The 57,671-nt window shown below is 52.4% G+C and carries 46 protein-coding genes (2 of these 46 cut by a window edge); 17 read left to right on the top strand and 29 right to left on the bottom strand.

Features of this window, described 5'->3' with window-relative positions; translation table 11 throughout:
• From eboE to ABDW72_RS01540, 20 genes are all read right to left on the bottom strand, one after another.
• Window positions 1-293, bottom strand: the start of a protein-coding gene (gene eboE / locus ABDW72_RS01445) for a metabolite traffic protein EboE (protein WP_347156667.1). The gene continues 946 nt to the left of window position 1, outside the view; 293 of the gene's 1,239 nt are visible here — the first part of the coding sequence; its start codon is at window positions 291-293; the stop codon falls past the left edge of the window.
• Window positions 294-557: 264 nt separating this feature from the next.
• Complete coding sequence (locus ABDW72_RS01450) at window positions 558-1,751, bottom strand: 3-dehydroquinate synthase (RefSeq protein WP_430438141.1); 1,194 nt, start codon at window positions 1,749-1,751, stop codon at window positions 558-560.
• A 77-nt stretch (window positions 1,752-1,828) separates the two neighbouring features.
• Complete coding sequence (gene eboC, locus ABDW72_RS01455; RefSeq protein WP_347156669.1) at window positions 1,829-2,737, bottom strand: UbiA-like protein EboC; 909 nt, start codon at window positions 2,735-2,737, stop codon at window positions 1,829-1,831.
• The gene (locus tag ABDW72_RS01460; RefSeq protein WP_347156670.1) at window positions 2,734-3,675 is read right to left on the bottom strand and encodes a TatD family hydrolase; all 942 of its coding nucleotides are present in this window, start codon (window positions 3,673-3,675) and stop codon (window positions 2,734-2,736) included. The genes eboC and ABDW72_RS01460 overlap by 4 nt, the downstream gene beginning before the upstream one ends.
• A 31-nt stretch (window positions 3,676-3,706) precedes the next feature.
• Window positions 3,707-4,618 carry an EboA domain-containing protein gene (locus ABDW72_RS01465; RefSeq protein WP_488168633.1) on the bottom strand — a complete coding sequence of 304 codons (912 nt, stop codon included), beginning with the start codon at window positions 4,616-4,618 and terminating at the stop codon, window positions 3,707-3,709.
• Between the two features lie 343 nt (window positions 4,619-4,961).
• Entirely contained in the window at window positions 4,962-6,422 is a 1,461-nt protein-coding gene (locus ABDW72_RS01470) for an NADH-quinone oxidoreductase subunit N (protein ID WP_347156673.1), read from the bottom strand.
• Complete coding sequence (gene nuoM / locus ABDW72_RS01475; RefSeq protein ID WP_347156674.1) at window positions 6,409-7,998, bottom strand: NADH-quinone oxidoreductase subunit M; 1,590 nt, start codon at window positions 7,996-7,998, stop codon at window positions 6,409-6,411. The genes ABDW72_RS01470 and nuoM overlap by 14 nt, the downstream gene beginning before the upstream one ends.
• Entirely contained in the window at window positions 7,995-9,881 is a 1,887-nt protein-coding gene (gene nuoL / locus ABDW72_RS01480) for an NADH-quinone oxidoreductase subunit L (RefSeq protein WP_347156676.1), read from the bottom strand. Before nuoL ends, nuoM begins: the two co-directional genes overlap by 4 nt.
• A 5-nt stretch (window positions 9,882-9,886) precedes the next feature.
• Window positions 9,887-10,195: an NADH-quinone oxidoreductase subunit NuoK gene (gene nuoK, locus ABDW72_RS01485; RefSeq protein ID WP_347156677.1), complete on the bottom strand. Its 309-nt coding sequence runs from the start codon at window positions 10,193-10,195 to the stop codon at window positions 9,887-9,889.
• Window positions 10,192-10,722: an NADH-quinone oxidoreductase subunit J gene (gene nuoJ, locus ABDW72_RS01490; protein WP_347156678.1), complete on the bottom strand. Its 531-nt coding sequence runs from the start codon at window positions 10,720-10,722 to the stop codon at window positions 10,192-10,194. Before nuoJ ends, nuoK begins: the two co-directional genes overlap by 4 nt.
• Window positions 10,723-10,725: 3 nt before the next feature.
• Window positions 10,726-11,241: an NADH-quinone oxidoreductase subunit NuoI gene (gene nuoI / locus ABDW72_RS01495; protein ID WP_347156679.1), complete on the bottom strand. Its 516-nt coding sequence runs from the start codon at window positions 11,239-11,241 to the stop codon at window positions 10,726-10,728.
• Window positions 11,242-11,430: 189 nt separating this feature from the next.
• A complete protein-coding gene (gene nuoH / locus ABDW72_RS01500) occupies window positions 11,431-12,393 on the bottom strand; it encodes an NADH-quinone oxidoreductase subunit NuoH (RefSeq protein ID WP_347156680.1) in 963 nt (320 codons plus the stop codon).
• Window positions 12,363-15,092 (bottom strand): NADH-quinone oxidoreductase subunit NuoG, encoded by a 2,730-nt coding sequence (gene nuoG, locus ABDW72_RS01505; protein WP_347156681.1) that lies wholly within the window; start codon window positions 15,090-15,092, stop codon window positions 12,363-12,365. The genes nuoH and nuoG overlap by 31 nt, the downstream gene beginning before the upstream one ends.
• Entirely contained in the window at window positions 15,074-16,369 is a 1,296-nt protein-coding gene (gene nuoF / locus ABDW72_RS01510; protein WP_347156682.1) for an NADH-quinone oxidoreductase subunit NuoF, read from the bottom strand. Before nuoF ends, nuoG begins: the two co-directional genes overlap by 19 nt.
• A gap of 17 nt (window positions 16,370-16,386) precedes the next feature.
• Window positions 16,387-16,851 carry an NADH-quinone oxidoreductase subunit NuoE gene (gene nuoE / locus ABDW72_RS01515; protein ID WP_347156684.1) on the bottom strand — a complete coding sequence of 155 codons (465 nt, stop codon included), beginning with the start codon at window positions 16,849-16,851 and terminating at the stop codon, window positions 16,387-16,389.
• 110 nt (window positions 16,852-16,961) lie between these two features.
• A complete protein-coding gene (gene nuoC, locus ABDW72_RS01520) occupies window positions 16,962-18,710 on the bottom strand; it encodes an NADH-quinone oxidoreductase subunit C/D (RefSeq protein ID WP_347156685.1) in 1,749 nt (582 codons plus the stop codon).
• 320 nt (window positions 18,711-19,030) lie between these two features.
• A complete protein-coding gene (locus ABDW72_RS01525; protein WP_347156686.1) occupies window positions 19,031-19,669 on the bottom strand; it encodes an NADH-quinone oxidoreductase subunit B in 639 nt (212 codons plus the stop codon).
• 30 nt (window positions 19,670-19,699) lie between these two features.
• Window positions 19,700-20,203, bottom strand: coding sequence for an NADH-quinone oxidoreductase subunit A (locus tag ABDW72_RS01530; protein ID WP_347156687.1), 504 nt, complete (start codon window positions 20,201-20,203; stop codon window positions 19,700-19,702).
• A gap of 16 nt (window positions 20,204-20,219) precedes the next feature.
• Window positions 20,220-20,684: a CBS domain-containing protein gene (locus tag ABDW72_RS01535; RefSeq protein ID WP_347156688.1), complete on the bottom strand. Its 465-nt coding sequence runs from the start codon at window positions 20,682-20,684 to the stop codon at window positions 20,220-20,222.
• Between the two features lie 320 nt (window positions 20,685-21,004).
• A complete protein-coding gene (locus ABDW72_RS01540) occupies window positions 21,005-21,946 on the bottom strand; it encodes a cation diffusion facilitator family transporter (protein ID WP_347156689.1) in 942 nt (313 codons plus the stop codon).
• A 343-nt stretch (window positions 21,947-22,289) separates the two neighbouring features.
• On the opposite strand from ABDW72_RS01540, the gene ABDW72_RS01545 reads away from it, so the two are divergent.
• The 4 genes from ABDW72_RS01545 (at window position 22,290) to ABDW72_RS01560 (ending at window position 26,233) form a co-directional block, all read left to right on the top strand.
• A complete protein-coding gene (locus tag ABDW72_RS01545; RefSeq protein ID WP_347156691.1) occupies window positions 22,290-22,472 on the top strand; it encodes a hypothetical protein in 183 nt (60 codons plus the stop codon).
• A 76-nt stretch (window positions 22,473-22,548) separates the two neighbouring features.
• Complete coding sequence (locus tag ABDW72_RS01550) at window positions 22,549-23,709, top strand: putative sensor domain DACNV-containing protein (RefSeq protein WP_347156692.1); 1,161 nt, start codon at window positions 22,549-22,551, stop codon at window positions 23,707-23,709.
• 298 nt (window positions 23,710-24,007) lie between these two features.
• Window positions 24,008-25,270, top strand: coding sequence for an FAD-binding protein (locus tag ABDW72_RS01555; RefSeq protein ID WP_347156693.1), 1,263 nt, complete (start codon window positions 24,008-24,010; stop codon window positions 25,268-25,270).
• A gap of 198 nt (window positions 25,271-25,468) precedes the next feature.
• Window positions 25,469-26,233, top strand: a complete 765-nt coding sequence (locus tag ABDW72_RS01560) for a ThuA domain-containing protein (RefSeq protein WP_347156694.1) — start codon at window positions 25,469-25,471, stop codon at window positions 26,231-26,233.
• Between the two features lie 262 nt (window positions 26,234-26,495).
• Here ABDW72_RS01560 and ABDW72_RS01565 read toward each other — a convergent pair whose 3' ends face one another.
• Window positions 26,496-26,747, bottom strand: coding sequence for a hypothetical protein (locus ABDW72_RS01565; protein ID WP_347156695.1), 252 nt, complete (start codon window positions 26,745-26,747; stop codon window positions 26,496-26,498).
• Between the two features lie 574 nt (window positions 26,748-27,321).
• On the opposite strand from ABDW72_RS01565, the gene ABDW72_RS01570 reads away from it, so the two are divergent.
• Genes ABDW72_RS01570 through ABDW72_RS01590 form a run of 5 tightly spaced genes read left to right on the top strand, consistent with a single transcriptional unit; the run spans window position 27,322 to window position 32,257 of the window.
• Entirely contained in the window at window positions 27,322-28,659 is a 1,338-nt protein-coding gene (locus ABDW72_RS01570) for an alginate export family protein (RefSeq protein WP_347156696.1), read from the top strand.
• Between the two features lie 55 nt (window positions 28,660-28,714).
• Window positions 28,715-29,704 (top strand): PstS family phosphate ABC transporter substrate-binding protein, encoded by a 990-nt coding sequence (locus ABDW72_RS01575; RefSeq protein ID WP_347156697.1) that lies wholly within the window; start codon window positions 28,715-28,717, stop codon window positions 29,702-29,704.
• On the top strand, window positions 29,688-30,584 hold the full coding sequence (gene pstC / locus ABDW72_RS01580; RefSeq protein ID WP_347156698.1) for a phosphate ABC transporter permease subunit PstC: 897 nt from the start codon (window positions 29,688-29,690) through the stop codon (window positions 30,582-30,584). The genes ABDW72_RS01575 and pstC overlap by 17 nt, the downstream gene beginning before the upstream one ends.
• A 12-nt stretch (window positions 30,585-30,596) precedes the next feature.
• Window positions 30,597-31,454, top strand: a complete 858-nt coding sequence (locus ABDW72_RS01585; RefSeq protein WP_347156699.1) for a PstA family ABC transporter permease — start codon at window positions 30,597-30,599, stop codon at window positions 31,452-31,454.
• The gene (locus tag ABDW72_RS01590; RefSeq protein WP_347156700.1) at window positions 31,451-32,257 is read left to right on the top strand and encodes a phosphate ABC transporter ATP-binding protein; all 807 of its coding nucleotides are present in this window, start codon (window positions 31,451-31,453) and stop codon (window positions 32,255-32,257) included. Before ABDW72_RS01585 ends, ABDW72_RS01590 begins: the two co-directional genes overlap by 4 nt.
• 101 nt (window positions 32,258-32,358) lie before the next feature.
• On the opposite strand, the gene ABDW72_RS01595 is transcribed toward ABDW72_RS01590, so the two are convergent.
• Complete coding sequence (locus ABDW72_RS01595; protein ID WP_347156701.1) at window positions 32,359-33,594, bottom strand: multidrug effflux MFS transporter; 1,236 nt, start codon at window positions 33,592-33,594, stop codon at window positions 32,359-32,361.
• Window positions 33,595-33,800: 206 nt separating this feature from the next.
• Window positions 33,801-34,520, bottom strand: a complete 720-nt coding sequence (locus ABDW72_RS01600; protein WP_347156702.1) for a 3-keto-disaccharide hydrolase — start codon at window positions 34,518-34,520, stop codon at window positions 33,801-33,803.
• Between the two features lie 339 nt (window positions 34,521-34,859).
• Between ABDW72_RS01600 and ABDW72_RS01605 the strand changes: the two genes are divergently transcribed.
• A complete protein-coding gene (locus ABDW72_RS01605) occupies window positions 34,860-35,711 on the top strand; it encodes a formate/nitrite transporter family protein (RefSeq protein ID WP_347156703.1) in 852 nt (283 codons plus the stop codon).
• 87 nt (window positions 35,712-35,798) lie between these two features.
• On the opposite strand, the gene xth is transcribed toward ABDW72_RS01605, so the two are convergent.
• Window positions 35,799-36,575: an exodeoxyribonuclease III gene (xth, locus tag ABDW72_RS01610; RefSeq protein ID WP_347156704.1), complete on the bottom strand. Its 777-nt coding sequence runs from the start codon at window positions 36,573-36,575 to the stop codon at window positions 35,799-35,801.
• A gap of 789 nt (window positions 36,576-37,364) precedes the next feature.
• Window positions 37,365-37,943, bottom strand: a complete 579-nt coding sequence (locus ABDW72_RS01615) for a Crp/Fnr family transcriptional regulator (protein WP_347156705.1) — start codon at window positions 37,941-37,943, stop codon at window positions 37,365-37,367.
• 359 nt (window positions 37,944-38,302) lie between these two features.
• Here ABDW72_RS01615 and ABDW72_RS01620 point away from each other — a divergent pair, with 359 nt between their 5' ends.
• Both ABDW72_RS01620 and ABDW72_RS01625 read left to right on the top strand, forming a co-directional pair.
• Entirely contained in the window at window positions 38,303-39,160 is an 858-nt protein-coding gene (locus ABDW72_RS01620; RefSeq protein ID WP_347156706.1) for a dioxygenase family protein, read from the top strand.
• 44 nt (window positions 39,161-39,204) lie between these two features.
• Entirely contained in the window at window positions 39,205-40,059 is an 855-nt protein-coding gene (locus tag ABDW72_RS01625) for an SDR family oxidoreductase (RefSeq protein ID WP_347156707.1), read from the top strand.
• Between the two features lie 178 nt (window positions 40,060-40,237).
• On the opposite strand, the gene ABDW72_RS01630 is transcribed toward ABDW72_RS01625, so the two are convergent.
• Complete coding sequence (locus ABDW72_RS01630) at window positions 40,238-41,014, bottom strand: NUDIX hydrolase (RefSeq protein ID WP_347156708.1); 777 nt, start codon at window positions 41,012-41,014, stop codon at window positions 40,238-40,240.
• A 173-nt stretch (window positions 41,015-41,187) separates the two neighbouring features.
• Here ABDW72_RS01630 and ABDW72_RS01635 point away from each other — a divergent pair, with 173 nt between their 5' ends.
• The 5 genes from ABDW72_RS01635 (at window position 41,188) to ABDW72_RS01655 (ending at window position 52,329) form a co-directional block, all read left to right on the top strand.
• A complete protein-coding gene (locus tag ABDW72_RS01635) occupies window positions 41,188-44,949 on the top strand; it encodes a ThuA domain-containing protein (RefSeq protein WP_347156709.1) in 3,762 nt (1,253 codons plus the stop codon).
• 536 nt (window positions 44,950-45,485) lie between these two features.
• A complete protein-coding gene (locus ABDW72_RS01640; protein ID WP_347156710.1) occupies window positions 45,486-46,397 on the top strand; it encodes an ABC transporter ATP-binding protein in 912 nt (303 codons plus the stop codon).
• Window positions 46,394-50,098: a M1 family aminopeptidase gene (locus ABDW72_RS01645; RefSeq protein ID WP_347156711.1), complete on the top strand. Its 3,705-nt coding sequence runs from the start codon at window positions 46,394-46,396 to the stop codon at window positions 50,096-50,098. The genes ABDW72_RS01640 and ABDW72_RS01645 overlap by 4 nt, the downstream gene beginning before the upstream one ends.
• Window positions 50,099-50,121: 23 nt before the next feature.
• Window positions 50,122-51,612: a sensor histidine kinase gene (locus ABDW72_RS01650; RefSeq protein WP_347156712.1), complete on the top strand. Its 1,491-nt coding sequence runs from the start codon at window positions 50,122-50,124 to the stop codon at window positions 51,610-51,612.
• A 42-nt stretch (window positions 51,613-51,654) separates the two neighbouring features.
• The gene (locus ABDW72_RS01655) at window positions 51,655-52,329 is read left to right on the top strand and encodes a LytR/AlgR family response regulator transcription factor (protein ID WP_347156713.1); all 675 of its coding nucleotides are present in this window, start codon (window positions 51,655-51,657) and stop codon (window positions 52,327-52,329) included.
• Between the two features lie 1,286 nt (window positions 52,330-53,615).
• Here the strand turns inward: ABDW72_RS01655 and ABDW72_RS01660 are convergent.
• From ABDW72_RS01660 to ABDW72_RS01670, 3 genes are all read right to left on the bottom strand, one after another.
• Complete coding sequence (locus tag ABDW72_RS01660) at window positions 53,616-55,889, bottom strand: hypothetical protein (RefSeq protein ID WP_347156714.1); 2,274 nt, start codon at window positions 55,887-55,889, stop codon at window positions 53,616-53,618.
• Entirely contained in the window at window positions 55,849-56,457 is a 609-nt protein-coding gene (locus ABDW72_RS01665; protein ID WP_347156715.1) for a hypothetical protein, read from the bottom strand. Before ABDW72_RS01665 ends, ABDW72_RS01660 begins: the two co-directional genes overlap by 41 nt.
• Window positions 56,458-56,539: 82 nt before the next feature.
• Window positions 56,540-57,671, bottom strand: partial view of a helix-turn-helix domain-containing protein gene (locus ABDW72_RS01670; RefSeq protein WP_347156716.1) — the 3' portion only. Its footprint extends 50 nt past the window's final position; the window shows 1,132 of its 1,182 coding nt (coding positions 51-1,182); the start codon falls outside the window, past its right edge — the gene reads right to left on this strand; it ends in the stop codon at window positions 56,540-56,542.

Consider the following 57,671-nt stretch of genomic DNA (forward strand, 5'->3'; position numbering starts at 1 on the left):
GCATCTTTTACCACCTCATGGTGAAAGCCGCCGTAGGGGAAACCATTCATCGTATACACGTACAGGCCGTTGTCGCTCAGCCATGCTTTAAAAACAGCCAGTTGGTCGCCCTGCAGCAACTCCCGGCTGGCCAGGTCGGAGAGGCGCAGGCCAATACCGAAAGGCTTACCAGGATTCAGACTTTGCCGGAGGCGCGGCAGGTAGTCTTGCAGGTTTCGGAAAACCTCCTCCCAGCTTTCACCGGGATGAATGTTGGTGCAGTAGCTTAAATGATAGCCGTGATCAATATACATAATTTGTCTTCTCAGAAGTTTGTTTTCTCGGAGTCCTGCGGTAGCTATGGCGTGGCAGGAGTGGTATAAATTAGCAGCGTATTGGAGCAGCTAAATTGAACGACGCTTCAGGGTAATGTGTCGCACCGGGGCATACAGCCGGAGTACTGTCAGCACAGATCCGGAAAGCTGTTTCAACTTCCTCCCGGCTACATTTTCAGGTCTTTCATATAAGGAGGTTGCTTTCGCACCGTTCAGCAGCTATACTTCCTGCTTCCGTTTTTACTAGGCAACTCGTGCCGAGGCATTGGTTTGACGCTGCTTTTGCCGTTCCTGTAGCAGGGCCACGGCTTCAGTTACCAACGCTTCGTCCATGTGGTGTACTTCCACGCCTTCGCCTATTTTGTTCAGCAGCATGATCGTCAGCTGACCACCCAGATGCTCCCGGAACTCAGTCAGGCCATTAAGTATGATTAAGCGCTCCGAATCTTCTGCCACTTGCGACAGTTCCGGTACATACAACGTAAAGCCTAAATCCGTCAGCAGGTCCAGCACATCATCACATGCCTCCCTGTCAAGCAAGCCAGCCAGCATGGAGTATGCCACGTCCAGCGCAATGCCAATGGCCACGGCTTCTCCGTGGCGCAGGTTATAGTTGGTGAGTTGCTCCAGCTTGTGCGCCGCCCAATGGCCGAAGTCCAGCGGACGCGAGCTGCCCTTCTCAAAAGGATCGCCACCGCTGATGTGCTCCAGGTGCATTTCGGCACAACGGAAAATCTGCTCCTGCATGGCATCCATGTCTCGGGCCACCAGTTTGTCAGCATTTTGCCTGATGGAAGTATAAAAACCGGCATCTTTGATCAAGGCTACCTTTATGGCCTCGGCCATCCCAGCACGCCAGTCGCGGTCTTCCAGCGTCAGCAGGAAATCACTGTCGTTGATCACGGCAAAAGGAGGCGCGAAGGTGCCCAGGAAGTTTTTCTTGTGGAAAGCGTTCACGCTGTTCTTTACTCCCACCCCGGAATCGTTTTGCGAGAGCACCGTTGTGGGAATGCGGATAAGGCGGATTCCCCGGTGCGCAATAGCAGCCGCAAAGCCGGCCATGTCAAGTATGGCGCCTCCTCCGATAACGACCAGATAAGAGTGCCGGCAAACACCAAAATTATTCACCGCCTCCAGCAGGTCCTGCACCAGTTGCGGGTCGTTCTTTGACTCTTCGCCACCGGGCAAAACAAGCGGCGCGGCGGTTAGTGTAATGGTATCGGTATGGTGCGCGGCATAGGCTGCAATATTCTCTAGAAGCGAAGGGTGCGCTGCCGCCACACCCGCGTCCACTACAAAAAGCAGTTTGCGGGGAGCGGTGTTCCCATCCAGCCGCAGCACGTCGCGCAGCACCGGATTCTCTGGTTTAAAAAGTCCTTCTGTAAAGTAAATGCCATACTTAAAAGGCACCTGGAAGGTCTGTTGGATCGATCTCATCATGTTGAAGTAAAAGCGCCTGCAGCAGGTGTTATACGTTGTCTCTGGCGCAAAAGTGTCTTAGCATTTTTAATGGCTTACGTGACGGCGAAGCTCCTGGCTACAAAAATGGATACCGGAAGCAGCAGCAGCACCAGCAGCCCGTAGGGCCAGCCGGCAAATCCGGCAGCTATACTGGCATCCATCACAATCAGGGCCAGTATACCCGCCTTTACAGCTTTAATCACCAGCACCGGCTGTTTGGAAGGCAGCGCCTTCAGCAGCGGCGGAAATATCAGGTACGCGAACAACAGCAGGAACGGCAGGCTGTAGAGCACGTTGAAGTGCGGCAGCAGCGTCAGGCTAATGATGGCAGCAATAACAAGTGCATAGAGCAGAAGAGCTCCTTTCATGGCTTTCGGATCGCCGCCATGTACTTCGCCGCGGCTGATCATGGTAATGGCCGAGATATACACGATCGGGATCAGGCTCAGGTACCACAGTTCGCTCACCGCCAGCGGCACTGCGCTTACGCCCAGCAGCAGATTGCCTCCGCGGCAGGCGCCCATGTTCACAGGCCCAAGTATGGACTGGTGCTTGCCTTTCCAATCGTAGAGCAGCGCCAGCAGGGCCACCGCCGTTGCAAGTATAGCACTGAGCAGCGATACCTGCCAGGCAGCCAGTATGCCGCCCACCAGCAGCACGGTGCCTAAAGCCGTAGCGCCGCCCACCGTGGCTGCGCCGCTCGGGATAGGCCGTTCCGGGCGCTCTACCCGGTCCAGTTCGGCATCAAACACATCGTTAAAAACTACGCCGCCGCCATACAGCCCGATAGTGGAAAGTATGAGCCAGAACAGCGGATTTAAAAAGGTCGTAGCCGTTCCATTTGTGAGCGATGGAGCCGCCAGCAATGCACCGGAAGCCGCAAAACCAAGACAGATATCGGCAATGGCTGTGATGATGTTGGCCGGGCGCATCAGCCGCAGGTAAGCACCGGTTCGCGTCATCGTACGATATTGGAAGAAATGTCGCCGGACGTATTCACCTCACCTACTACAGGTGTCTGGCCGCCCCGCAACACAGAGTTGTCAGAGAATTTCTCGCGCTGGTCTACCTCCATGTTGTCCAGCCAATCGGACTCGTGCATCTGCCCGCTCTGGCCGAAGGCTGTTAAAGCATTCTGGTAGCACACCATGCGCACGTCCGCTTCGGAGATGCCTCTTTCCAGCATCAGCGAAGCTGTTTTCGGCACCGACAGCGGATCGCTGATGCCCCAGTCGCAGGAGCTGTTCACGATGATACGCTCCGTGCCATACTGCTTCACGATCTCCACCATGCGCTCGTTACCCATCTTGGAGTTCGGGTAAATCGTAAAAGCCGCCCAGAAGCCTCTGTCGAGCACATCTTTTACCGTTTCCTCGTTGTTGTGATCCACAATCACCATTCCCGGCGCAATGTTATGCTCCAGGCATACTTCCATACTGCGGATGGTGCCGGTTTTCTTGTCACGATGTGGGGTATGGATCTGTACCGGCATGTCGGCCTCTTTCGCCAGGTCCAGCTGCAGCCGGAAGTACTTGTCTTCAGCGGCGGTCTGATCGTCGTAGCCAATCTCACCTACGCCCACCACGCCCTCTTTGCAAATGTAGAGCGGCAGCAGTTCCATCACCTTCTCTGCCAGGGGCTCGTTATTGGCCTCTTTCGAGTTAAGACCGATGGTGCAGTAGTGGCGGATGCCGAACTGACTGGCGCGGAAACGCTCCCAGCCCACCAGGCTGCTGAAGTAGTCTTTAAAAGAGCCGGCTTCGGTGCGGGGCTGGCCCAGCCAGAAAGCAGGTTCAATCAGGGCCACAATGCCCGCTTTGCGCATACGCTCATAGTCGTCTGTGGTGCGGGAGGTCATGTGCGCGTGGGGATCTATAAATAACATGTTGTTGGTGTTCATAAAGGTTGTATAGGATAAGGTACGTTCGCGGTCAGGACTGCAGGGCCAGTGTCTGGTGGCCGATCAGGTCCCAGGTCAGCTCACCGGATTCGATTTTTTGTTTTAGTTGCGGGTGCCCCTCCAGCAAAGCTTTGGCACCGGGATGCGTGCTTTGCGAGCAGGCGAGTGCGGCCGCTTCCTGCTGCAACAGATCGGGCTGGGCAAACAGCCGCTTGATATCCTCCAGCAGGGCGTCATCTATAAAAGGCCCCACCGATCGCCACAACTCCGGCGACACCGGGCGCCCGGCTGCCCAGCGCTCATGGGCATAGTCGGAGAGAATGTGGGCAAGTTTGGCATTAGCCCGCCGGTCGATGCCTTGAATGCGGTAGAGCGGTTTGCCCACAAACAGCGTTTTCAGGACCATGTGGTTCCAGGCTTCCTCCTCCAGGTAATCGGCAGGGTAAGGGGTATCCTGCGCTACGGCTTCAAACACGTTGCCCATGTTGGTGCGGAAGCCCTCGGCCGCCCGCATTCTGAATGCTTCGGGGTAGGGCAGGAGTGGCAAAGCGGCATACAGCGCCACCAGTTCCCGCATATCGGCCGTACTAAACAACGTTTCGATACGGGCCACAAAAGCTTCTTTGTTCTCGTGCGGAAGCGCCAGCAGCAACAGCGTACGGGCCGCCTGGTCTGCCGTCCAACGTGTGGGATCAAAACCTTTGCGGATGGATTGCGCTTCGGCTGCCTGCTCGCTGCTCAGGTGAAGGGGCGCTTTGCCCACGTAACGCGGCACAGCGCTGAAGGCCAGGTACAAGTCTTTATCTGCAGCGGAAGCAGCGATCTGAGCCAGCTTCTTGTGTAGCCATTCCATAGCCTGGGGGGAGGCGCTTTGCTGTAGCAGGTGGAGTAAAAAGGATTTGGTTTGTGATAAATCTGCTTGATACATCTGAAGATCGGGCATTGTATATAATCAGTTTGGCCAACTACTAGCGTAAGTTAACAGGAAACTGCCTGAAATAGAAAAATTATCCTTAATAATTACAAAGATAGCCGCAAAAAACGCTATTCTGAGCATCCGTTGGTGCTATGATACAAGGCATTAGCTTGCACAGCCGTATACAGAAAGTTTCAGTTCCGGCGGCCCTACAGGATATGCTAAGGTATAAAATTTTGTGGTTTAAAGTTCAAACACCTGTTACGATTCCGTAGGTATAAAGTTAAGGTATAAACCGGGAATATATCGTTTTCTATATTTTACCGGAACAGCAGCCTGAGCTGGCAAGCTTATCTATAGAATACCTCCTTTAACGGCTGGCGAGGGTGGAGAACGTATTGAGCATCTCCCGGATTACCTCCACAACACTTGTCGGGTATACCCCGAGCCACAGCAGCAGCAAGGCCATGATACTGATAGCCCCCATGCTGGTGATGTATACCGGGCGTGGAAGCATTTCCTCCAGCGCTCTTTCCGGATCCGGTTGCTGGAACATCACCGCGATGATCTGGATATAGTAGTATAAACCGATGACGCTGTTGATGACCAGGATGACCATCGGCAGCCACAACTGCGTGTTGATGCCTGCTGCCAGGATATAAAACTTGCCGATAAAGCCGGCCGTGAGCGGAATACCTGCCAGCGAGAGCAGCATGGCCGTGAAAATAGTGGCCAGCCAGGGCCGTCGCCACAGCAGCCCGCGGTAGTCCTCCAGCAAGTCGGCATCGCGCGCTTCATTCGACAGAATGACGATCACGCCGAAAGCCCCGACGCTGGTGATAAAGTAGGCAACCAGGTAAAAGGAAACTGCCTCCATGCCTAGTTCGTTTCCCGCCAGAAAAGCGACCAGCAGGTAGCCCAGGTGGGCAATGGAAGAGTAGGCCAGGATGCGCTTGACGTTCTGCTGCATCAGGGCCAGCAGGTTGCCGGCAAACATGCTGGCGATAGCAATAATCGTAAAGACCAGCACCAGCACCGGATAGCGGTAGCCGTCGGCCTCTGTAAAAAAGCGGAGCAACAGGCCCAGCATACCTCCCTTAGAAACGGTGGCGATAAAAGCGGTGACGGGTGCCGGCGCTCCTTCGTACACATCGGGTGTCCACATATGAAAAGGCACAATACCGAGCTTAAAGCCAATGCCGATGATCATGAGGCCAAAGCCGGTGAGCAGCAGCAGAGGAAGCTCCTGCAGCGAATCGAGGTAGACGCCGATGCCGGCAAAGGCCATAGTGCCGGTACTGGCATAGATCAGGGCCATGCCGAAAAGCAGAAAAGCGGAGGACAGCGCCGCCAAAATCAGGTATTTAATGCCCGCCTCATCGGAGCGCTCGCGGGTGCGCAGGTAAGAGATCAACGCGTACAAGGACACGCTGAGCACCTCCAGCCCTAGAAAAAGTGAGGCAAAGTGCGTGCTGATCACCAGCACACAGGAGCCCAGCGTCGCCAGGATCAGCAGGATATAATACTCTTCTTTCCGTTCTTCGCGCTGTTCGAAATAAGCATATGAGAGCATGCTGATGACCAGCGAGATCAGCAGCATGAGCCCCATATAAAAAACCGCCAGGCCATCGAGGACGAAGAGCGGGGGAATGGAGTAGGGCAGCAGGTTCTTGAGCCAGAACAGCGAAATGGCCGCCGCCAGAAAGGATAGCGATGTGACCACAAAAATTGCCCGGTGGTTTCGCGTAAACGCGATGATCAGCATGGTAATCAGGGCCGCCGCTACAAGTATGAGCAGGGGCATGAGAAACAGAAAATCACTTGGGCGCATACGTACCTCCTTTCTGGGAATAAGTGGTTGAATCGGGTGGGGTGATGACGTGCCGTGCAGCCTGTGCAACGACCGGATGCTGCAAATTTTCCGGCTGCCGGTACGCCTGCAGTTGCTCCGTAATGGCCGGCAAAGCGGTGTTCAGCACCGGCTGTGGGTAAAGGCCCAGCCAGAGGATGAGTATAACGAGGGGCGCGGCCACCAGCAGCTCCCGCAGGTTAAGGTCGGGCAGCAGCGGTTGCTCTGGCTCCGGCAGGCCCGGCCCCAGAAATACCTTTTGCATGATGCGCAGCGAGTAAGCTGTGGCCAGCACCAGGCCGAGGGTGGCGAAAACGGTGAGCCAGCGGTTGGCCTGCCATGCGCCTACTAAGGTGAGGAATTCGGCGATGAAATTGCCCAGGCCCGGCAGGCCCAGCGAGGCCATGGCAAAGACGAGGGCCACCACACCCATTTTCGGCGTTCGGGGCCAGAAGCCGCCCATTTGCCGGATGTCGCGGGTGTGCAGGCGCTGGTACAGGAAACCGGAAATGATGAAGAGCGCGCCGGTGCTCAGGCCATGGGTGATCATCTGCATCACCACCCCTTGCAGCGCCCAGGGATTGAAGGCAAATACGCCCAGGATTACAAAACCCATGTGACTGACACTTGTATAGGCCACCAGCCGCTTCAGGTCTGTTTGGGAATACGCCAGCATGGCGCCGTACAGGATGCCGATTACACCGAGCAGCATCGCCCAGGGGGCAAATTCCTGCGCGGCTTCGGGGAAGAGCGGGAGCACGAAGCGCAGCAGGCCGTAAGCCCCGGTTTTGAGGAGCAGCCCCGCCAGAATGACGCTACCTGCCGTGGGCGCTTCGGAGTGGGCGTCGGGTAGCCAAGAATGAAACGGCACCACCGGCAGCTTTACCAGGAAGGCAGCCAGGAAGCCGAACATCAGCAGGCGCCCTGCCTCCGGGGCCAGTGGCATGTCGAGCAGCGCAAAATAGTTGAACGTATAGGTGCCGGTGGCGTTGCCATGTATAAAGTATAAACCCAGGATAGCCAGCAGCATGAGCAAGCCACTGGCCTGCGTGAAAAGGAAGAACTTATAGGCGGCATAGTTGCGGTTAGCGTGGCCCCAGATGCCGATCAGAAAGTACATCGGAATGAGCATCACCTCCCAGAAAAAGTAAAACAGGAACAGGTCCATGGTCAGGAACACGCCCGTGATGCCCGCCAGTACCCACAGCAGGTTAAAATGAAAGAAGCCGACCTTGTGCTCGATCTCACGCCAGGAAATGCCGATAGCCAGCAGGCCCAAGAAAAAGGTGAGCAGCAACATCAGCAGGCTCAGGCCATCGAGCGCCAGGCTAAAGCTCACGCCGAATTGCGGTATCCAGGGGCGGTCGAAGCGGAGAAGCCAGGAAGAGGCCAGCATACTTGCCTCCGGCTCTTCTGCCCACAGGTATAAGGTCAGTATAAAATCGGTGGCCACGGCGGCAAGGGCAATCCAACGGGGAAGGTCAGCGTGCCATTTCTGCGCGAGCCAGGCCAGCAGTCCGCCGGCCATCAGTATCACAATCAGCCAGGCCAGTATCATAGCAATAAGCTTAAAGTTAGTATGGCCACCGCGCCCATTACCACACCCATGATGTAGTTGCGCAGCACTCCGTTTTGTGTCTGGGCCAGCATCAAGTGCAGCGAGGTTGTCAGGTCAGTGAGGGAGGTATAGAAGCCGTCGATCACGTCGCGTTTGTTGAGGGTGGCCAGGAACACGTAGGGGCGCACGAGCAGCGCGTTGTACAGTGTGTCGAAGCCCCAGCCGGCATGCCAGAAGCGGTGCAGGGCTATGGCCACGCCCGAGCGCTCTATACTTGCCAGCAGCGACGGTTTGCTAATATAGAATAGATAGGCCACGTAAATACCGCTCAGGGAAACCGCCGCCGCCAGCAGCTGGAACAGCCACTCCGAGGTGGCAAGTGTCTCGTTGATGGTGACCACGGGCAGCACCGGCGCCAGAAACTCTGTGAACAGCGTGAGGTGGGCAAAGTTGTGCGGCAGCTCGATGAAGCCACCTGCCAGCGAAAGGATAGCCAGGATCACCAGCGGGATGAGGATGAGGCTGCCCGGCGGGTGGCCCACCGCTGTCCGGGCCTCCCCATAAAACGTGAGAAACACCATCCGGAAGGTATAGACGGAGGTAAGAAAGGCCCCTGCCAGCCCAGCCAGGTATAACCAGATGCTGCCGTGCTCGCCGGCCAGCTGCAGCCACAGGATTTGGTCTTTGCTGTAAAAGCCGGCCGTGATCAGCGGAACCGCCGCCAGTGAGGCTGCACCGATCAGGAAGGTCCAGAACACTACCGGCAAAGTATGGCGCAGGCCGCCCATCCGGCGCATGTCCTGCTCGTGGTGCAGCGCCAGTATGATGGCGCCGGCACAAAGGAAGAGCAGCGCCTTAAAGAAGGCATGGATCATGAAATGGAAGATGCCCGCCGACCAGGCTCCTACGCCCAGCGCCAGAAACATGTAGCCGATCTGGCTGATGGTGGAGTAGGCGAGCACGCGCTTGAGGTCGTATTGGGTGAGGGCCGAGAAGCCGGCGAGCAGCAAGGTAACAGCGCCGATTACCGCGACCGCCAGCTGCGCGGCAGGGGCTAGCTCAAACACCACGTGCATACGGGCAATGAGGTAGACGCCTGCCGTCACCATCGTGGCGGCGTGGATGAGCGCCGAAACGGGTGTGGGGCCGGCCATGGCGTCGGGGAGCCAGGTTTGCAGCGGCAACTGGCCCGACTTGCCCACCGCGCCGCCCAGCAGCAAAAACGCTACCAGCACCGCCATCTGGTTACCGGGGGACCAGGCTTGTGCTGCAGCTTCTGAAATCGTCTGGATGTGCAGCGTGCCGAACAGCTGGAAGAGCAGGAACAGCCCAATGGCCATGGCCGTGTCGCCAACGCGGGTGATGATGAAGGCTTTGCGGGCTGCATAGCCGTTGGCCGGGTTCTGATACCAAAAGCCGATCAGCAGGTAGCTGCACAGGCCCACACCTTCCCAACCCAGGTATAAAAGCAGCAGGTTGTCGGCCAGCACCAGCACCAGCATTGAGCCAACAAACAGGTTCATACAGGCAAAAAAGCGGGAGAAATCCGCATCGTCGGCCATGTAGGCGGTGGAGTAGAGGTGGATGAGAAAACCGACAAAAGTGATGACGAAGATAAACACCATGGAAAGCGCGTCGAGGTGAAAGGCCACTGCCGGGCTGAAGCCCGCCACGTCGAACCAGCGCCATACTTCCTGGTGGTAGAACGCCGGCCGCTCCGACAAAAACTGCAGGCCCAGCAGCAGCGTGAGCAGCCCCGAAATGCCGACGCTGCCCACGCCGATCAGGCTTACCAGGGCGCGGGGCAAGCGCGTGCCGAAAAGCACCAGCAGCAAAGCGCCGGCAAAGGGCAGCGCGGGAATTAACCAAAGCAGATTTTCCATTTTCGTTATCCTCTCATTTTGTTAGCGGCATCGCTGTCCAGGGTCTTAAAGCGGTGGTAGAGCTGCAGGATCAGCGCCAGCCCGACCGATACCTCGGCGGCGGCCATAGTTAGTATAAAAATGAACATCACCTGCCCGTCGGGTTGGGCCCAGTGCATACCCGCCACGATAAAGGCCAGCCCGGCAGCGTTGAGCATGATCTCCACCGACATCAGCATAAAGATGATGTTGCGGCGGATGAGCACGCTGATGAGGCCGAGCATAAACAGGATGCCCGCCACCAGCAATCCGGCTTCCATAGGGACAGGACTCATACCGCTGTGCTCCTTTCCAGAAAACGGTGCACCACTTTTTTCTTCTGCCGACCCAGGTGGTAGGCGCCCACAATGCCGGCCATCAGCAGCATGCCGCTCAGCTCCACCCCCAGCACGTAAGGCCCGAACAGCGCCAGGCCTACCAGCCGCGCATCCACGGCCTGCGGGGCAATGGCCGGCGTGCCCACCGCCGTCACCATGTAGGCCAGCTCCGCCAGCAGCACCAGGCACAGAATGGAGGGCCCCACCCACACCGAGGGCTTCAGCCATTCCCTTTCCTGCTGCTCAGCCTCCTTGTTCAGGTTCAGCATCATGATCACGAAGATGATGAGCACCACGATGGCGCCGGCATAAATGATGATTTCGAGGGCGGCCATAAAGGGCGCACCGAGGGTAAAGAAGAGGACGGCCACAGCCAGGAAGGACACCACCAGGTAGAGCAGCGCGTGCACCATGTTAAAGCGCGTGATGACCATGATGGTGGAAAGGATGGCCACAGCCGACGCAATGTAGAAGGTCAGTTCCATAGGTCAGGGGATTAAGCTTTTGATGTCCACGGGTGGGGCCTCGTTCTCTGCCTCGCCCTTGCCTTTGCCGCCAATGGCCATGCCCGCTACCTTGTAGTAGTTGTAGCCGTGGTATTTGCCCTGGCCGTTGATGAGCAGGTCCTTTTTCTCATACACCAGGTTCTGGCGGTTATACTCGCCCATCTCAAAGTCGGGGGTGAGTTGGATGGCATAGGTGGGGCAGGCCTCCTCGCAGAAGCCGCAGAAGATGCAGCGCGAGAAGTTGATGCGGAAAAACTCCGGGTAGCGCCGGCCCGTCTCGTCCTCGGTAGCCTGCAGCGCGATGCAGTCGACGGGGCAGGCGGCGGCGCAGAGGTTGCAGGCCACGCAGCGCTCGCCGCCGTCCGGGTCGCGCGTCAGCACAATGCGCCCCCGCCAGCGCGTCGGGAGGATGGGTTTCTCCTCGGGGTACAGGATGGTCTCCCGCTTGTGGAAGGCGTGCAGAAACGTGAGCCACATACTGCGCAACAAACTAAACATAGCTGCTCCTTTCGGTTTTATAGTTTACAGACGTTCACAGGTCTGGAAGACGCTGTGAGGTTAGATGTTTTTTTTATAGTTTTCTGCTGCACTTGGTCCATCTGCTGGTGCGAGCTTGCAGATCGTACCTTCTTTTTAAGCTGTTTGCGGTACGAGCTACAAGCTCGTACCAGCGGTCTTCACATTTGATTACCCTTCCATCCACAGTACCACCCCCGCTGTTACCAGCAGGTTCACCAGTGTAAGGGGCAACAGGATCTTCCATCCGAATTCCATCAACTGGTCGTAGCGGGGGCGCGGCATGGAGGCGCGCAGCAGGATGAAGAGGCAGATGAACACCGCAGTTTTAAGGGCAAACCATACCAAGGGCGGCAGAAAATCAGGACCTAGCCAGCCGCCGAAGTACAGGGCCACCACCAGGCAGGAAATGAGCGTAATGCCCATGTATTCGCCAATGAAGAACATACCGAACTTCATACCCGAATATTCGGAGTGAAAGCCGGCCACCAGCTCACTCTCTGCCTCCGGAATATCAAAGGGGAGGCGGTGCGTTTCGGCGATGCCCGCGATGAGGAAGATGATGAAGCCGAGGAACTGCGGAATGAAGAACCAGATACCGCGTTGCGCCTCCACGATAACCTGCAGGTTAAAGGAGCCGCTCAGCAGCACCACGCCCATCAGCGCCAGGCCCATAAATACTTCGTAAGAGATCATCTGCGCCGCGCCGCGCATGGCACCCAGCAAACTATACTTGTTGTTGGATGCCCAGCCGCCCAGGATAATACTATAAGCCCCCATCGACGACATGGCCAGGAAGAACAGCACGCCGATGTTGAGGTCGGCCACCACAATGCCCGGCGCAAACGGAACGATCACAAAGCTCATCAGTGCCGACACTACCACAATGGCGGGTGCCAATATAAATACCGGCTTATCGGCAAACGGAGGTGTCCAATCCTCCTTGAAAAACAGCTTGATGGTGTCGGCCAGCACGATGAACAGCCCAAAAGGACCTGCCCTGTTGGGGCCGTAGCGGTCTTGCCATAGGGCCAGCATACGGCGCTCTACCCAGATGAGTCCGGCTGCTACGTTGAGCATCACGAACAGCACGCCGCCGACAATCAGTAAGTAGTTTGGGGTTGCTTCTTCCATTCTATATTTTGGTTTAAGATAGCCCAAGCGGGTAATTCAGCATAGGGTACACCAGGTAAGCCACAGGGTAAGCCGGCGGTACCGCCCGGAATGGCAGGACTTGTTTTCACTGGTAACTGGTAGGTATGGCCTTCGATGGAGAAGTGTAGCAAGGCCCCCTCGTCTAACTTCAGACGGATGGCGTCAGCCGCGTTCAGAGCGACATAAGGGTCCGGGATACGCTCCCTAATGGCCGTGGAATGGTTGCTGAGCTCTTCGGAACCAAAGGTATGGTGCAGAGGTAATACGAACAGGTGCCCTTCCAGGGGCTGAAACTTCTGTGGTACAGCCATGGAAAAGGTGCCTGTTGCGGCAGGCTCCAGCAGGCGCACGCCCGGGTCTCCGCCTTTCAGATGCCCGCCCACTTCCTGCTGATATTTGTTGGTAGACTGGATGGAATTCCAACCCGGAGCCCAGAAGTACGGGATCATGGACGAAGGCGGCTGCCCGTGATACCCTTCCATGGTATAGGAGAGGGGCGAATCCGGGTCTTCCGCTGGTTTGGGCTCGCTCACGTTGCGGCTGGCATTCATTGAAGTACGGCCGCTGAACCGGTGCGGCTCGCGCGGTACACGCTGGCCGGCAATGCGGAAGCCGGAGGGCGGAGCGGCATTTTGCACGCCTTGTAGTCCGGGTTCTCCTGCAGTCAAGGCTTTCACGATGTCGTCATAGCCCTGCCAGCTGCTGATCTGTTCATGGGCCATGATGGTGCCCAACTCGGCGAGCCAGCGCCAGCTTTCCTGTATCTCCTCGACTGTAGGGTATACCTGGTAAAAGCGCTGGGCCCGGCCTTCATTGTTGACAAGCGTTCCGTCGGCTTCAGCAAAAGTGCCGGCTGGCAGCAGGATGCCCGCCTTTTCGGTAGTGGCATGGTGCAGGTAATCCAGTACGATGAGCTGTTTTGAGCTGTTCAGGAAGGCATTGACCGTCGCAGCGCTGGCCCGGCGGTAGAGGTCGTTTTCCAGGATAAGCACGGTATCGGCATAGCCATTGAGCACGGCCTCGAAAGCAGATTCTAGTTTATGCCCTTTGAGCATGGCCAGGCCCATGCTGTTGCATTCGGGCACCACCAGGCTGATGCCTGCAGACTTCTCTTTTGCCACTAGGGCATTGGCAATGTTGCCCGCCGCTTTCAGTACCCGCTCGCTGCCCAAAGAAGTGCCCGAGATCACCAGCGGCTTCTTGGCAGCTATCAGCGCATCTGCTACCTGCTGCGCCAGTGCCTGCTCTGCTTCTGTCAGTCCGGGTACTTCCGGTGAGTCGGGATTGATGCGGTGGGCGACGGCAAAGCCCAGGCGGGCAATGGCATCGGGTGTATCGAAGTAGGTTTGCGTGGCGATCTCATCCAGTTTTGTCTCCCGGATGGTGGCACTGAACAATGGTCCTTTTTCTGTTTGCACCAGCTCCCGTACGGCCGCATCCTGCCACTCCGGAATTTTGGCCTGCGTTACTTTTTCCTGCAAAGGCTGCTGCCTGACCGACTGCCGTACGGCTAGCGCCAGCATCGGAGCCGTATTGGTGAGGTCTTCGCCCAGTATGAACACGGCATCTGCCTGCTCTACTTCTCTTAAAGAGGGGGTGCGGGCCGATCCCTCCCGGAGCAGGCAGAGCACCTGGCAGGTCAGGTCATGGTCTACCTCCGAAGTGCCGTGGTAGAAGTTATCTTCGCCGACCAGCGTTTTCAGTACAAAGTTAGATTCCAGGGAGGCCCGCGGCGAACCGATACCGATCACCCTTCCCGCTTTTATAGCCGAAGCAGCCGCCTGTAGCGCGGTATACTTGTCGGTGGCCTCCGGCAGCTGGCTGCGCACCAACGGGGCACGGATGCGGCCGGGACTGTTCACAAATTCATAACCGAAGCGCCCGCGGTCGCAGAGGAAGTAGCCGTTCACTTCGCCGTTGTAGCGGTTGGTGATGTTGCGCAAGCTACCGTAGCGCTCCCCGGCGATGGTGTTGCAGCCCAGGCTGCAGTGGTGGCACACCGAAGGCGCCATCGTCAGGTCCCATTTGCGGGTGTAGTGCTGCTTCAGCGTCTTGTCAGTAAACACGCCCGTGGGGCATACTTCGGCCAGGTTGCCGCTGAACTCGCTCTCCAGCACCCCGTCTTCGGCGCGGCCAAAGTACAAATGGTTATGCGCGGCAAACACGTCCAAGTCCTTGCCACCGGCATAGTCTTTATAGTAGCGCACGCAGCGGTAGCACTGGATGCAGCGGTTCATTTCGTGGTTGAGGAAGGGCCCCAGGTACTGGTTGATGTAGGTGCGCTTGTCGAAACGGTATTCGCGGTAGTTGTGGCCCGTCATCACGGTCATATCCTGCAGGTGGCAGGCGCCGCCCTCATCGCACACGGCGCAGTCGTGGGGGTGGTTGGTCATGAGCCAGCCGATGATGTGCGCCCGGAACTCCTTGGCCTCCATATCGGCAATGGAAAGGCGCATGCCGTCGCGCACCGGCTCCATGCACGACATGGTGAGCTTGCCCCTGGTGTCGTTCTCGTCCTTGTATACTTTCACGGCGCACTGGCGGCACGCCCCAATGGAGCCCATGGCAGGATGGTAGCAAAAGTAGGGGAGATCTTTGCCGAGGGTGAGGCAGGCCTCCAGCAGGTTCTTGCCTGCGCCGACTTCGTAGGGTGTGTTCTCTATATAGATGGTTGCCATGCTTTGCTCCAGGGACAGTGGTGTTCGAGAATGTGCCGTTCAAAATCCTCTCTGAAGTATTTCAGAGCACTCTGCAGGGGTTCCATGGCGCCGGGTGCCAGTGCGCAGAAGGTGTTGCCGGGGCCGAGGTATTTGGTATGGAAGTCGAGGGTGAGCAGGTGCTCGGGTTTGCCCTCGCCTTTATCGATGGCCAGTAAAATCTTCTCTACCCAGGGCAGTCCCTCGCGGCAGGGCGTGCAGAAACCGCAGGACTCCTGTGCGAAGAAGTGCTGCAGGTTCAGCGTAAAGCCCACCGGGCAGGTCTGGTCGTCCAGGATGATCATGGTACCCGTGCCCAGGCGGCTGCCCGCCGCCTGAATGGAGCCATAATCCATAGGCAGGTCGAGGTGCTCCTCCACGAGAAAGTCGGTGGAGGCCCCGCCGGGCAAAAGGCCCCGGAACAGGTAGCCGTCCTGCATGCCGCCGGCATAGTCTTCCAGGATTTGGCGGATGGTGGTGCCCATCGGCAACTCCCAGCAGCCGGGCTTTTTCACGTGGCCGCTCACACCGAAGAGCTTGGTGCCGGCATCCTCTGTTAAGCCCAGCTTTTTGAACCACTCGGCGCCGTTGTTGATGATGTGCGGCAGGTTACAAAGCGTCTCCACGTTGTTGACGATGGTAGGCATGCCAAACAAACCGCTGACCTGCGGGAAAGGAGGCTTTGCTCTGGGGTTAGCGCGTTTGCCTTCCAGGGCATTGAGCAGGGCGGTTTCTTCGCCGCACATGTAGCGGCCCACGCCGGTGTGCAGGTGCATCTCCAGATCAAAGCCGGAGCCCAGGATATTTTTGCCCAGGTAGCCAGCTTCGTAAGCCTCGTGTATGGCCTGGGTTACTTCCTGTGCAGCCAGTTTATAGGCCCAGCGGAGGAACACATAACTTATACTTGCCTGAATGGCATAAGCAGCCACGATCATACCCTCAATGAGCTGGTGCGGGTTGCCTTCCAGCAGCACGCGGTCTTTGAAGGTGCCGGGCTCCATCTCGTCGGCGTTGGCCACCAGGTATTTGGGCGTGGGCGCATCGGGGCCCATCGGCACAAAGCTCCACTTCAGGCCTGTGCTGAAACCGGCTCCGCCCCGGCCACGCAGGTTGGCGTCTTTCACCAGCGTCTGCACCTCCTGGGGCGCCATCTCTTTTAATACCTTACGTACCGACTGATAACCGCCTACTTTTTCATAGGCCTTTAAACTAAGTGGTTTACGGCCCGGTACAATGTGTTGGGTAAGGGGCTTCTCCATAGGCGCCCGCTTTGGTTTTAGGTATATTTGCTCAGAATCTCGTCCAGTTGTTCCACCGTCAGGTTACGGTACAGGTCGTTGTCAATCATAAGGGCGGGGGCACAGTCGCAGGTGCCGAGGCAGCAGTTAGGGAGCAGGGTAAAGCGGCCGTCTTCTGTGGTCTGGCCATATTTAATGCGTAAGATATTGTAAAGCTGATCGCGTATTCCTTCATAGCCCATCACCCAGCAGCTGATGCTGTCGCAAAGCAGGATCACATGCCGGCCCACGGGTCGGCGGAAGATCAGGTTGTAAAACGTAGCCACGCTATCCAGCTCTGCCGGCGACATATCTACAAATTCAGCCACGTCTTTCAGGCTCTCATCCGAGATCCAGCCATGACTTTGCTGCACGATCTTCAGGGCTTCAATACAAGCATTTTTCCGGGTAGGAACAAGGCTGATTTCGTGTTCGATCTTCTGTTTTTCAGCTTCGGTCAGCATAACTCAGACACAGGTATCAAGACGTTAGATATAAACTTATACTTATACTTTGTGCTCCTGCTGGTCCGAACCGGCAGCCCGAACCAGCGGAGACTTTTTACTTTCAAACTTCACCTGTCGATATCGGCCAGCACATAGTCCATGGCGCCAAGTATAGACAACAGGTCGGCAACAGAGTAGCCTTTGCTAATGTAGGGTAGCATCTGCATGTGCGGGAAAGAGGGCGTGCGGATGCGCACGCGGTACGGCGAGGTGTTGCCGTCGCTGGTTAAATAGTAGCCGTTGGCCCCCTTGGTGGCCTCGATGCAGCTCATGGCCTCGCCGGGCGGAATCACCGGGCCCCAGCTCACGCCCAGAAAATGGGTGATCAGCGTTTCGATGTCGTGCATGGTCTGTTGCTTGATAGGTGGCGTGGCCAGGGGAGCGTCTGCTTTATAAGGCCCCTCGGGCATGTTTTTCATACATTGGTCGATGATGCGCAGGCTCTGGCGCATCTCCTCTACCCGCACCAGCGCCCGGTCGTAGCAGTCGCCGTTGGCGGCAACGGGCACCTCAAAATCAAACATATCATACCCAGAGTAAGGGCGTTTTTTACGGAAGTCCCATGCAAAGCCGCAGGCACGCAGGTTAGGCCCGGTTACGCCCCATTCAATGGCTTCTTCTTTGGTAAAGATGCCGATGCCTTTGGTGCGGGCCTTAAAGATGCTGTTCTTCATTACCAGGCCATCATACTCCTTCAGGCGTTTGGGGAAGTAGTCGAGGAAGCGTTGCACCAGGGTTTCCCAGCCTGCGGGCAGGTCCTGCGACAGGCCGCCGATGCGGAACCAGTTGGGGTGCATGCGCCCGCCGCAAACGGCCTCCACAATGTCGAAGATCTTTTCGCGGTCGGTGAACATGTAAAATACGGGAGAGAGCTGACCGACGTCCTGGGCAAAGGTGCCATACCATACCAGATGGCTGGCAATGCGGAAAAGCTCACAGAGCATCACCCGGATCACCTTTACCCGGTCAGGCACCTCGATGCCGGCCAGCTGCTCTACCGCCTGCAGGTAGGCCAGGTTGTTCATCACGCCGCCCAGGTAATCTACCCGGTCGGTATAAGGAATATACGTATGCCACGACTGGCGCTCCCCCATTTTCTCGGCGCCCCGGTGATGGAAGCCGATGTCGGGAATAGCGTCCACGATATCTTCGCCGTCTAACTGAAGAACAATGCGCAGTACGCCGTGCGTGCCCGGGTGTTGGGGGCCGATGTTGAGGAACATGAAGTCGCTGTCTTCGCTCTGCCGCTGCAGGCCCCATTCTTCGGGATTGAACTGCAGGGCGGCCTGTTCCAGGTCCACTTTATCATCATAAAGCTGGAAAGGACCCATTTCGGTGGCGCGGGCAGGATGCTCTTTGCGCAGCGGGTGTCCTACCCAGGTGCGCGGCATCAGGATGCGCGACAGGTGCGGGTGGCCTTCGAAGCGGATGCCGAACATATCATAGATTTCGCGCTCATACCAATTAGCATTGGCCCAAAGGCTGCTGATGCTCTGTACCACCGGAAACTCATCGCGGAAGCCGACCTTTAAACGGATAAAGCTGTTGCGGTCGAAGGAGAAAAGGTGGTATACAATCGTAAAGGCGTAGGGGATCGGCCCGCTGTCGGACTTGCGCGTCCGCTCGTCAATCGCCGTCAGGTCGAAGAGGAGGCGGAAGGGCTGAGGGATCTCCTTTTTGAGGAATGTCAGGACCTCTTTGATTTTCTCATGAGGCATCCAGAGGGTGAGGATGTCATCCTTCGTTGTTTGCGGGGTAAAGGTGCCTGCCCTGAACCGCTCATGCAACTGCTCAACAATGCCGCTTCCGTTTTCCATCGGTAGGAATTAGTAAATGCCCGTACTATGCTAACTCATGCTACTTTTCTGTATTTGATTATTTATGATAAGTAGTGTCTTTTCTGGTATGCTGTTCAAAAAGAAAGTTCTCCCACAGCGCGTTATAACGATCTTGTCAATAAAAGCAATTTCGTATGGGAAGACCGGTCTTTCTCAGACACGTTTTATAGCACGAGAGGAACGTATAGCCCTCCATCCCAGATCGCTCTTAGGCTTTCAAACTCATACTAAAAGCACTTGGCCAGATCCTATACAACTGATGTAACTGAACCTTAAAGCGCGCCACTGCAGACTACCAGCTATACTTCATCCGGGGATCGGAATTCTGTCATGCTGTCCCAGCGCTCACGCTTGCGGGCTTTTACTTCTTCTTTTTCCGGGCGGATAACGCCCTGCTCGCCGATGGTCCAGCTCAAGGGGCGCCGTTCTTTGCCTACCCGTTCGGCCAGCAGCATCAAGCCCTCCATAAAAGCATCTGGGCGGGGCGGACAACCGGGTACGTACACGTCTACCGGAAGGAATTTATCTACTCCCTGTACCACACTATAAATATCATACATACCACCGGAGTTGGCGCAGGAGCCCATCGAGATCACCCATTTGGGTTCCATCATCTGCTCGTGCAGCCGCTTGATGATAGGGGCCATTTTAATGAACACCGTGCCTGCAATGATCATCACATCAGCCTCGCGGGGTGTGCCCCGGATGACCTCAGCGCCGAAGCGGGCTACATCATATTTGGGCGTCATGCTGGTAGCCATCTCCACAAAACAGCACGAAAGGCCGAAGTGGAAGGGCCACATTGAATTTTTCCGTCCCCAGGCCAGCAGGTCCTGCAGCGTGGTCAGCATCACACTTTGCTGTACTGTTTCCTCGTAAGAGCTGGTGCCCTGTACGGGAGTAACCGGCTCATTGGGTTTGCTCAACCACCATTTCATAGGCCAAGGGTTAGGGTGTTCACGCTTCCTTTATATTACCGTATCAGAATTACGCGTCAGGCGCTTGTAGGCCTGCAGGATTTTCTGCCCGTCGGGGCCGAAATCCAGGGCACCGTTGCGCCACTCATATACCAGCACTATCGCCAGTAGCACAATAAAGGCCAATACTCCCAGGTAGCCGTACCAGCCCAGTTCTTTAAAAGCAATCGCCCAGGAAAGAATAAAGACCGTTTCGACGTCGAAGATGACAAAGAGCATAGCCACCAGGTAGAACTGGGAGGAAAAGCGGAGGCGTGCGCCGCCCGCACTCAGGATACCTCCCTCATAGGGTTCACCGGTGGCGCGTTCGTTGTGGTGCTGCCCCAAGGCGTAGGACAGACCAAGTATGACCAGCACCAGGCTCAGAACAATAGCCCCATACACCAGCAGGGGCCACAGCACTGTCGTATTTTGAATAGATGCATACACAGCGTATCCGCCTCCTGCGGAAATGATCAGGTATAACGTATGTATCAGGGTAAATGCAAGCGACAAGCAGCCGTTGTGGTGATTACTGGCCTGAAATATAGTGTTCCAGGTTCTCGATAATAAACTTCTGCTCTTCCATGATGTATTTCACGATGTCACCGATCGAAACTAAGCCGATCAGCTCCTCGTTTTCCAGTACCGGCAGGTGGCGGATATACTTGGCTGTCATCAGCTTCATGCATTGCTCCAGGGTGTCGCAGGGGTTTACGACAACAGGATGCTCGCTCATGATTTCACCTACCAGTGTATCGCGGGAGGCTTTGCCCCGCAGGATCACTTTTCGGGCGTAATCCCTTTCTGTAAAAATACCCACAAATTTACCGGTGTCAACCACGAGCAGCGCGCCAACGTTGTTCTCGACCATCTGCTCGAGTGCGCTGTATACTGTGGCGGCAGGATCGACAGCGATAACCCTGCCTTTTTTGTTCTGTAGAATGTTCCTGACGGTACCCATTTTTGCCTCCCTTCCGGTAAAAAAGTGGTGCATTCAAATAATTTAAATTAATATACGCATCTTTATTTTAAATTGCCACAAATTGCAATAAAATTTCTGTAAATTATTTTATATGAAGCATTCAGGAATCATAGCGTTATTAAAACAGTGTGCTGGTGCAGTTGGCTTGCCTCCAGGTCGTTATCCCAAAGTAAATTGGTGGCAGCCGGAATAGCATATTAATAAGCACGCAAAGGCACAGTATACCTGCCTTATCCGACGTTTTATTCCTTAAATACAATTATAAGTATGTATAAAAAGAAGCCCCAGACGATTGTAGCGCCCGGGCTTTTACTACAATAAGCCGGCTGTAGCTATACTTTTTGTGATTTGTTAATGTTGGCTTCATGATTGGATAGATTGCGTGCTTCAATAAAAATGCGCCGCACTTCCGGAAATTGCTGTCTTATGTTATTTTCTAACCTGTTAACGACTTCCGGAAGATTGCTTCCGTTCAGATGGGTATGAAACTGCACATCAAGCGCCAGCAACACCTCGTTGGGAGCCATGTGCATGGTAAGCGGTTGCTGAAGGCTATGCACATCTGGATCTTGATTTACCAGTTGCTGTATTCCCCGCACCATTCCCGTCTCGGCACTTTCGCCTACCAGCAGGTTCTTACTTTCTATCACCATCAACACGGCAACAAAACAAAGCACCACCCCGATCAGGATTGAAGCCGCCCCATCAAATACAGGGTTTTGGAAGTAGTGCCCCAGAAAAACGCCCGCAAAAGCGATTAGAAGTCCTGACAGGGCTGCACCATCTTCATAAATTACTGCAAACAGGGTTGGGTCTTTGCTCTGGTGCAACTCCTGCCAGAAGCTACCCGGGCCTTTGCTCTCCATGAATTTTTTGACAGCAATATAAAAGGAAGCTCCTTCAAAAAGGAAGGCCACCAGCAGCACAATATAATTCCAGAAAGGATCTTGCAGCGGTTCGGGGTGTTTTATGTGGCTGATCCCCTCGTACAAGGACATGCCACCACCGAGGGAGAATACCAGGATAGAAACGATCAGAGTCCAGAAGTAGATTTCCTTGCCATGGCCGAAAGGGTGTCCGGCGTCGGCGGGTTTCTGGCTTCGGCTGATGCCCAGCAGGAGCAGCAGTTCGTTGCCGGAATCTACAGTACTGTGAATACCTTCGGAGAGCATCGCGGAACTGCCACTAAAAGCGGCGGCTGTAAATTTAATGGCAGCAATGCCTAAGTTGGCTGCCAGGGCACCATAAATGGGTAGTTTCGAGTGTTCTTTCATCGTGTCGTTTTCAGTATTTGGCCTGTACGGCATGTTGCCGACTTCAGCCGTTCCGGGCGCTTCAATACCTGCAGCCTGCATCAGGAGTAAAGAGCGGCTGCAGGAAATAGTATTTTATCTTACGCGACGAAAGCGGTTTAAGATAGTATAACCGGCAATACAAGCTTCCTACACGAGCAGCGGTGGACATAATGTGCTGGTGATACCGCTCTTTTCTGCTTCTGCTACAGCCTGGTAAAGCGATTTAAGTATTCAGATCACGCGTGCCTGCACATGGCGCAGTGGCATGCCGGAAAAGCAACTTATACTTCGTGCAACACCGCAGAGGCTTGTTGCCCAACTGGTGAGAAGCACTGCAGAGGCTGTTACCGGATTTGGTCAGGTATACTTGTTGCGCCGTCGCTCTCTTGCAATCGGCATCCTTGTATTTAGCGAGTCGCTGCTGGAATTACAAACATTTACGCTTATATTCATCGTGGCCAAGAGCATCTGGAGCAAAGTACGAGCTGGGTGCATTCAGGAATGAGCGTCCAGGCGGTTAGTTCGTAAACAGGGGGTAGCCAGGTATAAACAGGAAATAGGTAAACAGATTATCTTAACGAATGAACGGCAACACGAAGGGGGAGAGCAGCAGCGCCACGTATAAGGCCGCCCAAATGGTGGCCGAAACGGTGGCCGAACGCTTCAAGCAGTTTCATACGCAAGCACAAGAAAAGGGCGCCACAAAAGTAGCCTCAGTACCCTCCTTCCAAATAATTGAGGAGCTCATAGATGTTTCCTTCTGGGCCAGCCTGCGGCGGGAAGAGGGATATTCACCTAAAATATCCCTGGCCTTTCTGGCGCCCGGCGAGGCCGCACAGGCGCTCCTGTTCAGAAAGCCTTTATCTTTTACGCCCGGTGTGCTGACAAAGCTCGCTCCGGGTGTGGAACGTGCCGGAATTCACCTGGGGGTATGGCCGGAAGGTGACAAATTGTGCATCTGGGGCATTACGCGCGTTATACCGGCGCTTTGTTTTGTGCTGGATGTATCAGAGCCGGGCCTGCTGGTGGTGAAGTACCGGCGCCTGCAGCTGGAAGGCAAGTTTGCCAACGTAGCCGTGCTGAAAGGCGACCAGGTGCGCATCGTTGAAGAACATCATTTAAACCTGCCCGATTGCCCGGAACTCATCACGTCCTTGATCAGCTTTACATCTGCTTCCTCGTCCAAAGGCTCCGTCAATGTACTAGTACAGCTGGCTGTTTCTATGCGGGCACATAAACGAGGCGGCACTTTGTTGGTGGTGCCAGCTAAAAGCGATCATTGGCGCAAGTCAATCGTTCATCCTGTAACCTATGTGGTGGAACCCTCTTTCAGCGGCTTGACAGAATTGCTGCAGCAGGAAGTACAGCAGCGTAAGAACCGCTGGCAGGGCGATCTGGTACGTGCGGTGGATGGCCTGGCGGGTTTTACGGCAATCGACGGAGCCACCATCATCAACGACCAGTATGAGCTACTGGCTTTCGGGGCCAAAATCGGAAGGCCGGAAGGAAGCGTGCCGGTAGAGCAAATGATTCTGACTGAACCTGTTGCAGGCAACATCGCGACTGTAGTTCATCCGGCACAGCATGGCGGCACCCGGCACTTGTCTGCAGCGCAGTTCGTGCATGACCAACGGGATGCACTGGCACTTGTCGCTTCGCAGGATGGCCACTTCACGATTTTCTCCTGGTCGCCGTGTGAAGGAATGGTGCACGCCTACCGGGTTGATGCGTTGCTTCTGTAATTTTCCGGCTAACTAAGTATAAGTATACTTCCGGCAAAGTGGCGCGCAGGATGCTTTGCCGAAAACAAGCGTGCTTTTCGCTAGCTGAATACCTGCTTCAAATTATAGGCTAATAATTTTTCAGAAAGGAAACAGCCCTTACCAGCTTGTTTAAAGCAAAAGGCAGTGGTAAATTGGAGGCGGTGTACTCTTTTATAAAAAGGCGCCGTTTCCGGGTTCCTCAAGCTGATCCAAATCAATCTATAAACCATAAAGTTACTTACCTTCAGTTACAGGTTAATCGGGCAATATTCATACTATGGATCAAACAAATTGGGCCGGAAATATTCTTTACAGTACTGATCGCATTCATCATCCTGAAACAGTGGAGCAGGTGCAGGAAATTGTGAAGGGTTGCCGCCACATCAAAGCATTGGGTTCCCGGCATTCTTTTAACAGGATTGCCGATAGCACAACAGACCTGCTTTCGCTGCAGGCACTCAATAAAGTGGTCGCACTGGATAAGGCTGCGCAAACAGTAACCGTAGAGGGTGGTATGCGCTATGGCGAGCTCGCACCCTTACTTCAGGAGCACGGCTTTGCCTTACATAATTTAGCTTCCCTGCCGCACATCTCCATTGCAGGTGCTTGCGCTACGGCTACCCATGGGTCGGGTATACACAATGGGAACCTGGCTACGGCTGTTACCGCTATTGAATTTGTGAATGCGGCAGGTGATCTCGTCGAGTTGTCGCGGGACAAAGATGCCGCCGTGTTTCCGGGTGCTGTGGTAAACCTGGGCGCCCTGGGCATTGTGACAAAGCTCACGTTGCGCCTGCAGCCAGCGTTTGATATGCACCAGGTAGTGTACCGGAACATGCCCATGCAGGCACTGGAGCGGGACTTTGTGGCTATCATGTCTGCTGGTTACAGTGTCAGCCTGTTCACTACGTGGAAGAACAACACCATTAACCAGGTTTGGATCAAGCACCAGGATACCGGCAGCACCTCGACGGAAATTGCTATACACTTTCATGGCGCCATACTTGCCACGGATAATCTGCATCCGCTGGAGGAATTATCAGCGGAGCATGCCACCGCGCAAATGGGTATCGCGGGGGTGTGGTATGACAGGTTGCCGCATTTTAAGATGGGGTTTCAGCCGAGCGCCGGAAAAGAACTGCAGTCAGAATATTATGTTCCGGTAGAGTGTGGCTACGAAGCGTTGCAGGCGATCGCAGCGCTGCACGAGCAGATAGCGCCTTACTTGTTTGTTTCTGAGATCAGAACGATTGCCGCAGATGATCTATGGCTGAGCCCCTGCTACCAGCAAACGTGCGTAGCCTTTCATTTTACCTGGAAGCAGGAATGGCGCATAGTAGAAACCCTGCTCCCGCTGATCGAAGAAGCGCTGAGGCCCTATCAGGCACAACCGCATTGGGGAAAGCTATTCACCATGGTTCCCGCCGAATTGCAGTCGCGTATAGGCAAATTAGCTGATTTTAAACAACTGGTGCAGCGTTTCGATCCTGAAGGAAAGTTCCGGAATGCCTTTCTGTCGGAGACCTTGTATACAGATTGAGGCTTTCGGCCCCGATAGCTTTTGGCTAAGCCGCTGCGTTGTAGCCTTTTTGTACAAAGGAATGATTTGCTGCCAGCAGAAACATGTAAACCTATACATGCGGAAGCCGGGAAGCACTAATTTAGCTTAGTGTGGAGCATTTAAGCCATAGCAATTCAAAAAATTATTAACTTCCTGTCTTAAACAAACCGAACTCCAATGAAGCGTTTTAACTTTCTTCTTCTTTTACTGGTCATGCAGTTGGCTTTTGCTTTTAGTGCAAGCGCACAAAAGCAGTTTAAAGTGTTGCTGGTAACAACTACCAGGGGCTGGCACCACGAGTCGCTGCATGCAGGCGTGTTGGCAATCCAGCAGTTGGGTATCCGCAATAATTTTGATGTGGTCTTGTGGGAGGATCCGAATGGGTTTACAGATAAATACTTGGAGCCATTTCAAGCCATCATCTTTTTAAATACTACCGGGGATATTTTTGACGCCACCCAGCAAAAAGTGATGGAGCGGTTCATTCAGTCAGGCAAAGGGTTTGTCGGCATCCACAGTGCTTCTGATACGGAGTATGATTGGGAGTGGTATAACAAACTCGTCGGGCGGATGTTTCATATCCACCCATCCGTACAGACAGCCAAAATAGAAGTGCTCGACCCGAAATTTCCGGGCTTACAAGGCTTTGCCGATGGCAAACTCTGGACAGAGGAGTGGTATGAGTTCGGCCCTGAGAAGGTATCCGACCTGCATTACATTTTAGGTGTTGACGAATCTACCTATAACCCGAAAGCAGATTGGGGCGCACGCGGAAAAGGAGAGGGGATGGGCAAATTACATCCGCTTGCCTGGTACCATACTTATGATGGAGGCCGCGCCTTTTACACTGCGCTGGGCCATTTGCCTACAAACTTCAGCGAACCTGCTTTTCTAAATCACTTATACGCCGGCATTTTCTGGGCTGCGACCGGAAGAAAATAAGCTCCGTTGACTTACGGTGAGGCTGTAGCGGTTCCGCGTGTTGCTTTATTGTTCAGTGAGCTCAGAATCAGCTTGGAACGTGCAAGCTGCGTGCAACTGTAGCAAAATTATATGGTTGATTGCTATACCTGTAAGTAGGCCAAAGCTCAACCGCAGCTGACAAGTACACGAAGTATAAAAGCCCCTTCTTAAATAACCAAAGTTCACCTAGTATAAGCCAGTCATACTTCTCCGACACCGCGCAGGAGTGTGGCTGGCTTTTTTATACTTTAGCAGCAGCACTTTCTTCCGCAGAGGGCATCAGCTGGGAATTATTAGAAGAATATTTTTTACGGAGCAGGTCTTTTTCGGATTGGCCTGGCCGCAGCGGAATGATGCCGACTTCTACCTTATTTCTTTTAAACCAAGCTATTATTTTTGGTATATTGCTGAGGTATAAGCATTTATTGGGATTATGATCCGGCGTGTTAAAATATTTAGCAACTATTTGTTGGATGTAAAAGTAAAGAGCCATACGTTTGTATATAATCCCTATAGATTTAATAGGAATTAAGCAAAGCCTCCGCTACCTGTTTTGGTAAGCAGGGCAGCCAGTATAAACAAAACGTAAATCAAGAGCACTATGGAAAATCCAGGCACACTTTCCTCCTTCCTGTTGACCGGCCGCTGGGCTGCCGCTTCAGCCCTATCTGCTGCTTCTTCTATCGCATGTTGTTGCTGTTAAAGCGAACAAGATCCTCACCACTTTTCACTTGCTGTTGATGGTATACCTGATAGAACGGTTCGCGTTTAGCCCCAGGGAACAGGTCCTGCGCATCGCTATACTTGCTAACGCTTTCTGTTGCCTTGTTGCTAAGCACCTGGCGTAAAGCTGGAAAGCTTTTGTAGTGAGTATAAGTTGCCAGCCCATCATCGTAGCAGCAGCATTTAATCTTTTAAATTTTTTTCGGTAATAGTTGCCACCCAATTGTGGCGGCCAGAAGTGACGGAAATATTCCGGTTGCTGTATCGCGCAGTGTGCGCAACTATAGGGGAAGCATACTTAAACTGCTGTGTCCTATTTAAGTGTGTTCCATCTAATCAGGCATATGAAGATGAAGAAAATACTACTACTTACTACCTTTTTTTCGGTGGTTTTCAGCAGGCTGCTGTTAGCCCAATCTTCCGGTCCGGGGGAAACCACTGCAGTGGAGGCGGATAAAGAAACGCTTTCCATCAGCCTGGAATTCAGGCCACGGGCAGAACTCCGGCACGGATACCAGCAACTGCCGAACGATACTACTCAGGCTGCTTTTTTTATATCGCACCGCGGCAGGCTTAACCTCGACTACCGACGTAAGCGTTTCCTGTTCCACACAACTATTCAGGATATCAGAGTGTGGGGCGAAGAAGATCCCCGCAGCGAAAGAGGCTGGCTTCAGACCTATGAATTTTATGTGCAGCCCTCGCTTACGGACCATCTTTCGGTGCGCATTGGCCGGCAGCGCGTGCAGTTCGACGATGAGCGGCTGTTCTCTGAAAACGACTGGCGGCAGACCGGCAACAAACACGATGGTGTCCGCTTTATTTTTGAGCGCCCGAAGTTTGAAACGCACCTCCTCGGCGCTTTCGACCAAACAGAGGAAAGGATTTTTGGCACTACCTATTACCCCGGATTCGACAACTATAAAGTGCTGGTAGTCGACTATCTCAAGTATAAGCTGTCTGAGAAAGTAACGCTTTCTTCTATCAATTATACCGACGGTTACCAGAGCCTGACCAATCCGCATGAGACAGATTTTAAAGTGACAAATGGAGGCAGGGTAGCGTATAGCGGGCCGGTGGTGTACCTTACTTTTGCCGGCTATTACCAGTGGGGCAGGATTCCGACAGGTGAGTCTATCAGTGCCTTTTACCTGGAGCCTGAAGCAAGTTTAACTGTTTCGAAAGCCTATACTGCCCGCCTGGGCGCGCAGGTTTTCAGTGGCGACAACAACCCAACGGATGCCGTGTCCCATGCGTTTGTGGCGCAACACGGCTCTATCCACCGCTTCAATGGCCGCATGGACTACACCAACCGGACCGTTCGAACCTACAACCATGAGGGAATCGTGAATCCCTACCTGATCCAGGACTATAAGTTCAGCAAGAAGTATACGCTGTCGTGGGAAAGCCACCTACTGGCCACACAAAAAGATCTGAGAGAGACAGAAGTGGGTACGGGAAAAGCGCTTTCGCATGTATGGGGCTTCGAAAATGACTTCCGGCTGCGCTACAGGCCCAACAGCTTTACGGATGTGGAGCTTGCCTATATGTTTATGCTACCCGGCAAAACACTGGAATACCTGCGGCAGGGCAGAGGAGGCAACAGCCAGTTGGTGCCCCAGTTTACTTACCTGCAGCTCACCTTTACCCCAGAGCTGTTTAGCTGGTCCCGAAGCAACTAAAGTTTAGTCTGAAAATCATCAAAGCGGATAACAATACACGACAGAAAAGAGAAATATGAAAAAAGCATTTTATATGGTTAGCCTGGCCACTTTATTAGCTACCGGACTCTCCTCTTGCGGTACAAGTTCTGAAAAAAAAGCAGCCGGTTCTCCTGCAGGCGAAGGGGAAAAGCTGGAAGGTACTATTAGTATGTCTGGTGCATTTGCGCTCTATCCGCTGGCTAATGTATGGGCCGAGGAGTTCCGGAAAGAGTATCCTGATGTCAGGTTTAATATTTCTGCTGGCGGAGCCGGCAAAGGGATGGCCGATGTGCTGGGTGGGGCGATTGACCTGGGCATGTTCTCAAGGGAGATAACACCGGCTGAAAAGGACAAGGGTGTCTGGTGGGTATCGGTGACAAAAGATGCGGTTATCCCAACGATCAGCACCAAAAACCCTGTTTTGGCCCAGCTGAAGAAAGAGGGACTGACGCGGCAGGAGTTAAGTGATTATTTTCTGAAGGACGGGAAACGCTACTGGAAAAGCAGTAAGCAGCCGGTAAATGTTTATACCCGGTCAGATGCTTCAGGCGCGGCGGCCACTTGGGCAGATTACCTGGGCGGCGCGGGGCAGGAAGATTTAAAAGGAATAGCCGTGTTCGGCGATCCTGGCCTAGCAGATGCTGTTCGCAAAGACCCCAATGCTATTGGTTTTAACAACGTGATCTATGTATACGATCTGAAAACCGGCCGCAAGTATGAAGGAGTGGATGTGGCGCCGATTGATGTAAATGGCAATGGCAGGCTCGATGCGGAAGAAAATTTTTATAGTGACATCAAGCAGATCACGGCGGCTATTGCAGACGGGCGCTATCCATCGCCTCCGGCCAGGGAACTCTACCTGATTGCTAAAGGCGCTCCTCAGATCCCGGCAGTGAAAACCTTTCTGAAGTGGGTACTGACCAAAGGGCAGCAATTTGTGGAGCCCAACGGTTACATTGTGCTTAGCCCTGGCACGTTAGAGACGCAGAAGAACAAACTAGCAGCCCATGACCGTGCGCAATAGCCGGCTCGGCCTGGAATATGCCCGGAGAGGGTGGATGCAGCTGGCCCTGCTGGTCGTTGTATCGTTGCCCCTGGCCATTGGCCTGGTTCTCCTGCTGAAAGCACTTCCGCTGTTCTCGGTAACAGGGCTGGGAGTGACGTTGTTCGGCACGGAGTGGGCGCCGATCCGTGGAGCCTTTGGTCTCTGGCCGTTTATCAGTAGCTCTGTGATCATTGCTTTGCTGGGGATGGTGCTCCTGGTGCCGGTCGCTCTTGCCGCTGCGTTATACATTACGCAGTTCGCGCCTGCCTGGGTCGCTAGGGTACTGCAGGGCATCATCGACATACTGGCCGGAATCCCCTCGGTGATCTTTGGCCTTTGGGGCGTGATAACGGTGGTGCCCCTGGTGGCCGGATGGGCTGCTGCTACCGGCGCAGATAATGCTTCCGGCTATTCCATCCTGGCGGCTGCCGTGGTGATGTCTATTTCGGTACTGCCTTTTGTGCTGAATATGCTTCTGGAGCTGTTCCGCTCGGTGCCTGTTGAGTTAAAGGAAACAGCGCTTTCGTTGGGCGCCAGCCACTGGCAAACTGTGCGGGATGTGATCCTCAAAAAGACAAGCGCAGGCATTACGGCGGCTTTTTCCCTGGGCATGAGCAAAGCCTTCGGCGAAACAATTGCCGTGCTGATGGTGGTGGGCAATGTCGTGCAGGTGCCGGGCGGGCTGTTCGCCGCCGGATACCCGCTCCCGGCCTTATTGGCAAATAACTATGGCGAGATGATGTCCATCCCGAGTTACGATGCGGCCCTGATGTTTTGTGCTTTTCTGCTGTTACTGATTGTGTTGCTCTTTAACTTTTTGGCGCACCTGCTCATTCATCACTATCAATCCAAAGTATAGCTATCCTTTTAAATGAAGAAGAGAAGAATCTACCGGGAAGAGCAAATTGTAAAAGGCGTGCTGGCTTTTTTTACCCTGCTGATCGTGTTGGTGCTCCTGAGCATATTGGGTGGTATTGTGCTGAAAGGATTGCCCGCCCTCAGTTGGGAGATACTGACCCAGGTGCCAAAAGGCGGTTATTACTTCGGTCGGGAGGGGGGTATCCTGAACGCTATCATCGGATCGCTGTACCTGGCTGTTGGTGCCTCGCTGCTGGCCGGCCTCATCAGTATTCCGGCGGCCTTGTTTATGCATACGTATCTGGCCTCCCACCCAAAGGCGCAGAGAAGGGTGCGGCTTTGCCTGGACGTGTTATGGGGAGTGCCGCCAATTGTGTATGGCGCTTTCGGCTTTAGCCTGATGCTCTATTTGGGGTGGCATGCCTCTTTACTGGCAGCTATTTTCACCGTTTCGCTGCTGATCAGCCCGGTCATGATTCGGGTGATGGACGAGAGCCTGCAGCATGTGCCGGGTGGCATGTATGAGGCGGCACTGGCACTCGGCTTCTTTAAAGGAGAGACCGGGTTTAAGTTTTTGTTCCGGCAGGCACTGCCGGGGGTAGCTACGGCTTTTTTAATGGCGCTGGGCAAGGGAATCGGTGATACGGCCGCCGTGCTCTTTACAGCCGGGTATACAGATTATATTCCGGAGCGCCTGACAGAACCAGCTGCTACGCTTCCGCTGGCAGTCTTCTTTCAGTTGAGTTCACCTATACCGGAAGTCAAGGCCAGGGCCTATGTCGCAGCACTGGTGCTTACCTTTTTCATCCTGCTTATCAGCATCGGGTCCAGGTTGCTGAGCAAACAACTATCTAAAAACAGAATCCAATGAGTGCTTATACTATAGCAAACACAACGTATCCGGCCATGGAAAAAGAACAGGGAACAGGCTTGATTCATGTTGCGGGACTTAACCTGTACCACGGCAACCAGCAGACGTTAAAGCAGGTGGAACTCAGCATCCGCGACAAAGGCATCACCGTGCTGCTGGGGCCTTCGGGCTGCGGTAAAACCACGCTGCTGAAGACCTTCAACCGCCTTACCGACATCTACCCTGACATTCGCACAGAGGGATCTATCTATTTCCTGGGTAGGGATATTCTGGCCAGGGATGTGGATGTATATGAACTGCGGCAGCAGATGGGGCTACTTTCACAGCGCCCGTATCCGTTGCCCGGCACCATTGCCGATAACATCCGGTATGCTCTGAAGCTAAAAGGCATCACCAGCAAAACCGAGCAGGAGCACCGTATAGAGCATTATTTACAAAAAGCAGCTTTATGGGAGGAGGTAAAAGACCGGCTGCACAGTCCGGCAGGCAGGCTCTCGATCGGCCAGCAGCAGCGGCTGTGCCTGGCCCGTGGCTTATCCATTGAGCCTCGTGTTCTCCTGGCCGATGAACCCACATCTGCCTTGGACCCGATCTCCAGCAGGAAAATTGAGGAGCAGTTCCAGGAACTGAGCAAGGAAGTGGCCATTGTGCTGGTGACGCATATCTTACGGCAAGCAAAGCGGCTGGCAGACTATGTCGCGTTTATGTACTATGGGGAGGTGGTTGAAAAAGGAGCTCCCGGTGTGGTGTTTGATAACCCACAGACAGAAACTCTAAAAGAATACCTGGAAGTAGGGCATTAATAATCACGAAGCAACCAGGTGATTCACTGAAATCATACTTGCTAACATTACTACGAGCCTGCACGACAGGTAGTAACAAGTGCACTACAGATCAAGCAGGCCTAGTGGAGGGCTCCCGTTACTGCCTCATCCGTTTGGTAATGAATGCCCCGGGTGCGGATAATCTTTTGCCCCGCCAGTAAGATCAGCAGCGACACAAGGGTGGAAGCCGCCATAGTGCCTGCAACAGGTATAGCAGAATGATCGCTAAAGAGGCTCAGGATGACGGTTGCCAGCGCGCCTACTCCCATTTGGGTAGCACCTAACAGGGCAGAGGCACTGCCGGCATTCTTTGTAAATGGTGCCAAAGACAGGGCCGAGGCATTGGGAAACGTAAAGCCCAGACAACATAAAAAGAGGAAAATGCACGCAATCGTGCTATAAAGTCCGAGCACACCTTGCAGGGTGCCTGCCACCAAAATAGCTCCTATCAGCAGTTGGCAAATTAGGGCTCCCACTATGATCTGTTCGCTGCGGTACCTGCGCAGCAGCACACTGTTCACCTGGCTGGCACCGATCAGGCCGATAGACAGGAAAGCGAAGATCCAACCATACTCCTTTTCATTCACGTGAAAGATCTCCATAAACAGCAGCGGAGAGCCTGAAACATAGGCCAGCAACCCTGCAAACGAAACAGCTCCGGAGAGGCAGTAAGTATAAAACTGGGGTTCTTTTATCACCTGGAGAAACTTAGTAAGAATGGGTTTCGGCTTTAAGGAGTAGGAGGGATCGGGTGGGCTGCTTTCGGGCAAACCGAAGTAAACAGCCGTAAGAATTGCAGCGGCCATGCCAGCCAGGACTAGAAATACGCCTTCCCAGCCAAACCCGGCTGTAACATAGCCGCCAACCGTAGGAGCTATCATAGGAGATGCGCCTACCACCAGCATGAGCAGCGAGAACACTTTGGCATTGTCCTCTACCGGAAAAAGATCGCGTACCATGGCAACCGAAGCTACTGCAGCGGCACAACTGCAGACAGCCTGAAAAAAACGCAAAAAAATCAGCACTTCGATGGAGGTAGCAAAAGCACAGGCAACAGAGGCAAGCAGGTAGCCGGCAAGGCCGAAATACAATGGCTTTTTTCTGCCAAAACGATCCATTAGGGGGCCATATAACAGCTGCCCTGCAGATATTCCGATAAAAAAGCTGGATAAGGAAAGCGAAACTTCTGCTACGGTCGTCTTCAGATCTTTAGCGATAGCCGGGAAGCCAGGCAAATACATGTCGATCGAAAAAGGCCCCAGCGCCGTGAGCGTTCCGAGTATCAGGATTAGAGAAATATATTTTTTACGTGTCATAAAGCGCTGGTTTGATCCGCTAAGGTACATAAGCCCGGGCGAATCGGTATAGTTTTATTGCCAACCGCTACAAAAAAGAAGCCTCTCCGGTAGAGCCGGGAGGCTTCTTTATACTTTCTAAATAAGGTGTTTAGCTGCTTGTTACAAAAGCAGTGCTATACGTATGGCAGCGAGCGCAGGAGCAGAAAGCCTGCCCGCACGCTATACTATAAAGGACGAATTTTGATATTGCGCCATTGGCTGGAGCCGGGATGTTCCTGCAGCGCGATTTTGCCTTTGGCTACTTTCGCGAAATCGGCAAATGCCTTGTTGCTGAATTTGCTATTAGCCACCATCTTGTTCCATTCGTCGCTGCCGATCTGTCCCTCATACGTTTTAACGCCGTTAAGCCAGAAAGTAAGTTTCCCTTTGTTCTGCAAAATCCGCACCTTGTTCCACTCACCTACAGGCATCGGCTTGGAAACAGAAGCGTCTCCCGCCATATCATATAAACAACCAGCCAGGTGATTTTCCTTTTTATTGTCCTCTGCATCAATGTTATCCAGCACCTGCATTTCAGGACCTGTCAGGTAAGTCGCTCCATACTGGGGCTCTTCCTGAACATCGAAAATGATCCCGCTGTTACCTCCTTTAGAGATTTTCCATTCCAGGGCGAGTTCGTAATTTTCATAGGCATCGTTCGTCACGATATCTCCGCCACCTTCTTTTGGTTGTGATGGATCAAAGGTTAAGGCGCCGTCTTTCACCTGCCATTTAGATCCTACCGAATCTTTAAGATAGGTGTGCCAGCCCTGTGTGGTTTTGCCGTCAAACAGCAGTTTCCAGCCTTCCTTTTTTTCTTGTTTAGTGAGGGTGTTCGGTGCCTGAGCCATAGCGGCACTACCCAGAAATGCAAAAAGTGCAAAAGCGATCAGTGTTCTTTTCATAGGTAAACAACATGTTATGTGCTAATATAAGTATTCCTGCACATAAATGGTTCTTATTACGCTTAAAAAGATGCCGTTAGACTAGCGCCACCTTCTTTTGGCAATAACTTGATACGGCTGTCCTTTCCCTCCCCAAAGAGCAGCGCCTCCTATAGTGCCGTAACGGCCAACGCTCATCTTATTCGTGATCGCTGCGACGCTAAGCTGAAAGCAGGAATAATACTTCTCATTAAAAGCTAAAGGCGTAGGGAAATTCCGCTCCTTTTACGTACAACCTGCACATACCCGAATCTTACCCGGTTGTGCAGTATAAAAATATATGGTAGGAGAAATACGCTTATGACAGAAGAAGAACAGATAGAAGTGGAGCAACAGGAAGTAGTAGAGCGCAAATCTCCTTCTGCCGCCATTATACACGATGCTATTTTGCAGGAAGGTGAGTCGGAACTGGCGCGGCCTACCTCCGCCCTGTTTTGGTCGGGTTTGGCTGCGGGCATGTCGATGGGCTTTTCGATGATCGCCGAAGGGCTACTGATGGCGTATTTACCTGATGAGCATTGGCGCCCTTTGGTCGCGAGCTTTGGCTATAGTATGGGATTCCTGATCGTGATCCTGGGCCGGCAGCAGCTATTTACTGAAAATACACTGACGCCCATACTTCCGCTACTTCACCGCAAGAAGGTTGCCACGATAGGCAACGTACTGCGCCTGTGGGGGATTGTGCTGGTAGCAAATTTACTGGGCGCTTTGCTCGTTGGGTTTGTGGCCGCCAGAACAACTGCATTTGAACCACAGGTGCAGCAGGCGTTCGTGGAGATGGGCCACCAGGCGATGGAGCCTGCTTTTGGTACGCTGTTGCTCCGCAGTATTTTTGCCGGTTGGCTTATTGCGCTAATGGTTTGGGTATTGCCTTTTGCAGAAATAGCGCGGGTGTGGGTGATCATTTTTATTACATACCTGGTCGGCATCGGGCATTTCGGTCACGTGATTGCCGGCTCAGTAGAAGTTTTTACGCTGGCCTTTATGGGAGAGGCTTCCTGGTCTGCCGCGCTAGGCGGCTTCATTGCGCCGGCGCTGCTGGGAAACGTAATCGGCGGAGTAACCTTAGTGGCTGCTTTTAACCACGCTCAAACCATCGCTGGCAGCGACAACAAGGATGAAGAAAAAGGCAAAGAGAAGCATTCGGCCTGATGCTACAAGTATAGCTGGCTGAATTTACAGCAAACATGTGGTAAAGCTTACTTACAAGAACAAAGCGATGCTGTTTATTCGACTGTCTTATAGATTGGTCAGTTCGATCCAAACCGGGGCATGGTCGCTTGACTTTTCCCAGCCGCGGACCGTATGATCTACCCCGGCAGCTACAAGGCGTTGCTCCAGTTGAGGACTTATTAAGAAATGATCGATACGCAAGCCTGCATTACGGCTGTAGGCATTTCGGAAATAATCCCAGAAAGTATAAACCGTTTCAGCCGGATGCATTTTCCGGAGCGCATCTGTCCATCCCTGCGCCAGTAGCTGCTGAAAGGCTGCGCGGGATTCTGGACGGAACAAGGCATCGTCCACCCATCTTTCCGGCTTATAGGCATCAGCTTCGGTGGGGATGACGTTGTAATCACCGGTCAGCACCACTGGTACATCCGATGCCAGAAGCCCGGCTGTGTGAGCAGCAAACCTTTCCATCCAGCGCAGCTTGTAGTCGAACTTGGGCCCGGGAGCAGGATTGCCGTTAGGCAAGTATAGGCAACCAATTTGGATGCCACTAATGCGCGCTTCCAGGTAGCGGCTTTGGTCATCTTCCGGGTCTCCTGGTAGCTCCCGCCGAACCTCCTGTATCTCGTGGTTTCGTGCGAGAATGGCAACTCCGTTCCAGCTTTTTTGTCCTTTCCAGATGGCCTGGTAGCCGGCTCCCAGCAACTCCTCCACCGGAAACTTCTCCTGCGGTGTCTTCAGTTCCTGCAAGCAAACAACATCAGGGGCAGCTTCGCCGAGCCAGCGCAGTAGGACAGGAAGGCGGGCATGAATTCCATTTACATTATAGGTAGCGAGTTTCATAGCGTATGGAAAAGGTGATAAAACGAGAGGAATGAATTGCGCAGGTAACTATACGAGCGCATACGAAAAAGATTTACGAAATGCTGCTTTGAACTCCACCTAAGCAGCCGGCGCGTAAGCCCTAGATGATCATTCTTCAGATGCTATAGGCCACTATTTTCATCTGAAGCAACACAGATAGCTGCATCAGATTTGAGAAAAGCAAGTTATCTGTTGCTGCATGATTTCTATACTTGCCAGCTCGCCTGTAATGCTGTTTCCTAAAGGCACAGTTGTCTGTCGTTTCTTTATTACATCATATAAGGTATACTACGCCATTACAGCGGAATTGCACTCCTGGAATTCTGAAGTACTTGGCGAGTGCATCTTCGAAGGAGGGCAGCAACCAGCCCCGCTCACTGTTAAGCACACAACTTTTAGGATACGTAGCTTTACAGCTGCATAGCGGAGCAGGCGTGGGGTTCACCAGTCCAGCATCATCCAGGCCCCGGGGCAGAGGTTATACTTACTTCTTTGGGTGCGAAGAAGCACACCTGCTACCTGCCTGTATATAATTAGACGAAAACATAAAAGGTATAACCGCCATAAGTCTGTAAATACTTCAGCTGATGGCGTTAACCCTTCAAAGAAGATATGACGGACTTTATTATTTGGTAAGGAACATCTTTGAAAGACAGCTAAAAAATGATCCGCTCGGTGACCGCACCAGGAAAGTTCTTGCAAGTGGGAATGCCTGGTTATTAGCTGAAGTATAAAACAGAAGCTGCGCGCTAAACTAATGTATTGCCACTATTTGTCCTGTAATTCTTTGCGGATACGGCTCAGCGATTCGGGCGTGAGCCCCAGGAAAGAAGCAATCATCCACTGCGGCAAACGCAGGGAAAGGGAAGGGTATGTTTTGATGAAGCCAAGGTACCGTTGCTCTCCCGTCTCACTCAGGTGGCTGATCAATCGTTTCTGAAAGGAGCGAAGGCTGTTCAATTGCAAATCATTTAACATCTGTTGCATATGAGGAACTACCCGGTTCAGCTCTTCAAAAAATGCTGAGTCCAGTGCTACAAAGTCTGTTGCTTCAATGGCATCAATGTAGTAGATGGCGGGCTCCTTCTTAAAAAAACTGATCTGTTCAGAGATCCACCAGTTTTCGGGCGCGAATTGAATAATGTGCTCTTTGCCTTTTGCGTCAATCACATAGCTTCGCAAACACCCTTCCAGCACAAAGCTACTATACAAACAGACCTCGCCTACACGTAGCAATTGCTGCCCCTTCTCCACATGCCGTGTTTTCAGGTGAGGCTTGAGCTGGGACAGTTGCTGTTCGTCGAAAGCCAGCTTAGAACGCAAATAATCAAAGAAAGCCTCTGCCATTTTTTAGAAAGGTTTATAAAGGAGCTAAGAGCTAAAGCCTCGGGAGCTGTTTAAGTAGTGGAAAACATTACTCTAAATTGGCCTCACCAACTAGTAGCAGTAGCCGCTTTATACAAGCAAGGTACCGCTTTCTTGTTTTTGGCAAGTTGCCTGTTTTCTTATCATACATCAAGGCGGATACCTTAGAATATCCCCAACTTTGTAGCACAAGTTAAGAAAAACTCAATCTCAAAGTATAACAGTATGGCCACGCACAGCATAACGGCCCAAAAAGCGCTTCTAACGTCTTCAGCATTGCGCAATGGGTTGCTCAGGTAGTGTCATAAGCATTTTTGTAAACGCTATTCGCATTTTCAGCTATGAGTTCTTTAAGTAGTTTTAAAAATTTTACCGATACCCTTCCCAAACAAAACAGGAAGATGCCCGTGCTGTTTACCTCGCACGGAAGCCCGATGGATATTCCGCTCTCAAAAGACGAGAAGCCCTTCTGGAATAATCTCTTTGAATTGGGCCTGCAATTACAAAACAAGTATGAGATAAAAGCAGCCTTGATCGTTTCAGCGCATTGGTGTACGAAAGGCACTTTCGTGAACATCTCTCCTGAGCAGGAGCAGATCTACGACTACTACGGCTTTCCGAAGGAGTACTACGAGGTGCAGTACCACGCCAAAGGAGCGCCGGCTATTGCCCGGGAGGTAAGGAAGGTCGTTCCTTCGGTGCAGGAAACCCCGGAGTGGGGCCTGGACCACGGTGCCTGGCCGATGCTCATGCACTTATTCCCCGAGGCCAACATACCCGTGTTTCAGATGAGTATTGATTATCATGCCAAACCAGAGTACCACTATGCGTTAGGGAAACAGTTAAAGGCTTTGCGGGAAAAAGGCGTGCTCATCATTGGCAGCGGTTCACTTATACATAACCTGCAGCTGGCCGGGCAGAAAATGCGGAGTGGCGATATGACAGCCTTTGGCTGGGAGGCCGAGTATGACTATTGGCTCAGGCAGCAGCTGGACCAGCGGAATTTCAACAACCTTATTCAGTACGAAACCAGCCACAAGCTCGGCAAAATGGCTTCTCCCACGCCTGATCATTATGTGCCGGTACTATACAGTTTAGGCCTGATGGACAAACAGGATGAACTGAAGCATTTTTATGAAGGGGCCGTCACACTACCTGCCTTCAGCGAACGTAGCTTTATACTTGAAAATAACACGTAAGCTATAAGATTAAATACATCATACATAAACCAAAGATTAACAAAATGAAAATAGCCATCACAGGAGCGACCGGACAACTAGGTCGTTTAGTCGTAAGTAAGTTGAAAGAAAAGGTGTCTGCTGATACCATTGTTGCTTTAGTGCGCACACCTCAAAAGGCTGAGGACTTAGGCGTGGAAGCCCGCGAAGCAGACTATGAGAAGCCGGCAACCCTTGAGAAAGCTTTACAGGGAATAGACACCCTGCTGCTTATATCCGGCAGTGAGGTTGGCAAGCGTGAACAGCAGCACAAAAACGTCATTGCAGCAGCAAAACAGGCGGGCGTAAAGCGGATCGTTTATACCAGCCTGCTGCATGCCGACACTTCTTCGCTTAGCCTTGCCAGTGAGCATTTAGCTACCGAAGCCGCTTTGAGAGATTCGGGAATAGCGTACACCATATTGCGTAACGGCTGGTACCACGAAAATTATGCGGGTTCTATTCCGGGCGCTTTGGCGGGTGGTGCGTTTATCGGAAGCGCAGGCGAGGGTAAAATTTCCTCAGCCTCACGTGCTGACTACGCAGAAGCAGCTGTGGCCGCTTTAACAAGCGAAGACAAGCCGGGAAAAGTATATGAGCTAGCCGGAGATGAGGCCTATACCTTAAGCAACATGGCGGCGGAAATCTCCCGGCAGGCTGGCAGGGATATTCCATACAAAAACCTGCCAGAGGCGGAGTATGCGAAAGTGCTCACCAGCTTTGGCTTGCCCGAAGGACTGGCTCAGGCGATTGCCGGTTGGGATGTGTCGGCCTCAAAAGGAGATTTGTTTGATGACAGCCACCAGCTTTCCAAACTGATTGGGCGGCCCACCACTCCAATGGCTGCTACTGTAGCCGAAACTGTAAAAGGAGTAGCCTAAGCAAAGGCTAGCTTTATTTTTCAGGAGCTACCGGAGTAGCTCCTGAAAAATAATTTAGACCAGAATTATCCTGTTTTTACCTTTTTCCTATGGGTTGTTGCTAGTCTTGCTTGGTGCAGTTTAATAGATAAAGAAGCGCTTGGCTGTAGCAACCACATGCCCTTCACTTATACTATTGTTAATAAGCATGCACAACACCTTCCTGCAAGGCTTTATCATAGTTCGTTTTGTCAAACTGGTAGAGGAAAGGGGAGCGGTGCGCCCCGATATGCCTTTGTTCGTCCAGCTTTTTGATCAATCCAAGCGCTAACAGCTTTTTAGGGAAGTTGCGCCGATCCAGTTCTTTGCCCAGGATCGTTTCGTAGAGCACGTGGATCTCGGGCAGGGTAAATTTTTCTGGCAGCAGGTTATACCCGATGGGCTGGTGATAGATCTGAAGCCGCAGGATCGACAAGGCTTTCTCTACTACATCGTCATGATCGAACAAGAGCGGCGGCAGTTCGCTGATATCACTCCAGTGGTAGGCATCGGTGAAAAAATCAGTGGTAACAGTCACTTTCGAATAATCCACCAAAGCAAAGTAGCCGATCGACAACGTCCGCTCCAGCAGCCAGGTTCCTTCTTCTACTTCCAGGCCATACTTGTCGGCAAACTCTTTCGCGCTCGTTTCCTTTACTCGGAAAGGAGTGTCGCCAAATGTATGGAACTGTTGCAAGTATAAATCTTTCAGACTCGTTCTGTCCTGCAGAATCCGATAGGCAGCCTGCGTTAGCGGCTCCCGGCGCTGAATGAAACCGCCAGGCAATCCCCAACTTTCCTGTCCTTTCACCCGAAGCAGCAGAATTTTTAACTGCTGATCATGGTAACCAAAAATAACGCAATCAAGCGCTACATGGGGCAGGTATTGTTCATGGCCGTGTTTTACAAATCTCAGGGCCTCTTCTTCCGTGTTCATAGCACGAATTTAAAATTTCATTGCGTAAAAAATACACAATAATGGATATGTTTCTTATCTTGATTGCGTAATAAGTACGCAATACCTTTTGCTTACCCTTCATTGCCCATTGCCTGCTTGTTACCTGCTCATTCAAAACAGAATTTTTATATCTCACGACTTAATTGACAGGTATGGCAAAAGTTTTTTCCTCTCCCAGGTCCTACATACTTGTAGGCGCTGTTCTTATACTGCTGGTTGCTTTATGGAGATTTTCCGGTTCAAAAGAACCGCCCCGGATTCTGGTCTTCAGCAAAACAGCCGGTTTCCGGCATACATCCATTGAGGCTGGACAGGCTGCCTTTTTCAAAATGGGGCAGGAGCAAGGCTTTGTGGTTGATACGACCGAAGATGCGTCGAAATTTAACGAAGAAAACCTGAAGCGATACCAGGCGGTTGTTTTCCTGAGCACGACCGGCGATGTGTTAAACGCGGAGCAGCAAAACAGCTTCGAGCGCTACATTCAGGCCGGTGGCGGCTACCTGGGCATCCACGCTGCTGCCGATACCGAGTATGGCTGGCCCTGGTATGGACAGTTGGCCGGTGCCTGGTTCAATAACCACCCGATGCCCGACAACGTGCAGAAAGGAACCTTTGTGGTAGTAGACAAGAAGAACCCGGCCACTAAATTCCTGCCGAAGCGCTGGGAGCGGGAAGATGAGTTTTACTCCTATAAAAATATCAGCCCAGCTATAAAAGTATTGCTGCGGATAGATGAAAAGACCTACCGGGGGGGCACCAACGGCGAGAACCACCCCATGGCCTGGTACCAGGAGTTTGACGGCGGCCGGGCTTTTTATACCGCCAGTGGCCATACCGACGCTTCCTTTTCAGAGCCCTTGTTTTTAAAGCACCTCTGGGGCGGTTTGCAGTACGCTATGGGCGGGGAGCACCCCAAGCCGCTCAACTATAGCCAGGTGCATACGCGCAAGATGCCGGAAGAAAACCGCTTCGCTAAAGTAGTGCTGGAGGAAAAATTGGATGAGCCGATGGAATTGACCGTGCTGCCCGATAACCGCGTGCTGTTTATCGAGCGCAAAGGCAAGGTAAAGCTCTACAGCCCCAGAACAGGCAAGACCACGGTGATCGCCAAAATTCCGGTGAACACTAAAGTGACCAACAGGGAAGGAAAGGTGTCAGAAGATGAAGGTGGCCTGATCGGCCTGGCCAAAGACCCTCACTTTGCTCAAAACCACTGGCTATACTTATACTACTCGCCGGAAGGAAAAGCGCCCAAAAACATCCTGACCCGCTACGAAATGAAAGGGGATGAACTGCTGATGGATTCTAAAAAGGTACTGCTGGAAGTAAACACCCAGCGCGAGTTAACCTGCCATGCCGGCGGTTCCATTGCCTTTGATGCAAAAGGGAATTTATACTTGTCGACGGGCGATAACATCAACCCGCATGAGTCCAACGGCTATAGCCCTTCGGATGAGCGGCCGGGCCGGACGCCTTTTGATGCGCAGATGACGTCGGCTAACTCCAACGACCTGCGCGGCAAGATCCTGCGCATACACCCCGAAGCCGATGGCACTTATACTATTCCCGAAGGCAACCTCTTCCCGAAAGGCACGCCTAAAACCCGGCCGGAGATCTACACCATGGGCCATCGCAATCCGTTCCGTATTGCGATCGATCAGAAAACAGGCTATTTATACTGGGGCGATGTAGGCCCGGATGCAGCACAGCCGGGTGAAAAGCGCGGCCCGGCCGGGCAGGACGAGATCGGGCAGGCGCGCCAGGCAGGTAACTTCGGCTGGCCCTATTTTGTGGGCGACAACAAAGCCTACAACAAGTATGATTTTGCCAAAGAGCAGTCCGGTGAGCAATATGATCCGGCAAAACCGGTGAATAATTCACCGAATAATACCGGCATCAATCAACTGCCGGCTGCCCAGAAAGCGCTTATCTGGTATGGCTACGGCGAGTCAAAGGAGTTTCCGCTAATGGGTGCCGGCGGGCGTTCGGCCATGGCCGGCCCTGTCTACTATCAGGACGAGTTCAAGAATGCTCCTCGTGCTTTCCCGGATTATTACGACGGCAAGCTGTTGATCTATGAGTGGATGCGCGGCTGGATAATGGCCGTTACCTTGGACAAAGACGGCAACTACCAGAGCATGGAGCGCTTCATGCCGAGCTACAAATTCTCTAACCCGATGGATATGGAATTTGGCCCGGAGGGAGATCTGTACATGCTGGAGTATGGCAGTGGCTGGTTTGCCCAGAACGACGATGCCCGCCTGGTGCGCATCGAGTATAACGGCGGCAACCGCAAACCAGTGATCCAGTTGGCTGCTGACAAGAAAGGAGGCGCCATCCCGTTCGAAGCGCACCTTTCTGCAGCAGGCACGAGGGATTACGACAATGACGCCCTGCAGTATACCTGGGAGGTGGCTTCAAATGACGGAACCTCCAGGACCTTCGCCGAGGCAAACCCGACTGTAGCCTTCGACAAAGCCGGGGTATACAAAGCCACCCTGACGGTGAAAGACGCCAAAGGAGCCAGCAGCAGCCAGTCGCTGGAAATTTTGGCGGGCAATGAGCCGCCGGTGCTCACCTTCCAGGCCACCTCCAGCAACCAGACCTTTTTCTTCCCCAACCAGCCCTTTGACTACGAGGTGAAGGTGAGCGACAGGGAAGACGGCAGCCTGGCCAACGGCAGGATCAGGCCGGAAGAGGTGGCGGTGAATATCGACTACCTGCCCGAAGGCTACGACCTGATCGCTATTGCCCAGGGCCATCGCAGTGCCGACGCGTCGGTGGATGTGGTGAAAGGCCGCAAACTGATGGAAGCCAGTGATTGCAAAGCCTGCCACAGTATCGAGAAAAAGTCCATAGGCCCCTCCTTCAAGCAAGTAGCCCTGAAGTATAAAGACCAGCCCGCAGCAAAAGAAAAGCTGACCAAAAAGGTGATCAGCGGCGGCAGCGGAGTGTGGGGAGAAGTGGCTATGAGCGCCCACCCACAGCTTTCACAAGCCGATGCAGCAGAGATGGTAAACTATGTACTGAGCCTGTCGCAGCAAAAACAAGCGCCTACATCACTTCCGGTAAAAGGCACCTATGCCATGGCCCTGCCGAAAGGGGATAAAGGCGAAGGCATTTATGTGATCCGGGCCGCTTACAAAGACAAGGGCAGCAACGGCATTCCGCCTATCACCACTGAAAAGGTGCTGACCCTGCGCAATGCCAAAATTTCCTCCGGAAAAGCCAACGAGACGGAGGGCACGATGAAGTATGGCGCCATCGTTATCGCCTCGACGAATAACGCTTACATGGCGTTTAACAACATCGACCTGACCGGAATTGAGCAGATTGCCTTTACTGCCGTCGCGCCCAAAGCGCAGATGAATGCTGCCGGCGGCCTCATTGAAGTAAGGCTTGGCTCCCCCACCGGAAAACTGATTGGGACAACGCCGATGATCGAGCCGGTAGCAGAAGCTGGTCCGGCCAGTATGCCTGCTCCTGTGGTAGCGAAACTATCCGGCGCTACCGGCCTGCAGGACGTGTACTTTGTCTTCAAAAATGACAAGGCCCCCGCTGGTCAGTCCCTGTTCGCTGTGATTGATCTGGAGTTCCAGAATGGCAAGGCCACACAACCGGCACCAGTCAAAGCCAGTGCACAGCCAAGCCTTTCAGCTAGGGCGCTGGAGGCCTACGCCGGCAAGTATAAAATGACGGGGCTACCGTTTGAGTATGTAGAAGTTACGCCAAAAGCAGGCAAGCTGCATATCAACGCAGGGGGCCAGGAGGGCGACCTGGTGCCAGGTGCTGAAGCCGATGTGTTTGAAGGTGATAACGGTGCCGTGTTTACCTTTGGCCGCAACAGCGCGCAGAAAGTCACGACCCTGACCCTGCAAGCCCAGGGCTTTGCCTTTAAGGGCGCCAGAGAATAGCTATTTCATGCTGGAGCTTTTTTTTAGCCCACTTATACTTGCCTAAATCAAAAATGCCACTGACTATCAGTGGCATTTTTGATTTAAAGGTTTTGGAGCTGACTCTATGCTTAGCTGGCGCTATCTTATACTTCTTCATGTGTACTTATCAATAATAAAACCTTGAGCCTGATGGGCAAGAAGTGGTTTTTGGGCAGCTTGTAAAGTATGAAGCTGAAACACAAGCTTATGTATAGCTTGTAGTTTTGTTAGAAGAACAGGAGACATTTGAGGATCCGAAGCGCGGTTGTTAGGTATGTTTTGGTAAAACAAACTGAAGGCGCAGGAGCAGGAAGTATAAAATCGGAACATACTGCACGCTTAGATCATACTTCCTCCCGTAGTAAGCCAATATCGCTAATTCAAGAAAGGACCTCTTCATCCCATCTTTCCGCCACTTCATCACATTTAGTTGATGTCCTTTTCGAGGTTATCTATTCTTACCGGAGAAAAGCAGAAATGCTTGCTGACTCTGGAAAAGTAGATAAAATAAAACGATGGAATTAACGATTAGAAACGTGTCCAAAACCTACCCCAACGGGGTACAGGCGCTTCGGAATATCAGCCTGACTATTCCCGCAGGCATGTATGGTTTGTTGGGACCGAATGGGGCAGGTAAATCCACCCTGATGCGCATACTGGCTACCCTGCAGGACCCCGACGAAGGAGAAATACGGTTGTATGACGTAGATGTGGTGCGGCAGAAAGACAAAGTGCGGCAAACGCTCGGTTACCTTCCCCAGGAGTTTGGTGTTTACCGCAATGCCAGCGCCGAGCGCCTGCTCGACCACTTTGCCATACTTAAAGGTATAACCCGCCGCCCAATGCGCAAAGAGGTGGTAGAAGGGCTGCTCCACCAGACGAACCTGTGGGAGGTGCGCAGGCAAAAGCTGGGCGGTTTCTCGGGTGGCATGCGGCAACGCTTTGGTGTAGCCGTAGCGCTATTGGGTAATCCAAGATTACTGATCGTGGATGAGCCTACGGCCGGCTTGGACCCATCGGAGCGGGTACGTTTCCTGAACCTGCTGTGCGAACTAGGGGAGAACAGCGTTGTGATCCTTTCCACGCACATCGTGGAAGATGTATCAGAGTTGTGTACCAACATGGCGATCATCAACAAGGGAGAGATATTGCTGGAAGCGGAGCCCTTACGCGCTACCGAAACACTGCAGGGGCGTATCTGGCGAAAGGTGATGGAGAAGAGCGGCTTGCAGGAGGTGGAGCAGGAGCATGCTGTGATATCCAACAAGTTGCTGGGCGGCAACTATGTGGTGCGCGTGCTTGGTGACAGTCATCCGGGGAATGGCTTCGAGCTGGCAGAGGCTAACCTGGAGGATGTATACTTTAGTACCATGGCAGGCCACTACGGAAAGCATTGGGAGCAGCTTGTAAAGGAGCCGGTGCTATGAAACTCCGGGAGATCTTCTGCTTTGAAACGGCGTACCAGTTGCGCCGTGCCTCTACCTGGTTTTATGTGGGGCTGTTCCTGGCGCTTACGTTTATGATGGCGGCCAGCTTTACAGATAACGTGCGGAACGGGGATTACCTGCTAAACGCGCCTGTGGTAACGGCTGCCATTACCGCAATAGCTACTTTGCTAGGATTGTTGGTTGCTGCGGCTGTGGCAGGCAATGCGGCCACCCACGCTGTGCAGGCAAACATGGAGCCACTGCTGTATACGTCGCCTATAAGCAAGTTTGCCTACCTAGCTGGCCGGTTTTTCAGTGCTTTTGCAATTAGTGCGCTGGTATTGGCTACAGTACCGATAGGGCTTATACTTGCTTATTTTATCGAGGGAGCAGACGCTACGCTTTACGGCCCTTTCCAGCCTTTTCCCTATCTCAGTGCCTACTTCTTAATCGCTTTGCCGAACATGTTCGCCGCTACGGCTATCCTGTTTACTGCCGCCTCGCTAACGCGGCATGCGCTTGCCAGTTTTTTAACCGGCGGCGTTCTGTTTATGCTGGGGCTTACAAGCAAAGAGCTGCTGGCAGACCAACTGGGGAAGTGGGCACTGGCCAAACAGCTGGATTTTTCAACCTTCACCTTAATGAGCGAGCTTAAGCATACGCTCACGCCACTGAATATTAACACCGAGCCGGTCAGTATAAGCGGTTGGCTGCTCTGGAACCGTTCGCTTTGGTTGATGATCGCGCTGGCTTTTCTTGCCTTCGCATACTTCCGCTTCCAATTTGCGCACCATGTGAGTCATAGCTGGGGCATGCGCCTGTTCAAACGCAAACCAGTTAATACAACTGCAACGTGGAGCGCTCCGGTTATAAGGCCACTGGTGCAGGGCGAATTCAGCTCCAAGACGTATGTTTACCAAACCTTGGCTATTGCCACACGCACTTTTCTGGAGAACATGCTTAGCTGGGCGGGCCTGGCTACACTGGCAGCAGTTGGCTTCTTTCTGCTGATCGGGCCGGAGCTGCTGGAAGGACCGCTTGGCGTGCCGGGTATTCCTACAACAGGGCACGTCGCTGCTTTATCCCAGGACTTTACTTTCAGGTTTGTCGTTGTGGCGCTCATCACGCTGTATGCGGGGCAGCTCGTGTGGCGGGAGCGTGATGTGCGGATGAACGACATCGCCGACGCAGCGCCGGTGCCGGACGGGGTGCTGCTGGTAAGCAAACTGCTAAGCATCAGCTTTATGCTGCTAACCTTACAACTTGGGTTGATGGTGGCAGGGATGATCCTCCAAACCAGTTTAGGATACTATAAGCTGGAGATTGGCTTATACCTGCGCATACTCTTCGGGCTGCAGCTGGTCGATTATCTACTATTTGCGGTTGTGGCGATGACGGTGCAGGTGCTGGTGAACCAGAAATACATGGGGTATAGCGTGGTGTTTCTGGCTTTTCTGTTTACCGTTCTTCACGGGGAGCTTGGAGTGGACGATAACCTGCTTATTTATGGAGCGGACGCAGGCTGGACCTATTCTGATATGAGCGGCTTCGGACATGCCCTGGAGCCTTGGTTGTTGTTTAAGCTGTACTGGGCAGGCTGGGCGATGCTTTTGGCAGTTGCTGCCAGGCTTTTTTGGGTGCGGGACCGGGAAACAAGCCTTAGGGCGAGGATGCGCCGCCTGTGGGTTCGACCTTCCGAATCGCTGCTGATAACAGCAGGTATCGGCGCATTTACAGTTTATACCTTGGGCGCTTTTGTATTCTACAACACCAACACGTTAAACGGCAACAGTTCGGCTAACCAACAGGCAGCGCGTCGTGCAGCGTATGAACGGCAGTACGGGAAGTATAGAAATGCCGCGCAGCCGCTGTTAACTGCTACAAACCTAAGAGTTGAGCTTTATCCTGACCAGCGCAGGGCCCTTATCAACGGCGTTTATACGCTGGTAAATAAAAGCCTAAAAGCCATTGATACCCTTCACTTAGCGACTGCTTCGGAAGTAAAAACGGGTGCTGTAAAATTTGACAGGGCAGCAACCGCTGTACTTGTAGATGCCGATCTTGGCTACGCCATGTATATATTGCAGCGCCCTTTGCAACCCGGCGATTCGTTGCAGTTTCACTTTGAAGTATGCTTTTCGCCACAAGGCTTCCCGAACCGCGGCATTGATAATACGGTGGTGGAAAACGGCACTTTTATCGACGGGCGCGACTGGATACCCGCCATAGGTTACCAGCCGGAGCGCGAACTGGCTGGTGCCGGCGACCGCAAGCTTCACAAGTTGCCTGCCCGGCCGGCGATCGCCTCATTAGCTAATCAGGCGGAAAAGTATAACCAGCGAGGCCGCGAAAAGATCCGCTTCAACGCTATAGTGGGTACGACAGCAGATCAGACAGCCGTCGCACCCGGCAGCTTGCGCAGCACCTGGACCGAGAAGGGCAGACGTTATTTTTTTTACACGGCCGATGCACCTATTCTGAACATTTACGCTTTCTTTTCTGCCAGGTATGCCGTGCGCAAAGCGCAATGGAAGGACGTGCAGATAGAAGTCTATTATCACCCGGAACATAGCCTGAACATAGAGCGGATGCTCGGGAGTGCCAAGGCTTCACTGGCATACTATACCAAACATTTCGGACCTTATCCGCACCGGCAGCTCAAGCTTGTAGAGAAGGCTGGTCCGGGAAGCGGGGCAACGGCCTTTGCCGGCATCGTAGAATTTAGTGAAAGTTTTGCTACCCTCAATCCGGATGATGACCCGCACCAGTTCGACCTCCCTTTTGCAGTGGTTGCGCATGAGATTGCACACCAATGGTGGGCACATCAACTCACGCCGGCGCCTGTGGAGGGGGCTGCGCTGCTTACTGAAAGCCTTGCCTGGTATAGCGCCATGGGTGTGGTAGAAGAAACGTATGGTCCGGAGCACCTGCAGCGGCTGCTATATGCCATGCGCCAGTCTTACCTCACGCCTCGCTCCAGGGCGGATGTGCCGTTGCTGCGTGCAAACGACTTTTTCCAGGCTTACCGGAAAGGGCCATTCGCCATGTATACTTTGCGGGAGTATCTTGGTGCTAATCGGGTAAATGAAGCGCTCCGGCGCCTGCTGGTAAAGTATGGTTCTGTCACGCCGCTCCCCACCTCCCTTGACCTGTACCAGAAACTGCAGGAGACGACCCCTGATTCGCTGCACTACCTGCTGGCTGACTTATTTGAGAAGAACACTTTTTGGGAAGTAGAAACAGAATCAGCGCTGGCTACCCCAACAGCAGCGGGAGAATGGCAGGTAAAACTGGAGGTACAAGCGCAGAAAGTGCAGGTAGACACGGCCGGTGTGGAGACACAAGTGCCGATGGAGGAGTGGGTAGAAGTAGGTGCCTATACTATAGGAAAAGAGGGGGAGGAGCAGTTATACTTGCAAAGGCACCACGTGCACTCCGGTAGGCAGCAGCTTACCTTTACAGTACCACGTAAGCCCACCTATGCCGGCATAGATCCCCGCAATTTGCTGATCGACACCAATATGGATGATAATATTAAAGTTGTTCAGGCTACCAGTGCCTCAAGTCTGGCTGGAGCGCAAAGTAAGAACAGCCACTGGTCCGTTGCGCCAGGTATGATATACCTGATTCGTCACAAACTTCAGGGCTTTCATCACTTTTATTACCTTTCAACAAGGCTTCCTGTTAATATTGACCTATGAATGATATTGCACTAAAAAACATAATGGCTGAACCTATCCAACGGAATAAGGTAGAGTTCTGGGCCGCTACTACTATTTACGTGTTTGCGCTATTTTCGCTTTCGATAGATTATAGCCCGAACGCGTATCATTTTAATGAAGCGAACCTGGTTTACCAGTATTACGAGCATTTCTTCTGGCCACAGTTGGTGCGCTTCACCATCATTTACCTGACCTTTCTGCTGCTTAACTTTAAAGTGGTGCCCCGGCTGATGCGCAAAGAAGGCATCTGGGGGAATGCGCTGCTTGTGTTGTTTGCATTTGTAGCTGTTGGAATCGTCACTGGCATTGCAGACACTTACTTTAAGGGTTATCTGCTAGTCCGGTACGATTCCGTGCAAGACTTCTGGAATTTTATTTTCCAGAGCAGTTTGCAGAACACCCTGCGGTTATTGCTTGTGTTTGGCTTTTACACGTTTATCAAATATTTCGGACTCTACCTGCTATCCAATTCTGCTGCCATACAGTCGAAGTATAGTATGGTTACGCAAGATGTGATCACAACACTTATGGTGTGGCTGGTGAGTGTGTTCATACTGGTTGTATTTGATTTAGGTGAAGAAATAACGGCAGTCTGGATCATTGTATCACTTAGTGCTATCCTGTTATACTTCTTCTCTTTTTACTCCCTCATCCCTAAAGTACTTGCAGCAAAGCGCCCTTTGCTGGCCTATGAATTGCGGGTACTGTTAATTCTTGTGCTTTCTTATTTGCCGGTGGCTTTCCTGTTACTACCTATGGTGCACAACGAAGATGCTGCTTTTGGGATCAGTTTTTTTAACTCCCTGTTTCAGCTGGTTGTTGCAGGGCCTGTTACCTGGGTCTTGTATCAGCGGCAGCTCAAAGGAAAAGAAGAGGTGTTTGTGCTGAAAAAGGAGCTAGGGCACTCTGCTGCCAACCTCGATTTTCTGAGGTCGCAGATCAACCCGCACTTTTTGTTTAATGCTCTGAACACGCTTTATGGCACGGCCCTGCAGGAGAACAGCGAGCGCACGGCACAAGGTATCCAGATGCTGGGTGACATGATGCGGTTTATGCTGCACGAAAACCACCAGCAACGCATCCTGCTGGCGCGCGAAATCGAATACATGCGCAACTACATCGATCTGCAGTTGCTGCGCACTTCTGCCTCACCCGAAATCGCTATTGAAACCAATATAGAGGAGGTGCTGGATCAAAAGTATATTGCGCCCATGCTGCTGATTCCTTTCGTAGAAAATGCCTTCAAACATGGTATAAGTCTGCAGCAGAAGTCGTGGATACGCATCAGCCTGCACTGCGAACAGAACAAGCTATACTTCGACGTATATAACAGCATACACAAAAAGTCAGAGAACGACCCGGAGAAAAACAAATCAGGGGTTGGTTTGAAAAATGTGAAGCAGCGCCTGGAGCTATTATACCCTGCAAAGTATGAGCTGATCATCCGCGAAACACCGGAGGAGTACTTTGTGCACCTGACGCTCGAACTATAAGCAGGATTTAAGTATATTTCAGAAGCAAGTATAAAAGCAGGTATGAGAGCAATAGCAATAGACGATGAGCCCATGGCGTTGGAAGTGGTGCGGTCGCATGCCGGCAAGGTGCCTTTTCTGGAGTTGGTTGCCTGCTTTACCGATGCTTTTAAAGCCATGGAGTACCTGCAGCATGAACCCATAGAACTGCTTTTCCTCGACATTAAAATGCCGGATATTTCGGGACTTGAGTTTGTGACCAGCTTACAGAAAAAGCCGCTGGTCATTTTCACCACCGCCTATTCCGAGCATGCGGTCACCAGTTTCGAGCTGGATGCTATTGACTACCTGCTGAAGCCTTTCTCGTTGCCGCGGTTCATCAAAGCCTGCAACAAAGCCCACGAATTAATACAGTTAAGAGGCGCCTCAGCGCCAGCCAAAGATTACCTTTTCCTGAAGACGGGGTACGAGCAGGTGAAAGTGTACTTTGAGGAAATTTTATACCTGGAGGCCGCAGGGAATTATGTAACCTTTGTGCTGAATGATAAAAAATTGCTCACCCGCATGACGATCATTGAAGCTAGCGACCTGCTACCTGCAGATCAGTTCATACGCGTGCACCGCTCTTACATAGTCGCCAAAAACAGGATTTCCAAAATAGAGCGCCATCAGGTAATTGTTCAGGGGAACGAAGTCCCGATTGGAGGCTCCTACATACAGCAACTGCAGGTAGTCTAATCCTTAGTGGGTTGTACAGTTTCGTTTTCGTTGGCTTACGCCACGCTCATATCGAACTCTCGGTACCTCCCCTCGGCCTGCTCCATCATCTCATTCGGAATCTTCTGCATCTCGGCTTTTTTCCGCCGTTTAGTTTTTAAACCAGTGCTTTAGTCCTTGTAATGCGTCAGGAATCCAGACTTATCTATATTCTCAAAATAATAAAGGGCAGATGAGTAGTGATTCTCCTCTGGCAGTACCACCAACTGCCATTACTCCTGAACGGGGTTGTTGTGAATGTACCCTAGTTTCTGTTCCGTAACAGCATTAATGTAATGCTAAGCCAACTACGCGTTTCGCTTATATAGTTAGTACTGCCGGTCGTTTGCCCTACCCTAAACTTCTTAAGTACAGCAGGGGCTATCGTTAAATTTATAGTGTGGGAAGATTTTGCAGCACCATAAGCCGGAAGAAGTTTCCGCGCATAAAACTGCAACAGAAAAGGACGAAGTAACTGAAAAGGTAAACTGCAGGTTGGCTATGGCATTCTCATTGGGCAATTTAAGCGAAAAAAGGTTTGTTTAACTACCCGCGTCAACTCCTTTTTCGGCCTTGCAAGCGAGATTTCGCAGAAAATGGGGCAAAAAGAAAAGTATTGAAACTGACTTTTTCCTCCTGGTAGACCGAAGGAGTGAAATATCGAACCATATCCATATTGATTTAGTGGCTGTGGATATTTTTATTGGAGTAAAAGAGGATTGGTAAAGCTTTTAAAAAAGCTGAAGTTGCTGTTTAACATATCAAATAGTATGAGCTGGTCCCCCTTCTTTCAGTTATGAGCTTTAGACGTGGTGAAAAAGCTTCCAACCTCCTTTATGGAATGGTTGGCAGCCGTTTCATACCTCCGAGTTCCGGCCAAAGTGGTAAATGTTCCTGGTTCGGATTTGACCCTTTACCTCTTATTGGAGAAGCTGAGGTATAGTTCGTCGGCGCTCTGATGGGGGACAGTGGATATATAAAAGTACTGCTATTCTCTGCTGGCCAGCACCGGTGGCGCTAGATTGGACCACTCCAGGGTGAGCAGATAGCTTTCATGTTCAAGTTTGAAGACGCGTTATTCAACTTCCTGCCACACGGGTGGGCGTGGAGCAGGAATGCTTTCATACCCTGCTCGCACATCTCAAAGAAGTCCTTCATCAGGTAAGCATGTACGTTGGTGCAGCGTGGCTTCAGTTTCAACTAAAGACAGCTACAAGCATTTTTACTTTCAGCTTTTGGCCTGTTTTTGAAAAGGTGTAGAACATGAATCAATTTGCCAATTCGAAGCGGGCTACGAGAAACTGAAAGGGAGTGGTTTCTGCTAAATCATCATTAAAGGTATAGTTATACCGGAAAACCAGCGTACTGGAGAACAGACGCAGGAAACGCAAGTCAATGAGCAATTCTGCACCGGTACTGTTTAACTTGCCTTGCTGCTCTACCAGTTTAACTTTTGAGTAGTCGAAGAAGAGATTTGTGCGAAGACGCTGGAGAAAAGCCACAGGGCCTAATGAAATATCCGGGTACCAGACAGGGAATTCATAGTTCGCGGAAACCACTGCTATTTCTCTGAATGGGTCAGGCCTGTAACCCCGTGGCATTACAAAATCATCTGGAAAGCGATAAGTTTGCTGTACTGCCTCTTTTTTCCAGGCACCGCGGAAGTTTAAAGAATGCGTACGAGCGAAACCGGGAAAGAAAAGGGCACCGGCAGCAACTATACGTTCCGGTGCCTCATCAAAGGCTTTTTGGTATTCGAGACTGGCGACCTGGCCCCAGCGGGGCTGCACCTGCTGGCGCGCACGTTGCAGCAACCGGCTAAAGGTAACTACGCTCCGGTAGCTATTGAAGCCCAGCTTTCTGGTGGTTTGCTCCTCAGTGAGCGGATCAATGAAGGCCACATTGTAATGCGCAATCGCCCCACCAATTTCCAGATTGGTGAAGTACTTCCCCTGCGTTAGTCTGAACGGAAATCTTACTCCACCTGAAACATACTTTTCTGTCCATTCCTGGTTCCTTATTACCACTTCACTAGCTTCTCGTGTCTCGGCTTTTCGGCGCGTCCGGAGGCCGTACTCCAGGTCCAGAATGGGGTAAAGCGCGGCATAGGCCAGGTTAACTTTTGCTCCTAAAGCATTTTCGTTGGTGTTATAGAAGGCTCCTATTGTGCCGCGCAGGGTGCTCATCAGGTTGCGTGTATAAAAGTCGATGCCATACTGGTTGTTGCCGAGGGTAGGAAACCAACCATAAATATTGAACAAGCCATCGGTGAGGGCATGATATTTTCGAATTTGATAATCGCTGGGGAAAGTAGTGGCGGCAAGGTTCTGCTTCTCCGCTGCGGGTAATGGGTCCAGGAAAGGGAGTTCTGCAACCTGATCAGCGGGCAACTCCTCCCACCGCTGTGGGTTTAGGTCTGTTTCTTCCAGCTGGTATCCCCTGGCTGTATAGTTACTGTAGAGCAGCTTTTTACCATCGGGTGAAACAGTCGGGTCAAAAGCCCCGAACCGCACGGAGGTTACCTGGTATACTTTCTCGGTGGTCCGGTTGTAGGCATAAATGTTATTGATGCCTGTGTAGCCGCCGGAGAAGAATACATACTCGCCAAAGGCGAAGGGGCGCGACAAAGGAACATTCGTGAAGGGCAGCAGAACGTTGGTTGCACCGGTTTCGATGTCTGTCTCGGTTATACGGTTTCCTTTCTCCGTTACCTCCAGGGCTATTATACTATTTCCCTGTTCACCCCAGCGCGGCTGCGCCAGTTGTGTACCATCCGCTATAGGCCATTCCCGCAGTAGTTCTCCTGTTCCGGAATCAAGTATGACTAAAGAATTGTGACCAAACTTATCTACGTGCACCGCTGCGATTTTACTTGCGTCAGGAGAGGGGGCGGGAGCGAAGTAGCGGGTTTTAGAGGTAAGTTTTTTTGTTTCGCCGGTACGGGTGTTGTAGGTCTTGATGATGGAGTAATCCTGGTTTACCCACCGCTCATCGTAGGCAGCCTCTGCCCAAGTTATAAATTCGCCCGCACCCGAAAACATGAGGTGATCTTCGGTATAAACGCCATAGGGAAACAAGGCTTCCTCTTCCCCTCCGGGAGAGATTCTGTAAAACGTTCTGATCTCGTCCAGGGCATCTTTCAGGGCTATGACGGATCCGTCTGGCAGATAATGCGGGAAGCGGTAGTTGGTATAGTTTGTTCTGCCGGATTTGGTGATGAAGTTGGCAGGCGTAAGCGTTGTACTTTTATCTGTTTGTTGCCAAAGGCTGTCCAATTCCTGAATGGTTGCCTGGTACAGCATTTCGGTACTGAGTCCGGTATACTTTTTTAAGCTGCGGGTAAAAGCATAAACCGGAAGGCTGTGGTGCGTTTCGTAAAGTACATCATGCCAAATGTTATTGCCATAATCCCGGCGGGCTTTACTTGTCATGTAATAGCCGATGCGGTAAGGGTTCGGTACGAAATCTTTGAAGGAGGAAGGGTAATTAAACTTCTCATAACTATACCGGTAACCGGATAAGAGCAGCGCGCGGGTTTCCATATGAAAACTGGGCACTCGCCCCCGCCCGGCGTTTGTTAAAGCAGTTTCGGTTACCACGGCATCTCCCTCCCGGAACCACAGAGGCTGGTTTACCAACGCATTCAGCAGCCCACCCTGTCTGCCCCAACAGTATCTTAAAGGGAAGCGCTACGCCTTGGTTTGCCATATGAAACTGCTGACTGTGGCGGTATTCGTGGGTGGTAAGGTAGGTTAGCCAGAGCGTGGGACCTGCAAAGAGGTTCTGTGGGGGCGTTATATAAAACTCGTTTCGCCATGGCGCAGGTGTGGAAAAGCCGGCAGGCATAGCAGACTGGTTTTGCAGGATGGTAGGGATGCGTTTCGTCCGTCCGGTGCCTACCAGGCTGCTGTCGTGTCGCTGCTGCCAGGCCATAATACCTGCAGCACGGAAGGCCAGGGAATCTAATCCTTTTGGGAAGATTACCCTTCCGGCAGGCGCATCAATTTGCCGCCACTCTATAGACGGAGGGTTGAGACCTATTTCTTCCTGGGCCGATACAGTTAGTGTAAATAGGAAAAAGCTGAAAAGTAACGAAGCAGTTTTAAACATACACCTGGTGTTTTTACTACACAAGTATACCGTTCAGACGCAGGAAAGGCTGTTGCTAACCAACCAAAAGCTGTTCTGTCCGCTACGATAGCACTTCTTTAAGCCGAATTTCAGAGCTATGATTGCTACTGGCTTTCCATTTACTTGGCGTGACCCCGGTGAACTTTTTGAAATTGCTGTTGAAGGCAGTTTTAGATTTAAAACCAGCTTCGTTACCAAGCGCTGCTAAATTAAGGTGGGCAAAGCGGGCATCTGCCAGCAGGCGCTTTACTTCTTCTACCCGGTAGGCATTTACAAATTCATAGAAATTTTGGCCTAGCGTTTCATTGATAACTTCGGTAAGGTGATTGCGTGAGATGCTTAATTTTTCGGCTAAGGCATGAATAGTCAACTCCGGGTCGAGGTATGGCTTTTCAGTTTCCATATACTTTTGCAAAAGGCTGGCATAGGTTTCGGCCTGGCTGCTCTTTAACCCGGAGCGCTGGTATTTCTCCGTACCTTTTGCTGCAGGCAGACCTGCAATTGATTCCGGTAAAGCTTCCAGGGCAGAGGCAGATCTGGGAAGTATAAAAAGAGCAGGTTGAAACAGTACCCGGTAACTCATCAAGTAAACAGAGACTGTGATCAGCGCCTGTACCAGGATGTAGTATTCACCGGCACCTTCCATACCAAAAATAACCAGATGTGTAATGCCGAACGACAAAAAATAGATTCCTGTCAGCAGCGTAACCAGGAACATCAGCCATCGCAGGTCTTTCGCTTCCAAGGACGAGTGGATTTGTAGGATCGCCAGTCGGTGGTGATAAAGTTTGCGGAAAGCCAGCACATTGTAGGTCAGCAGCTGGATGACCAGCACTTCAAACAATACCAGTTCAAAAACCGGAAAATCCTTTCGCAGGCTTTGCCCCGAAACTAAGACTAATATAGTATCTGCAAGAAAGAAGGTAGCGAAAGGAATAAAATGAAGCGTTTGCCTTGCCTTGAAAACAGGCTGCTGAACGGTGAGGAAATATACAAAGAGGTATAGTAGGGGGCCATATAGGAAGTTGGAAAAGCCCAGAAAGCTAAAAAGAAGTTTGCCCGTGCTGCCCGTCACATTTTCGGTAAGGAAATTCTCGAGCATTCCTACTGAGAAGATAAACAGGTAAACCCCAAGCATCTGACTGGCCGGATGGTTTCTTCCTTTCCGGAAAAATATAAGCGAGAGCAATGTG

It is taken from the genome of Pontibacter chitinilyticus (assembly GCF_039748935.1).
In the GTDB taxonomy this organism is placed as follows: Bacteria; Bacteroidota; Bacteroidia; order Cytophagales; family Hymenobacteraceae; genus Pontibacter; species Pontibacter chitinilyticus.

Excerpts from the sequence above, each read along its gene's own strand:
- ABDW72_RS01450 (WP_430438141.1), bottom strand. The coding sequence starts at position 1,751 with ATGAGATCGATCCAACAGACCTTCCAGGTGCCTTTTAAGTATGGCATT.
- eboC (WP_347156669.1), bottom strand. The coding sequence starts at position 2,737 with ATGACGCGAACCGGTGCTTACCTGCGGCTGATGCGCCCGGCCAACATC.
- ABDW72_RS01460 (WP_347156670.1), bottom strand. The coding sequence starts at position 3,675 with ATGAACACCAACAACATGTTATTTATAGATCCCCACGCGCACATGACC.
- ABDW72_RS01465 (WP_488168633.1), bottom strand. The coding sequence starts at position 4,618 with ATGCCCGATCTTCAGATGTATCAAGCAGATTTATCACAAACCAAATCC.
- ABDW72_RS01470 (WP_347156673.1), bottom strand. The coding sequence starts at position 6,422 with ATGCGCCCAAGTGATTTTCTGTTTCTCATGCCCCTGCTCATACTTGTA.
- nuoM (WP_347156674.1), bottom strand. The coding sequence starts at position 7,998 with ATGATACTGGCCTGGCTGATTGTGATACTGATGGCCGGCGGACTGCTG.
- nuoL (WP_347156676.1), bottom strand. The coding sequence starts at position 9,881 with ATGGAAAATCTGCTTTGGTTAATTCCCGCGCTGCCCTTTGCCGGCGCT.
- nuoK (WP_347156677.1), bottom strand. The coding sequence starts at position 10,195 with ATGAGTCCTGTCCCTATGGAAGCCGGATTGCTGGTGGCGGGCATCCTG.
- nuoJ (WP_347156678.1), bottom strand. The coding sequence starts at position 10,722 with ATGGAACTGACCTTCTACATTGCGTCGGCTGTGGCCATCCTTTCCACC.
- nuoI (WP_347156679.1), bottom strand. The coding sequence starts at position 11,241 with ATGTTTAGTTTGTTGCGCAGTATGTGGCTCACGTTTCTGCACGCCTTC.
- nuoH (WP_347156680.1), bottom strand. The coding sequence starts at position 12,393 with ATGGAAGAAGCAACCCCAAACTACTTACTGATTGTCGGCGGCGTGCTG.
- nuoG (WP_347156681.1), bottom strand. The coding sequence starts at position 15,092 with ATGGCAACCATCTATATAGAGAACACACCCTACGAAGTCGGCGCAGGC.
- nuoF (WP_347156682.1), bottom strand. The coding sequence starts at position 16,369 with ATGGAGAAGCCCCTTACCCAACACATTGTACCGGGCCGTAAACCACTT.
- nuoE (WP_347156684.1), bottom strand. The coding sequence starts at position 16,851 with ATGCTGACCGAAGCTGAAAAACAGAAGATCGAACACGAAATCAGCCTT.
- nuoC (WP_347156685.1), bottom strand. The coding sequence starts at position 18,710 with ATGGAAAACGGAAGCGGCATTGTTGAGCAGTTGCATGAGCGGTTCAGG.
- ABDW72_RS01525 (WP_347156686.1), bottom strand. The coding sequence starts at position 19,669 with ATGAAATGGTGGTTGAGCAAACCCAATGAGCCGGTTACTCCCGTACAG.
- ABDW72_RS01535 (WP_347156688.1), bottom strand. The coding sequence starts at position 20,684 with ATGCACCACTTTTTTACCGGAAGGGAGGCAAAAATGGGTACCGTCAGG.
- ABDW72_RS01540 (WP_347156689.1), bottom strand. The coding sequence starts at position 21,946 with ATGAAAGAACACTCGAAACTACCCATTTATGGTGCCCTGGCAGCCAAC.
- ABDW72_RS01550 (WP_347156692.1), top strand. The coding sequence starts at position 22,549 with ATGAACGGCAACACGAAGGGGGAGAGCAGCAGCGCCACGTATAAGGCC.
- ABDW72_RS01555 (WP_347156693.1), top strand. The coding sequence starts at position 24,008 with ATGGATCAAACAAATTGGGCCGGAAATATTCTTTACAGTACTGATCGC.
- ABDW72_RS01560 (WP_347156694.1), top strand. The coding sequence starts at position 25,469 with ATGAAGCGTTTTAACTTTCTTCTTCTTTTACTGGTCATGCAGTTGGCT.
- ABDW72_RS01565 (WP_347156695.1), bottom strand. The coding sequence starts at position 26,747 with ATGGCTCTTTACTTTTACATCCAACAAATAGTTGCTAAATATTTTAAC.
- ABDW72_RS01570 (WP_347156696.1), top strand. The coding sequence starts at position 27,322 with ATGAAGATGAAGAAAATACTACTACTTACTACCTTTTTTTCGGTGGTT.
- ABDW72_RS01575 (WP_347156697.1), top strand. The coding sequence starts at position 28,715 with ATGAAAAAAGCATTTTATATGGTTAGCCTGGCCACTTTATTAGCTACC.
- pstC (WP_347156698.1), top strand. The coding sequence starts at position 29,688 with ATGACCGTGCGCAATAGCCGGCTCGGCCTGGAATATGCCCGGAGAGGG.
- ABDW72_RS01585 (WP_347156699.1), top strand. The coding sequence starts at position 30,597 with ATGAAGAAGAGAAGAATCTACCGGGAAGAGCAAATTGTAAAAGGCGTG.
- ABDW72_RS01590 (WP_347156700.1), top strand. The coding sequence starts at position 31,451 with ATGAGTGCTTATACTATAGCAAACACAACGTATCCGGCCATGGAAAAA.
- ABDW72_RS01595 (WP_347156701.1), bottom strand. The coding sequence starts at position 33,594 with ATGACACGTAAAAAATATATTTCTCTAATCCTGATACTCGGAACGCTC.
- ABDW72_RS01600 (WP_347156702.1), bottom strand. The coding sequence starts at position 34,520 with ATGAAAAGAACACTGATCGCTTTTGCACTTTTTGCATTTCTGGGTAGT.
- ABDW72_RS01605 (WP_347156703.1), top strand. The coding sequence starts at position 34,860 with ATGACAGAAGAAGAACAGATAGAAGTGGAGCAACAGGAAGTAGTAGAG.
- xth (WP_347156704.1), bottom strand. The coding sequence starts at position 36,575 with ATGAAACTCGCTACCTATAATGTAAATGGAATTCATGCCCGCCTTCCT.
- ABDW72_RS01615 (WP_347156705.1), bottom strand. The coding sequence starts at position 37,943 with ATGGCAGAGGCTTTCTTTGATTATTTGCGTTCTAAGCTGGCTTTCGAC.
- ABDW72_RS01620 (WP_347156706.1), top strand. The coding sequence starts at position 38,303 with ATGAGTTCTTTAAGTAGTTTTAAAAATTTTACCGATACCCTTCCCAAA.
- ABDW72_RS01625 (WP_347156707.1), top strand. The coding sequence starts at position 39,205 with ATGAAAATAGCCATCACAGGAGCGACCGGACAACTAGGTCGTTTAGTC.
- ABDW72_RS01630 (WP_347156708.1), bottom strand. The coding sequence starts at position 41,014 with ATGAACACGGAAGAAGAGGCCCTGAGATTTGTAAAACACGGCCATGAA.
- ABDW72_RS01635 (WP_347156709.1), top strand. The coding sequence starts at position 41,188 with ATGGCAAAAGTTTTTTCCTCTCCCAGGTCCTACATACTTGTAGGCGCT.
- ABDW72_RS01640 (WP_347156710.1), top strand. The coding sequence starts at position 45,486 with ATGGAATTAACGATTAGAAACGTGTCCAAAACCTACCCCAACGGGGTA.
- ABDW72_RS01645 (WP_347156711.1), top strand. The coding sequence starts at position 46,394 with ATGAAACTCCGGGAGATCTTCTGCTTTGAAACGGCGTACCAGTTGCGC.
- ABDW72_RS01650 (WP_347156712.1), top strand. The coding sequence starts at position 50,122 with ATGGCTGAACCTATCCAACGGAATAAGGTAGAGTTCTGGGCCGCTACT.
- ABDW72_RS01655 (WP_347156713.1), top strand. The coding sequence starts at position 51,655 with ATGAGAGCAATAGCAATAGACGATGAGCCCATGGCGTTGGAAGTGGTG.
- ABDW72_RS01660 (WP_347156714.1), bottom strand. The coding sequence starts at position 55,889 with ATGGAAACCCGCGCGCTGCTCTTATCCGGTTACCGGTATAGTTATGAG.
- ABDW72_RS01665 (WP_347156715.1), bottom strand. The coding sequence starts at position 56,457 with ATGTTTAAAACTGCTTCGTTACTTTTCAGCTTTTTCCTATTTACACTA.